The sequence below is a fragment of the Rhizobium sp. GR12 genome (assembly GCF_036596185.1).
GTDB lineage: Bacteria > Pseudomonadota > Alphaproteobacteria > Rhizobiales > Rhizobiaceae > Agrobacterium > Agrobacterium nepotum.
Window position 1 is genome coordinate 1 of record NZ_JASXTH010000012.1, and the last position, 56,783, is coordinate 56,783.

Below are 56,783 nucleotides of genomic sequence, written 5' to 3' on the forward strand. Positions count from 1 at the left end.
GGGGTGGAGCAGCCCGGTAGCTCGTCAGGCTCATAACCTGAAGGCCGCAGGTTCAAATCCTGCCCCCGCAACCAAATATAGAAATATCAAAGGGCTCCGCGGAAACTCGGAGCCCTTTTTGGTGTTCGGCGTCCAGGTCGATCTCGGTGGAGGGACCGGAAAACTCAAACCAAAAACGGTTCAAATCAGAGATCATCGGAAACAAGTCCACTGTTTCCAGTCTGCCACCACGATCAGAAATCGGAAACACAACTCGTAAGCTGCTACCGGTTACGCTCACCCTGTGCAGGCCGAGGCGTCACCCCTTTATCCCGCTCGCCGCGATACTGGAGATGAACAGCCGCTGCAGGCAGAGATAAAAGATCAGCACCGGCAGCGTGATGATGGTGAGATACGCCATGACTTCACCCCAAGGCGTGTTGAGCTGGAAGAAGTATTGCAGGCCTACCATCACAGGCCTGTATGTCTCGGATTGGGTAACAAGAAGCGGCCATAGATACTGCTGGCTGTACATGACGAGAAATTTCAAGATCGCGGCCGTTGCGATGACCGGGCCGCTGAGCGGCATCACCACCTGCGCGTAAATCCGCAGCCAGCTGGCCCCGTCGATGCGCGCCGCCTCCAGCAATTCCTTCGGCAGATCCTTGAAATATTGCGCGAAGAGGAAAATCGTCAGCCCGTCCGCGATCCATGGAATGATCTGCACATGCCAGGAATTCAACCATCCCCAGGTAAACCCGTCGCTGCCGATCCATGGCAGATTGTTGACTTCCAGCAGTAGCGGCACGGCAATGGTTTCAAAGGGAATGATGAGCGTGGCGAGGATGATCGAGAAGAGAACATCCTTTCCGCGCCAGTTCAAAAAGGTGAAGGCGAAGGCGGCAAGCGAACCCAGCAGCAATGCGAGAAACACGGTAACGCCCGTTACCAGAACCGAATTGAATATGAACGTTGCAATCGGCGCCCGGGCGAAAGCCGCGGCGTAGTTTTCGAGTGTGAGATTTCCCACCGGCAGGAATGCGCGTATCGACGCGGCATCGCTCAACAACTGGTCGGTCGGTTTCAGCGACGAGAACCCCATGAACAACAGGGGCAGAATGAAGATCGCCGCGAAGGCGACCATGAGGACATAGTTGCCGATGAGAAAAGTGAGGCTCTTGCGTTGTCCGGCCTGCATCATTGCTTCTCCCTTGTCAGGTATCGCTGTATCAGCGAAATGCACAGAACAAGCAGGAACAGCACGACAGAGATTGCGGAACCTGCGGCAATGTCCTGCTGGCGGTATCCGCGCTCAACCGCCTGATAGACGATGCTCTGGGTAGAATCGCGCGGCCCGCCTTTGGTCATCACATCGATCTGCGCAAAAAGCGCAAAAGCCTGCATGGTAATGACAATGATAATGAGCACCGCGGTGTTGCGCAGAAGCGGCCAGGTTATCATGCTGAATTTCTGCCAGCGGTTCGCTCCTTCGACATCAGCTGCCTCGTAAAGATCAGGGGAGATGGTTTGCAGGCCGGAAAGCCATATGACCATGTGGAAACCGACGCCCTGCCAAACCGACATCACCAGGATGGCCCATAGAGCGGTATCGGTTCTGCCCAACCAGTCGATGGGCTGGAACAACCCGAAGCTCATGTAACTCAAAAGGCTGTTGAGCAGCCCGTTATCCGCCGCATAGATAAACCGCCACAGAAGCGCCACCACCACCACCGATAGCACCACCGGCATGAAATAGATCGCGCGGAAAATCGTGACGCCGGGGACCTTCTGGTTCACCAGCAGGGCAAGAAACAGCGCCAGCGCAGCCTGAACCGGCGCAACGACCACCACGAAGGAAAGCGTGTTGACGAGCGCCGTTAAAAATACGACGTCGCTCGCGAGAATGACGACCTGTTTCTCGCCCCAGGTGAAGCTCTTATATTCCCGCATTCCCTCCAGGTGTGGATAGTCGGGATTGTTGCGCGTGAAACTTCGAATTCTCGGATAGGAGATGGTGCCATCCGCATCGCGCTTGATGCTCCCATCCGCCTCCTTCTCCGGCTCGAGCGTCAGCACTCCGACACCCAGCAGCCGGGTATAGTTTTCAATGCCGACAAACTCGGTCGGATTGGGAGATGTCAGCCGCTGGTTGGTGAAGGAAAAACCGAGCCCCAGCAAAAAGGGTGTGATCAGGAACAGCCCGATCAGCACCATCGCCGGCGCAGCCATGAACCAACCCGTGAGACTGTTCCGGGTCAGCTTTCCCTGCGAAGAAAAGAGCGTCATCGATCCGTACCCCTATTTGGGTTGGTAGCCGGAATTGCGCTCTATGTTGTTGTTTATCTCGTCCGTTGCGTTGTCCAGTGTATCGGCAACGTCCGCGCCGTTGGCAATATCGGAAACAGCCTTGGAAAAGACCGGCGACATGAAGGCGTAAGCGGGGGTCACCGGACGCAACGTTCCCTGGCGCTTGGACAGTTCGAAGAAAACTTCGAGTGGGCCGCCCTGCTTGTAGTTCTTCGTCATCTGGGCAGCCGAGGACGTGGCCGGGATAAGGCCGATCGCATCCGAGAATTGCGCGAGATATTTGTCCTGTATGGCGAATTCGATGAAGGCCGATGCGCCTTCCGGATGTTTGCTGGTGGCCGATACGCCAAACTGCCAGGATCCGGCGCCGATCTTCGGACCCTGCCCGAAATCAGGCGCAGGCAGGAACAGCAGATCGTCTCCGTATTTCTCCAGAGCCTTCACCGCAACCCAGTTGCCCATCCATTGCAGGGCATGGCGACCTTCCAGAAAGCCGGTTTCATGGTCGGCAGGTGATTGCGATGTTCCGGGGGCTAGCTTTTTCTCGAATAAAGATTGCCACCATTCGCCGAACTTGACGGCATTGTCTCCGTTGAGAAAGTCCTCGGCGGTTTGATAACCTTCCTTGTCAATCAAGCTGCCGCCGAAGCTTTCCAGAAACGGGCTGAAAGCATAGCTGTACCATTCGGTTTTATCGGCCATGCCAAGGTCGATTGCATATTCGAACTTACCGCTCGCAGCGAGCTTTTCGAGAGCTGTATTGAACTCCTCACCGGTCCACGGTTGGTCAAGCGTTGGAATACGAATGCCGTTTTCGTCGAGAACTGATTTGCGGGCGAATACTGCTACGGCTGCATCCCACAGGCCGACCGAATAGAGCTTGTCTCCCCACCTGCCCACCGCACCGGGCAGGAAATTCGCAAGCTTTGCCTCATCGATCTTCAGTGGTTGCAGATAACCGGACCATGCCCAGTTCGGCATGTTCGGCCCGTCGACATCGAGAATGTCGGGCAGCTTGTTGGAAAGCGCAGCGGCGGTGACGGATTCGTTATATGCATTTTGCGGGAATTCCTGAAGCGAGACCCGCCAGTCTGACTGAGACGAATTGAAGTCGTCGATGATGCCGGCCAGAATTTTGCGTTCTTCCACGTTGCCCGCACCGTGATACCACATCGTCAAGTCGGTCTGTGCCAGTGCGACAGTTGAAAAAAGCATTGACAGGGCAGCGGCTGCCCCCACGAGAGTGGCTTTGATGGTCATAGATGGTCCTCCTCCTGACGAAGGGTAACTTCAACATCTACGGATTGTTCCGAAGAAAATTTGCATTCTGGCACTGCATCTTTCTTCGGCTGCAGCCTGTGCCAGGGAAGACATGAAGGTCGAGGCGGCACAGTTAGCTTCAGGCTGAGGTGATTGTCACGTCAGACGCGAACCAGCATCTAGCACCTGTCTACCAAGCGGCTTCGTAGATACCGGCGGCATCCGATAGAGACACCGGGCGCGGATTGTTGACGAGCAGACGGGTCTGTTCCATCGCGCTTTGCGCCAGCAGAGGAAGCCCCTCCTTGGAAATTCCGACATCCCGTAAACGCACGGGCAGGTTCAGGCGCATAGGGAGCATCGCCAACCCTTCGATAAAACCGGAAAGCCGCTCGGCTTGACCGACAGGCTCAAGGTGAGGAAAGATGCAAGGCGCCAGCTCGGCATAAGCATCGCCACATTCGCTCGCATTGAAGCGCAGGACATGCGGTAGGACAAGACTGTTGGAAAGGCCGTGCGGGACGTGATAATGGCCACCGATCGGATAGGCGAGCGCATGGACGGCGGCGACCGGCGAATTGGCAAAGGCCTGGCCGGCGAGCATCGCGCCTAGCAACATCGCCTGCCTGGCGGCCAGATCGGTTCCGGTCTTGACGGCGATATCGATATTCGCCCCGAGAAGCCGAAGAGCCTCCTTGGCAAGGGTACGCGAAACCGGATTGTTGTTTGCACTTGCAGAGGTGAAAGCCTCGATGGCGTGCACCATGGCGTCAATTCCCGTTGCAGCCGTTACGGCTGGAGGAAGGCCGATTGTCAGGTTTGCGTCGAGAAGGGCCGCATCCGGTAGCAGGATCGGCGATACGACGCCCTTTTTCTGATGTGCGCCTGTGGTCACGATGGAAATCGGTGTGACTTCTGATCCGGTGCCTGCCGTAGTGGGCACAAGCACCAGCGGCAGACGCTGTCCGGTCACATTGCCAACCCCGTAGATATTGCCGAGCGCTTCGCCGCTTTTGGCCAGAAGCGCCACCAGCTTCGCGACATCGAGCGATGAGCCGCCCCCAATGCCAAGTACACCCGTGGCTCCAAAACCAACCGCCTGCTCCACAGCCGCATGAACGATTGCTTCCGGCGGGTCGGCGACGACGCCGGTGAAGATAGATATTTCGGCGCCGCCTCCCGAAAGGCTGGTGAGGGCGGGCTGCACCAGCCCCGCCTTGACGACCCCTTCGTCCGAAATCACCAGAACACGCGACCCGAGCCGGGTCTTCAGTTCCGAAAGCCTTGCGATGCAGCCCGGTCCTGCAATTATCTGCGGGGCGGTTGCAAATGTGAATGCGTACATCGTGCTAGTCTCTCATTGATGCCACTTGACCAGCGGCTGATAGTGATGCGGTTGGCGCATGACGACAAGGTCCTTTCTCCGAACAATATTTGTCGGATAGGGCGTATCGAGATTGGTGGTGTCGACGGTTGCCGCAGCAATCCCGTCTTCGTCCAGGATCGCCGATTCCTGGCGCGGAAAGGCAAAGGAATCCGGTCCGAACACCGCACTTTTGCCGAGGTATCCCCGCGCCGCATCCAGCACATTGGCGAAGGCGAAATAGACGTTGTTTTCGCCGCCGCGCACGCGCAACGCATGCCAGTGATAGGGGTCTGCGCCCTTGGGAATCGGATAGTTGTGCGGGATTTTCGTGCCGGCGTGACCGCCGGTGAACGTACCGGCGATCGCGGAGGGGCAGGCGACCAGATCGCATCCCATCAACGAGAGCGAACGGATGGCTTCCGGATAGAGCGCGTCGTGGCCAATAGCCAGGCCGACGCGGCCAATGGCAAGATCGTAGACTTTCCATTCGTCGCCAGCCGTCGCCCAGCTATCGGCAATTCCAAGATGTGTCTTGCGGTAGCTGCCCACAAGTCCCTCGGGGCCTGCAAGGATCGCGCTGTTATAGACCTTGTCTCCATCCGCCTCGGCAAATCCGGCGACAAGATGGAAGCCGAGCTTCATTGCCAGACGAACGAAGGCCGATACCGTCGGGCCAGAGAGCGGCTCCGCCCGGCTTTGCGGCGCGTCCAGTCCGGTCAGCGACAGTTCCGGAAAAACCAGAATGTCCGGCGCTGATGTCTCTTTCGCCTCGGTTGCCAGCTTGGTAATGCGGGCAATGTTGTCGGCGATCACAGAGGACGGGGCGAACTGGGCAACGGCGGCACGCGATGCGCGTCCGCCTGGGATGGGCTGATAGCCATAGAGGCGGAAGTAGTCGCCTGGATTCCAGGTGAAACTGTTGGTCATCATGTTCATGTAGAGCTCTGGTCGGCGGGACTTGAACACCGGCTCGCACAAGACCTCGCGGCGGCGGGCGCGTGCAAGATCGACCGTGCCATAGGCAATTCCGTCGCCTGTATCGATTGACGCGGCGACCGTTCCGTCGGGCTCGATCAGGCAGCTTCCCCCGGAAAACTGCACGGTTCTCTCCAATCCCCACCGATTGCTTTCGATGACATAGCACGCGTTTTCGAAGGCGCGGTTGATCCAGTAGGGTGCGGGCGTGCGTTCCTGTAGCCAGTTGGAGATGTGGCAGATGATGTCGGCACCGGCCAGAGCCTCCAGCCGTGCTGTCTCGAAGAAGTGCAGATCCATGCAGACCAGCATCGATATCCGGCCGATCTCCGTTTCGAACACTTCGTGGACGATATCGCCGTTGGCGGCCCATTTCGGTTCGGCGATATAGGGGTGCGACTTGCGGTGCCTGCCGACGACGCCCTCGGGGCCGATCAGAACGGCGGTATTATAATAGAGATCGCTCGCCGGATCGACTTCCGGCATGCCGACGACAATGTAGCAGTGGTGTCTGCTGGCAATGGCCTGGAAGACATCGGTGGTTGGTCCGGGGATAGTCTCGACGAAAGGTTTCACTTCCGCTCTGTCAAACCAGCAATAGCCGGTCGTGCCCATTTCAGGCGTGACGATCAGGCGCGCACCTGCCTCCGCCGCTTCCTCGCAAAGGGCTGCCAGCCGACCGATATTGCGTGCCTTTTCAAACATGGTCGGTTCGAACTGGATGGCGGCGGCGGTGTAGCTCTGTATCAATGTCATGGTTTTTCCATTGTCTCTATTGAAAGGGTATCCGGCTGTCTCAAAGAGCCATATGCCGATGAACAAGAGCGTCGGACAGCGTGTCGATCGCGCCAGCCGCAACGACGCTTCCCTTCTCCAGCATTGCGAACTGGTGAGACGCATGCCGCGCAAATGCGACGTTTTGCTCAACGAGGACGATCGTAATGCCGATCTCTCGATTGAGCCGGATGATGATCTTTTCAATCTCCTCGACGATGGAGGGCTGAATGCCTTCGTTGGGTTCATCGAGAAGCAGCACTTTTGGATCCGAGGCCAGGGCGCGGGCGATGGCAAGCTGCTGTTGCTGGCCGCCCGAAAGCACGCCGCCCGGTCGATCGAGATTGGCCATCAGGTAAGGAAAAAGTTCCGGCACCAGCGCTGGAATTTCGCGTTTGCGATCGGCACGCGCAAAGGCGCCCATCAGGATGTTCTCGCCGATGGTAAAGTCCGGAATGATCTCCCTGCCCTGGGGGACATAGGCGATCCCGGCCCGTGCCCGCATATGCGTCGGGGAGGAGGCGATGTCCGTTCCCTGCAGGCGCATTTCGCCCGTCATGCGGTCGGTCAGCGCCATCAGGGTTTTCAACAGCGTCGTTTTCCCGGTGCCGTTGCGGCCGAGAATGCTCGTCACCTTGCCGGCCGGAATATCGAGCGTGACGCCGTGCAGGATATGGCTGCGGCCATAATAGCTGTGCACGTCTTTCAATGACAGCATCAGGATATTCCTTTCGAACCGAGATAGGCTGCACGGACGTTAGGATTGCGCTCGATATCTTCGACGCTTCCCTCCGCCAGAACCTCCCCGAGATGGAGAACGGTGATGTGCTCGGCGATTTCGCGGACGAACCCCATGTCGTGTTCGACGACGAGGATCGTATGGCGACCTTTGAGGTTGTTGATGATCTCTGCGGTCTTGCGGGTCTCCGCCTGGGTCATGCCAGCCGTTGGCTCGTCGAGCAGAACCACCTTGGGATCCTGGACGATAAGCATGCCCAGCTCCAGCCACTGTGTCTGGCCGTGACTGAGATAGGCGGCCATCGCGTTCTGCTCGGCTTCGAGGCCCGTTAGTGCCAGAACGTCGTCCACACGCCTTGCCTCGGCCCGCGAAAACCCAAACCGGAGATTGGCAAGCACGGAAGGGTTACGGCAATTGGCGACCTCCAGGTTCTGCCGCACCGTCAGATCACGAAAGACGCTGGGGATCTGGAATTTCCGGCCAATTCCGGCGCGTGCAATCCTGTGTTCTGGCCAGTTGGTGATGTCGGTGTCGTAGACGAAGACCTTGCCCTGCGTACTGTGGGTCTTGCCGCTGACCAGATCCATCAAGGTCGTCTTGCCGGCGCCGTTTGCACCGAGCAGCACACGCAGCTCGCCGTCGAAGACGGTGATGCTGACATTGTTGACGGCTCTGAAACCGCCGAAATCGACGCTGAGACCGTCGATGGTCAATGCGATCGCACTCATGTCACAATGCCTCGCTTTGCTGCTGCAATGATGAAGATGCCGCACCTGGTTTGAGCCGGCGGATAAACTGCCGCAGCACATCATGTGCAAGGCCCCCAAGACCACGTGGCATGAACAGAACGACGAGGACGAAGATGAGGCCGATGATCGCTTTCCACGCCTCGACCAGTGCTTCGGTCTCGCTGACTTCAGCCTCGATCATGTTGATCAGGATCGCGCCGATGCAGGCGCCAAGCAGGGAGGAACGGCCGCCGACGGCAGCCCAGACGACCATCGTCACCGAGAAGGACAGATCCATGAACGTCGGAGAGGCGAACTCCGCGACGACCACGTAGAGCATGCCGGCAACGCCGGCGATCCCCGCCGAAATGGCGAAGAAGAACACCTGATAGAGCGAGACGTCGAAACCGAGATAGCGGGCGCGAACATGATCGTCGCGGATTGCCTGCAGGATGAGGCCTGCACGGGTTTCCACCACAACACGGGCACCGATGAGTGTCAGCGACAGGCACACGGCGCACAGATAATAGGTCGCCCGGCTGTAGGGGTCGAATTCGATGCCGCCGATCGTCAGCCATCCAAGATCCGTCAGGCCGTTAAAGCCGTTTGTCACCGGTTGCGCATCGACCATGATGAGACGCACGAGCAGAACAAGCGCCAGCGTGATGATCGAGACGAACACGCCGGAAATGCGCTTGCGGAAAACCAGCATACCGAGTGCGCCGGCAATCACCACTGGAAGCATGATGCCGAGTACGAGACCCACCGACTGGCTTTGAAAGGGAAGCCAGAGGAAGGAGCCCTTGTTGATGCAGCACAGTTCCGTCGGTGCGCCGGGCTCGGCATTCCAGAGCATGAAATCCGGAACAGGCTTGTCAGAGCCCTGTTGCAGACTGGTCAGACTCGACAGCTTCAGCGACATGGCGAGCATGTAAGCGCCCAGGCCGAAAAACAGTCCCTGGCCGAGATTTAGGATGCCTGCATAGCCCCATGTGAGCGCGATGGCCACGCCGAGCATGCCGTAGACAAGATATTTCGAAATGCGGTTCAGCCAGAACTCGTCACCGAAGACGGGTGCTGCAAAGATCAGCGCGATGAATATGACATAGGCGGCGATCTGGAATTTTCGTTCGATGCTCATGTCAGCGTCCCTTGAATGAGAACAGCCCGCTGGGCTTGACGAGAATGACGAGGATGACGACTCCGAAAACGACGGCGCGTGCCAGAATGTCGTTGGTCCCGATGGCGACCAGCGCATTGATTTCGCCCAGAAGCCCCGAAGACAGGATGGTCCCGAAAAGGCTGCCGACCCCGCCGGTGACGACCACCATGAATCCGTCGACGACCATGGTCGTGCCCATGTCGGGAAAGACGGTCTTGAAGCCGGACATCATGACGCCGGCGACACCGGCAAGACCGGAACCGAAAGCAAACGTCATGGCGTTGACGCGTTTCACGTCGATGCCGCAGGCCGCAGCCATTTTCGGATTGCGGATGATGGCGCGCACCTGCATGCCCGCCGTCGTCCGGTAGAGAATGAACCACGTCATAAGCGTCAGCGCTGCCGTAACCGCGATGGTGAAGGTGCGGTACGCGTTGATGTCCGCCCCCGCGAGCCTGAACGTGCCTTGCAGAAACGAAGGCACCGCGACATTCTGCAGTCCTGCTCCAAGGCCTTCGATATGAATGCCGAAAAAAGACAAACCGAATTCGAGCCTTACCGCCTGCTGCAAAAGGATGGCGATGCCCCATGTTGCGAGAAGCGTGTCCAGCAGGCGCCCGTAGAGCCACCTTACGACCACCCGTTCGATCGCGAGACCGAGCAACGCCGTCACGAAGAAAGCCAGCGGTATCGCGAGCAAAAGGCTTGTTTTTAGCCAAATGCCCGAGAGGACTGCGACGTAGGCGCCGATCATCACCATTTCGCCGTGGGCCATGTTGATGACGCCCATGGCGCCGTAGGTGATGGCGAGGCCAAGTGCCACCAGAAGAAGGATCGAGCCGAGACTGAGGCCGATAAAGAGAATGTCGAGCATAACGCCACCGTTGGTGAAAAGGCCGGGCCAAGCTTGTTCCTGCTCCTTGCCGATCCCCGAAGCGGATCGGCGCTGCGCACAGGAAAAGCGCAGACCCGTCTTGCCGAGACATGGTCCCGCCACACATGGATGGCGGGACGACGCGGGGAGGGGTCAGCCCTTGAGCTTTGCTGCGTCGAGACCCTTGCCGGTGCAGAACAGATTGCTTTCCGTTTCACCATAGGCCGAATAGGGCAGCGGCTTGATCGGCGCGGGGTAGGCGTTGACCACCTTGCTCTGGCCGTCCGGCTGCCATTGCCCGATCCGGGGCGTCAGCCAGCAATGCAGGTTGTCGGGGTCTGTGGTCACCTTGCCGCCAGGTGCGTCATAGGTCTGGCCGCGAATGCCGGCCCGGATCGCGTCGGCTGACAGGTCGCCGGATTTTTCGACCGCCTGCTTCCACAGAAATACCTGGAAATAGGCGGCTTCGAGCGAGTGATATGTCACGGCTTTCGGGTCGTTGACGAACGTCCTGAAGCGGTCGATGAAGCTCTTGTTGGCTGGCGTTTCGATCGACATGAAGTAGGGGAACGAGGTGTAGCTGCCGGCCGCATATTCGGCGCCCATGGCTGCGATCTCGATTTCGGACGTGACCGTGGCGCAGATCGGGATAACCTCCTGCGAGAGCCCCTGGTTCTTGAACTCGCGGTAAAAGGCGATGATCGAGTCGCCGACGACATTGGACAAGACCACGTCAGCGCCGGACTCCTTGATCTTGCTGACCATGACGGCCCATTCCGAGTGGCCAAGCTCCAGATATTCGTCCGCCACCCATTCTGCGCCGGCCGCCTCGATCAGTTTCTTGGAAACCTTGGCCATCTCGCGCGGGTAGACATAGTTCGAGCCAACGATGAAGAACTTCTTCTTGCCCAGCTTCTCGACGATCCAGGGAATGTAGTTGGAGAGTTGCTGGTTCGGAACGGCGCCGGAATAGACGACATTGCGCGAGCATTCGAAGCCTTCGTAGTGCGTCTGGTAAAACAGCATCGCGCCGCGCCGTTCGAAGATCGGCAGTACGGCCTTGCGGCTGGCGGAGGTGTGGCAGCCGAATACAGTCGAAATCTTGTCCTTGAGGATCAGCTTCGACGCCTTTTCGCTAAAGGTCTTCGGGTCGGAAGCTCCGTCTTCCACGACCACTTCGACCTGGCGGCCGAGAACGCCGCCCGCCGCGTTGATTTCGGCCACGGCCATCATGACCCCGTTGGCCAGAAGTTTCTCGGCAACAGAAAGCCCACCCGTCTGGGAGTAGAGCGCACCGACCTTGATGGCATCAGCTGCAAAGGCCCGGCTGCCCAGAGCTGGCAGGGTGAGTGCGGCGGAAGCGGTGGCTGCGGTTTTCAGAAATTCTCGTCTGTTGAACACCATCTTGGTTCCCCTTTTTTTGATTGGCGCACGCGGCGGCACTGCCTGACTCGATGGTGAGGCTTTCGTGCCGAAAATTTGGTTGGAGGGCTGACGTCACTGTCAGCAGACAACAAAAAACCCGCGAGGCTTTTCACAGCCTGCGGGCACCCTTGCCATCACCGCATCACGGCCAGGCCGCGTGCAACAGCGGCACATGGCTTCGCGAAGCGAAGGGATGTGCCGGAGGTGTTTATTTGAAACACATGAAAAACTAATCATGTTTTTGGGACGGGCGCAAGAGCTGTTCCGCGTTGATAATCGAATTGGCGATTTCATCGATCGGCACACGCCGGGCCATCGCCTGCTCACGCATTTCGCGATACGCCTCATTCTCGCTGGTGCCGCGATTGGCCATCAGAATGGCCTTGGCCCGGGCAAGCTTCTGGTCACCCAATACCTTGCGCTTATATTTGCGCGCTTCCTTGACGAGCTTCTGACGCTCCAGCCAGAGGCTGCGGGCGATGGCGAGATTGGTCAGCAAACCGAACGGTTTGATCGGCCTCTCGACAATGGCAAGCGCGCCGCTTTCCAGAACGATCTGCAATGTGGAGGGGTTTTCGTAACCGACAATGGCGAGCATGGTCGGAGCAGGATTGGGGAGACACTTCAGCAGGCGTTCGATTTCCGGTCGCGCCTCATCTTCCATTGCAAGGAAAACGACATCTGTGCCGTTTGGCAACTCGGAAGGCACCGGCCAGAGGCAACTGACCGTACAGCCAATACGGCGTAGATGATCGACCAGGAACTCTCCTTCGGATGTCCGGGGATGGATAACCAGAACCTTGAGGTCCCGCAAATCTCTGAGAAGGGCGAAAGACATCGTCGCTCCCTCTCAGACCTGAACACGATGTGGGAAGGTCTGCGTCAGGTCCGGGCGATATTCGCGCATGAACGGATCTGGCGCGACGCGCAACGACGGATCATAGACGATGTCATAACCGCCTTGCGCATTCACCCTTGCCACTCTTGGCCACAGATGCGTGTGGTTTGTCAGGCGGTCTATCTTCACAGCGCCCTGCGGGGCGTCGTACTCGACCTCATAGAGGGCCGGCAGAAGCTGCTCGAGCCCGTCGCCACCGGCACGCTGCAACGCCGCCGCATAGAGATAAACCTGGAAATAGGCAGCTTCGGCCGGAGCGGTCGGCAGCATCTGCAGGCCGTATCGCTGCTGGTAAGCCGAGACGAAGGCGCGGGCGCGGGGTGTATCCAGAGAGGCGAAAAAGGGGGCTGCGGTGATATGCCCCTCGGCCACTTCCGGCCGCATGCGGATCACGTCGGCCTCGCTTGTCGATTGACTCGCGATCGGCATCATCGATGCATCGAATCCCGCCTCCTTGAACGCCGTGTAGAACGGAATGATACCATCGCCAACGATCGTCGAATAGATGACGTCCGGCCGTGCCGCGCGGATGTGCCGGATGATCTTGGCGACATCCTCGGTCTTGAGATTCAGCGGAACATACATCTCGTCCAGAACCTGTCCGCCCACTTGAAGAAAGAGGTCGCTGATCGTCCGGTTCGATTCATAAGGATAGACGTAGTTCGAACCCACGAGAAAAACTCGTTTTCCATAATGCTTGATGAGGAAATCGACCAATTGGACGGAGTTTTGATTAGGGGCTGCGCCTGTGTAGATACAGTTCCGGGAATATTCGAAACCCTCGTACAGCGTCGGATAGAACAACAATGCATTACGGGCCTCGATGACGGGCAGAACAGCTTTGCGGGTGCTCGACATATGGCAACCGAAAACGACCCGGATCCGATCTTCGTCGCAAAGCTTGACCGCAAGCTCCTTATAGAGATTAGGAGTTGATTGCGGATCGTAGGCGACGGGTTCGATCGCCCGGCCAAGCACGCCGCCCGCCGCATTGATTTCGTTGATCGCCAGCAAGCTTGCGGCCCTCTGGGTTTTTTCCACGGCTCCGGTCACGCCCGTTTCGGAGAACAGCACACCGACCCGCCAGCTTTTTGAATTCATCATCGCCACCCAAAAAATAAAAAAGCTCCCGCCCGTTTCCGGTCGAGAGCTACCCTGCTCATGGAATATCAGCGACCCATTGGGGCCTGCCAGCGGATACTGGCAGTTTCTTTGTCCGGTGACAATAGCATGTCGAGGGCGCGCCATTCGCCGTCATTTTGCTTCGCCGTTTCACACCCGGAAAACGGGGTTGCCGCTGCCATCATCGCCCAGTCTTCAGTGTGTCGTCCAAAGCTTCCAGCAGCATATCGGCGTTCTCGCGTGAGAAAACGAGTGGAGGTCGGATTTTCAGGATGTTGGCATTGGGGCCGGAGGCGCTGATAAGAATGCGGCGATCACGAAGACCGTTTACGATACGGGTCGTCAAGGCAGCATCCGGACGTTTTGTGGCTGGTTCACCGACGATCTCTACGCCGATGAATAGACCAGAGCCGCGTACATCACCGATTGCCGGGTGAGAGAGACTTCTCAGACCCTCCATCAAGTAGCGTCCGACCTCGAGCGCATTTTGCTGCAGGCCTTCGATGCGGATCGTGTCAAGCACAGCCTTGCCGGCGGCTGCGGCCACCGGATTGCCGCCGAAGGTGTTGAAATACCGCGCGCGCGGACCGAATTCGGCGATGACCTCCGGGCGCAGCACGATGCCCGCCATCGGATAGCCGTTGCCCATGGGCTTGCCGATCGTCACCATGTCGGGTGAAACGCCGTGGCGTTCGAACCCCCACATTGTTTCACCGGTACGGCCGAAGCCGGGTTGCACTTCGTCGGCGATGAAGAGGGCACCGGCCTCGTGGATCGCATCCACCGCAGGTTTGAGAAACCCCTTCGGCCCGGCGAAAATGCCATCGCTTGAGAATATCGTGTCGACGATCAGCATGGCTGGCTTGATGCCGTGGCGCTTCAGGTCGGCGATGGCTGCACGCACGTCGCGACCGAACTTTTCCATCATCTCGTCAGGCGAATGACGATAGCTGTCCGGAGCTGGAATGGTCCGCACATGCGGCCCGAGCGTCACGGTTTCACCGAGCGAGGGAGAAAACTCCGCCACAGCGCTTGTCAGCCCATGATAGGCAAGCTCCGTGGCGATAATGCCGGTCCCGCCGGTGACAAAACGGGCGATCCGAAATGCCAGGTCGTTTGCTTCGCTGCCTGTGCAGGTAAACATGGCCTGACTGAGCGTTTCGGGGAATGTCGCCGTCAGCGTTTCGGCATATTCGACAATGCCTTCGTGCAGGTAACGTGTGTGGGTGTTGAGGATCGCGGTCTGCTTCGTGACCGCTTCCACAACGCGCGGGTGGCAATGTCCGAGCGACGCGACGTTGTTGTAGGCGTCGAGATATTTTTCGCCGGCACTGTCATAGAGGAAGACGCCTTCGCCGCGCACGAGGTGAAGCGGCTTTTCGTAGAAGAGACGGTAGGCAGGCCCCAGTACCTTTTCACGACGAGCGATCAGCGCGCGTTCGGTTTCATCCAGCCGTTCGAAGTCTTCGTGCGAGAAAGCATTTACCATCGACATGATTCAAGCCTCGGAAAGGTTCGGCACGAGCGTTTTCAGCTGTGCGGGTGTTAAATCGGAGATGTTGAGGATGCCCCGCCAGGCAGAGGCGTGGTTGCGCATGATATAGCTGGCGTTCTCGGGCACTCGTGCCGAGCGCCATTCGGCAATGATGATCGACATCGCAAGTCGGGCCCGGATCAGCGCCGGCAGAAGCTCCAGTTCGGCGGGTTCAAGCGTGCGTGCAGAGCGATAACCCTCCAGAAAGGCGCCAATTCGCGCAGCCCAATTGTCCGTCGCCAGATGATAGGAAAGCGCCACCGCAAGATCGTTGACGAGCGGCGCATGCACCATGTCGCCGAAGTCGATGATGCCCACGACCTCGGTCTGCCTGTCCGGGTTGAGCAGTATATTGTGCGGATTGAAGTCGTTATGGATGATCTGGCGACGCCCAAGCCCGTTGATCGCAGACGTCGCGCGCTCGAATTCGCGCAGTATCGCGTCCACCCGTGCGCGACGCTCCGGCGCGACATGGTCGATAACGTTGGCGAGATCGAGCGTGTGAGAAATGTCCCACATCAGCTTTCCGGCCGGAGGACGTCCATTGTAGTTTTCAAGGCCAACCCCGAGCGCGGCCAATGCCCGGCCGACATTCCGGCTCTGCGCTTCGCAGTTTTGCGTGCGGTACTGCAATTCGCCGCGAAGGAAGGTCAGCAGGCGCATGGTGCGTGGACCGTCAGACGTTTCCAGAGTGTGGCTCCGTTCGCCGCTATTCGTGAAGACAAGCCGTGGCACGGGAACGGAGGGTGCGGCTGATGCAAGATGCAAGAGTGCACCGTCCTGAAAATCGAGCGCGAGCGGATCTTCTGCGGGGTTGGCGATCTTCAGGACGAACTCGGTTCCGTCGTCGCGCGTAAACAGAAAGGTCTCGTCGCGCTCGCTGGAAAGCCTCTTTGCAGTGCCGGAAAAGCCATAGATATCCCGGACCGTGGCCTCTGCATCGGCCAGTCCCGTCACATTCCATGTCGCCAGCATGGAGTCCGTTTTCTCGATGGCAGTCGATGGCTTCGTCATGCGTCCTCCATTACGCGTGATTCTCTGCGTCTCACTCTATCGCCGCTGCTTTCATCGGCTTGTGCTACCTGTGGAAATTTGTTTTCCCGGTCGCACGCCCATGCCTTGTCCGTCACAAATATCACCGCGGTGAAAAACGAAGCTTGCAACCTGCGTAATAAGATGCATCAAGTATCTTATTACGCAATTTTTCGGACCAGTCCATGCCTGAATTTCCGATACTGGAATATGAGAACCTGAATAGTGCGATTTACGGCAAGCTGTGCGATGCCCTGATCCAGGGGCAATTCCGGCCAGGCGATCGGTTGAAGATCCGCGATCTCGCGGAGCAATTCGGCACGAGCGTAACGCCGATCCGCGATGCCATCCTGCGGCTGGCCAATGATGAGGCGATCATCTTCCGCTCGCCTCGAGATATCCGGATTCCAGGCATGAACGAGAGCCGTTACAAGGAAATCCGAGCGATCCGTTTACGGCTTGAAGGATTGGCTGCGGAAACCGCCGCGCAGCTGGCAACGAGTGCCGATATCGCCGCATTGGAGAGTATTTTGCGTGAAAATGAACAGGCAATCGCCAATGGCGACCGGTTGAAAGGTACGGAACTCAATCAGGTCTTCCACTTCATGCTGCCGAAAATTGCCGGACTTCCGCTTCTGAACGGCATCCTGCGGCGGCTCTGGCTGCAGATGGGCCCACATATTTCTGATGCCTATATTCAAGGTGGGCGGACGATGATCGACCATCATTATCCGGTCATCGACGCCCTCAAGCGCCACGATTCTGCGGCTGCTTCCATGGCAATCGTCGATGATATCCTGCTCGGCGGGAAGCCTATACTGGAACGCCTGGAGCGGGAAAACGAGCGTCAGTTACGACAGGGATAGGCTTTGGAGAGAGAAGGCTTGCATTTCGCGGATTCCGAATTACGATGCATCAAACATCAACAGAGAATGCTCGAATGACCGAAGAACGGCGTTACATGTTGTTGACAGGGGCAAGCCGCGGCATAGGCCACGCCACGGTGAAGCTGTTTCAATCGAAGGGCTGGCGCATACTAACAGTGTCGCGCCAACCTTTCTCCGAGGAATGTGCCTGGCCGTCGGCTCGCGAAAGCCATATTCAGGCGGATCTTTCCGACCTGACGCAGATTGACCGCCTTGCTGCAACCGTGCGGGAACGGCTGCCCAATGGCCGGTTGCACGCGCTGGTCAACAATGCCGGCATTTCGCCGAAGGGGCCGGACAGGAGCCGCCTCGGCGTCACGGGCACGGACGCGGACATCTGGACGCAGGTGCTTAATGTCAATGTCGTATCGACGGCGCTGATCGCCCGCGCCCTGATACCGGAGCTTGAAGCGGCCAAGGGGTCGATCGTCAACGTCACCTCCATTGCGGGAACGCGGGTCCATCCATTTGCCGGTGTTGCCTATGCGGCGTCCAAGGCGGCCCTTGGCTCGCTGACGCGGGAAATGGCGCATGAATTCGGCCGCCGTGGGGTCAGGGCAAACGCCATCGCTCCCGGTGAAATCGAGACATCGATCCTGTCGCCCGGGACCGACGCCCTCGTGGCGGCGGAAGTGCCCATGCAGAGGTTGGGTGACCCGCGCGAAGTCGCAGAAACCATCTATTTTCTCTGCACGGAGCCATCGTCCTACATCAACGGCGCCGAAATCCACATCAACGGAGGGCAGCACGTCTGAAAACGATCCATTCGCCGTCGACCGGCAATGATCGTAAATGGTTCTATCGACTGAAGGCACCCAAAGGGAGATGGGTGAGCATCAGCCGGAAAGACTGCACGACATCGATATGCCAAAGGCGACGATGGGCGACGATTTGCATGAAGAAATCATTATCGGAACAGGACCTATCGGTTCCTGCAATAACCAAAAAAGGGGAATGCCATGAAAGCTTTCGTGAAACCCGGAGTTCTGGCGGCCGTGGCCGTCATTGTGTCCGCAAGCCTTGTCTCGCCGGCCTTTGCGCGGGACCTGACCGTCGTCTCCTGGGGCGGCAATTACCAGGATGCGCAGCGCAACATCTACTTCAAACCCTTTGCAGAAAAGACGGGGAAACCGGTTTTGGACGAGGCTTGGGATGGCGGCATCGGTGTCATCCAGTCGAAGGTCAAGGCCGGCGCGCCGAACTGGGATGCGGTTCAGGTGGAAGCCGAAGAGCTGGCGCTTGGCTGTGCAGATGGTCTCTATGAGAAGATCAACTGGGACAAGATGGGCGGCAAGGACAAGTTTCTCGACTCCGCCGTCAATGATTGTGGCGTGGGCGCCATCGTCTGGTCGACCGCAATTGCCTATGATGGCGACAAGCTGAAGGTGGGCCCTGCAACCTGGGCCGATTTCTGGGATGTCAAGAAATTCCCCGGCAAGCGCTCGCTGCGCAAGGGACCGAAATACACGCTCGAATTCGCACTGCTCGCCGATGGCGTATCAAAGGACAAACTCTATGATGTCCTGGCCACGGAAGAGGGCGTGGCGCGCGCGTTCAAGAAGCTCGACGAGCTGAAGTCCAGCATCGTCTGGTGGGAATCGGGTGCACAGCCGCTTCAGTTCCTGGCATCAGGTGAAGTGGCGATGACATCGGCCTACAACGGCCGTATCACCGGCATAAACCGATCCGAAGGCAAGAATTTCAAGGTCGTTTTTCCCGGCAGCATCTACGCTGTCGACAGCTGGGTCGTGTTGAAAGACGCCGAGAACAAGGATGCCGCGCAGGACTTCATCGCGTTTGCAAGCCAGCCCGAAAACCAGGCCAAGCTACCGGAATTCGTCGCCTACGGCCTGCCGAACAAGGATGCCGCAGCCAAGGTCCCGGAGAAATTTGCCAAGGATCTGCCCACTGATCCGGCAAATATGACCGACTCGATTCCGCTGAATGTCGATTTCTGGATCGACAATGCAGAGACGCTGACGCAGCGTTTCAACGCCTGGCTTGCCCAGTAAGGCCGTCCTCGCAGAAGGGCGCTCTAAAAGAGTGCCCTTCCTTTCTGGTCAGATGCATTTTCCGTGGTTTCCCGGTGAGACGTCGTCTGCCTCAAGTGATGGAGTCTTCCGTGGCGGAATTCATTCGATTTGACAACATTACGAAATTCTATGGCCCGCTCTGCGTCGTCGAAAACCTCGATCTCGGCATAGACAAGGGCGAATTCGTCAGCCTGCTTGGCCCGTCAGGCTCCGGCAAGACGACGCTGCTGATGATGCTCGCCGGTTTCGAGCAGGCTACCTCGGGCACTATTTTGCTGGACGGCAATGCCATCAATAATGTGCCGACCTACAAGCGCGACATGGGTGTCGTGTTCCAGAGTTACGCATTGTTTCCCCATATGTCGGTTGGGGAAAATGTCGCTTTTCCACTCCAGATGCGCGGCATGGGCAAAGCGGAGATCGGCAAACGCGTTGCAAGGGCGCTGGACATGGTGCAGCTGTCAGCCTTTGCCGACCGTCGCCCGTCCCAGCTTTCCGGTGGTCAGCAGCAGCGCGTGGCGCTGTCCCGCGCCCTGGTTTTCGAACCACGCGTCGTTTTGATGGACGAGCCGCTCGGGGCGCTCGACAAGCAATTGCGCGAACAGATGCAACTCGACATCCGCGACCTGCATAGACGTCTTGGTCTGACCATCGTCTTCGTCACCCATGACCAGTCGGAGGCGCTGACCATGTCGGACCGCGTGGCCGTCTTCAACAAGGGCAAGATCGAGCAGATCGGAACACCGCGGCAGGTCTATGATGAACCCGCGACGCGCTTCGTCGCTGAATTTATCGGCGAAACCAATCTGGTTGAAGGTGTGGTCGAGGCGGTTCAGGCAGGCCAGGCTGTTGTCCGCCTCCCGTCCGGCGCTGAAGTCTTATCGGCCGTTTCCGCCACGGTTTCCCCCGGCCAGACAGTGTATGTGTCCATCCGCCCCGAACGGGTCGATCTCAGCGAGACGCGAGGCGAGGCGCACAACTGTCTGGAAGCGGAGATCACCGACTCGGTTTATCAGGGGGATCATCTGCGTGTTCAGTTGCAGAATGCGTCGCATCAACTGATCGCGAAGCTTGGCCGGCGATCGCGCGAGTTTCAGCCGGGCACCAAGGTCTACGCCGCCTTTTCGGCCGATGATTGTCGGGTCATTTCGCCATGAAAGCGCTGACATCCCGAACCAGCCGGTCGCTGCTTCTGCTGGCGCCACTGCTCATCTTCCTTCTCGGCTTTTTTGTCTGGCCGCTGTTCAGCATGATGTCGCAGTCGGTGTCCGATACCGCCGTGCTGCGCCTGCTGCCGCGCAGCGCCGAAGTGCTTCCGGGATGGGACCGGATCTCGCCGCCGAGCAGCGCCATGCAAACCGCGCTGATGGACGATTTGAAGGCGGTCGCTGACGATCAGGCGCTTGGCGACATGGTGCGACGCCTCAACAGCGCCCGCTCCGGTTTCCGCACGTTGATGTCGAAGACCACCAGCGCGCTCGCAGATACGGCAAATCCGCCCGTCGATCTCGTTACCATCGATAAGCGCTGGGAGAAGCCGGAATTCTGGTTGGCAATTGCCGATGCGCTATCGCCGCTGACGGACCGGAACCTGCTGGCCGCCGTCGATCTCGGTCGCAACGCGACCGGGCAGATCGAACACCTGCCCGCCGATCAGTCGGCCAACCGCACCATTCTCATTCGCACATTCTGGATCGCGGGCCTCGTCACCTTCGCCTGTGCATGTATCGGTTTTCCCTATGCGATCATCGCGGCTTCGCTCACCGGCTGGAAGCGTGACCTGATGTTGGGCGCCGTCCTCCTGCCCCTCTGGACCTCGCTTCTTGTGCGCACCGCGGCTTGGTTCATCCTTTTGCAGGAAAAAGGGCTTATCAACGATGCCTTGCAAATGCTTGGCCTGATCGATAGCCCGCTGCCGCTGATCTTCAACCGCACGGGCGTGATCATCGCCATGACCCATGTGCTGCTACCGTTTATGGTGCTGCCGATCTATTCGGTGTTGATCACCATTCCGAAGAACCTGATGCCGGCGGCAGCATCGCTGGGCGCCCATCCGCTACGCGCCTTCCTGCGCGTGCTTCTGCCGCTCAGCCTGCGCGGCGTCGCCTCCGGTAGCCTGCTCGTGTTTATCTCGGCGATCGGCTATTACATCACGCCCGCGCTGATCGGCGGGCCGGGCGATCAGATGATCTCATCGATCATCGCGTTTTACGCCATCGGGTCGGCGAACTGGGGCATGGCCGGCGCACTGGGCGTCGTCCTGCTGGTCGCGACATTGATTCTCTATAGCGTCTATGCGCGGCTCTCCGCCGAAGAATCGGAAAGGTATTAGGCCATGCCGATGAAGCTCACCAAATTCGCTTTCGCGTCGATAACGATGCTCTTCCTTGTGGCGCCACTCATAGCCATCCTGCCGCTTGCCTTCACCTCCAGCGTCATCCTCACCTATCCAATCCCATCCTGGTCGCTGCGCTGGTTCGAGGAACTGTTCACGGCGGATGCCTGGCGGCGGGCGATCGTCAACAGCATCATCATCGGCACGGGAACGACCTCGCTTGCGACCGTGCTCGGTACGGCAGCGTCACTCGGTTTGCGCAACCGGCTCATCTTCTTTCGCGGAACGATGCGCACGCTCTTTCTTCTGCCGATGGTAGTACCGGCAGTCGTTCTGGGTGTCGGAATGCAGGTACTGCTTGCGCGCTTCGGTCTCACAAACAGCTATGCCGGTGTGATTATCGCGCACACCGTCGTTGCCGTCCCCTTCGTCGTGGTGAGCGTGACAGGCGCGTTAGCCGGAATCGACAGGCGCGTGGAACTCGCTGCAGAAAGCCTGGGTGCTTCGCCCATAACAGTCTTTCGACGCGTCACTCTGCCGCTTGCCATGCCAGGCGTCCTGTCCGGAGCCGTCCTGGCATTCGCAACTTCGCTCGATGAAGTCGTCTTGACACTCTTCGTCGCCGGCCCGAACCAGCGCACATTGGCACGGCAGATGTTCTCCAGCATCAGGGAAAATATCAGCCCCGCAATTGCTGCCGCCGCATTCCTGTTCATTGCCGTCACAGTGGTTGTCGGCCTTATCGTCATGCTGTCGCGTTTGACTTTGGCAAAGCGACGGTAGCGACTTCACATGAGTAGAGCCCTCTATGTCTGGCACAATACATACCCGGTTCCCAGACAGGAAGATCGCCCCCAAGAATTCACGGGGCGAAACTTCATATCTTCAAGGTGTGCAGAGCCTCAATATTTTTTCTTTCGAACGCTCTTGTTGCCGCGTGGTCCGCTGATGACGGGTGTTCTGTCGCGGTTTTCTGAAACAAGGCGTCTCCAGCGGTCGACGCGGTCTGCGGCCAAAACGCCGCTTTTGACTGCTGCCTGAACGGCGCAGCCCGGCTCATGCGCATGGGTGCAATCACGAAATCGGCAAAGCGGCGCCAGTTCCACTATGTCGGAAAAAAGCGTGTCGATCCCGTCCGTGACGTCGCTGACAAGAAGTGTTCTTATTCCCGGCGTATCTATAACCCAGCCGCCGCCTGCAATAGCATGCAGCGATCGTGCGGTCGTGGTGTGACGGCCTTGCGCGTCATATTCGCGAATGGTCCCGGTTTTTTGCATTGAGTCAGATTCAGGTCCAATCAGCGTGTTCACCAGCGTTGACTTTCCGACACCGGAAGATCCTACCAGGGCGATCGTTTGGCCAATGCCACACCAGGGACTCAAAAGAGCAATTGCATCGGCAGAGCGCCCGTTCAGGGCAACAACAGGTAGGTCACGCTGCAAAGCTTCGGCCTGGGCTTGAAATAGGCTAACGTCGGCCGAGGTGTCAGCTTTCGTCAAAACGATCACCGGCTTGGTTCCTGCTTGGTTAGCCGTGATCAGATAACGTTCTAAACGGTCAATATTGAAATCGGCGTTGCACGATGTCACGATCAACAGTGTATCGATGTTGGCGGCAACAAGTTGCTGGCCGCGTCCGACCTCTGGTCGTCGCTGAAACAGGGTCTTTCGGTCGAGGCGGCTGACGAGCATGCCGGACAGGGGGTCGGCAAGTATCCAATCGCCCACCGCGAGGTCAGCCGTGTTAACATCGGCTGGAATCTCCACCTTGACTGGCCCTGTGACGCCGATCGCCTCGATGCGTGTCCGGTGAACCGACGCTACGCGCCTGGGCAACAGCTCTGTTTCGGTCGGGCCGATCTGGTCGGCGAAAAAGTCAGACCAGCCAAGCGACGCCAAGGCTGAGGGAAGATGGGAGTTTGTCAAATTCTGCTTCGCAATCGTTGATCGGGTTTGCCTATGATTTTCGCAGGCTTCCTGCCTGATTGCTCTGATGATCTCGCTTTGGCAAAGATTTTGCGTAAGCGGCAGCTTCGCCGGAGTAGGGGAAACTTTCTCCTAGCTGACGTTCGCCATCGTGAACTTCGAAGGCAGGACCATCGATTTCGACGATCTTGTACCCATTCACATATTCAAACTTCGGTGTTTTCCAGCCCATAAATGTCCTCCGGTTTCGTCGAATATTTTCGACCCTTGAAGATGATGTCCGATCGTTACAATCAGCAGTCCACTACTCTATCAGGTGTTTGCACAGAAGACGAACCAGCCAGCGTCGGTTCTATGACTTTAACGTTCGCCAATCCCGCCTGACCCTCGGTGATCTGCGCAATCGGCGTCAGGAGGCTAACGGGAATGGACTCCTGGCCCACCAGAAGGATTGTCAGGAGCGGCAGGCAGATGACGGCACTTTCAGACGCAGGTCCAAGCTTAATTCAGCTGGAAAGGGGTTGAACGCTTCAGCAATTGCTTTTTGCAGTTCGTCCCCATCAACCGGCTTGCTGAGGAGGCGATAGCCGCTTTCCGATATCGATTTCAATACGGACGGAGAGGTGTCACCCGACAGCAGGAATGCCGGTATTGATCGGCCGATATATTGCTGGAGTTCGCCAATAACATCCAGACCCGTTGCTCCGTTCTCCAGCCTGTAATCCGCTATTATGAGATCTACAGGCGATCGACTGTGGCCTGACATTGTCGTGTGAAGCTGGGTTACTTCCCTAGCCGACCTCCCGGCATAGACACGGTATCCGACCACCGTGAGGAGCTGACGGATGGCATCGAGCACATCGGGCTCGTCATCGACGACCATAATGCACCGGGAGTGCCTTATGGGATCTGCAATAGGAGAGGGAGCGGCGATGGATTCTATCTTCAAGGGATGCCCAAGCAGATCTGCGGTGCGCCGAACGATCGACAAACCGAGCCGCAGGCTTCGAGCCTTTTGCGAACCTGGCTTACGTGCATCTGCAAACCGAGGGCATCGGCGAAGACGGTTCAGCTGGGCCGAAGTCACAAAGCGGAAATGACGATAATCTTTTCACGACGCTGGGCGTGCGTGTTCAGGGCGATATTCCCACAGGCGACAATTCGAGGCTGACGGCGCGCGGTATGCTGGGATGGCGGCATGCTTTCGGGGATGTCTCGCCTGAAACCGAACTGACATTCACCAGAGGATCGGCCTTTTCGGTGGAGGGTTCTCCGCTGGCAAGGGATGCTTTCATCGTTGAGGCAGGTATCGATTATTCCCTGACGAAGGCCGTAACACTGGGCGTTTCCTATTCCGGGCAAATATCGTCCGCCGTACAGGCGCACGGAGTGCGCGGCGATCTCGTCTGGAGGTTCTGAGTACCTGACACCTCGGCTCAGGCTAAAGCGACAACCGTCAATCCAGATTCAATCGGCGATCGTCGCAAGAGCAGTCATGGCGCTATCCGGGAGATCGAGGGATGCGGCCGCAAGGTTCTGGCGCAGATGCACTCGCGAAGACGTGCCGGGAATAAGCAGGATATTGGCTGACCGTTTCAGAAGCCAGGCGAGCGCTACCTGTAGCGGCGAGGCGTCCAGGCGCGTGGCGACATCTGAGAGCACCGTCGATTGCAGCGGAGAAAAGCCTCCGAGCGGAAAGAATGGAACATAGGCGATGCCCCGCGTTGCGAGCACGTCTATCAGGGCATCGTCCTGTCGATGCGCCAGATTATATTGGTTCTGCACGCAAACGATCTCCACCATCTTTCCAGCGTCCGTAATCTGCCGGGCTGTGACGTTCGACAGACCGATATGCCGGATCAGTCCCTGCCGTTGCAGATCTGCCAGTACCGCAAGGGGCGCTTCGAGCGATCCTTCGGCGGGACCGTGCACGTCGAACATCGCCCGCAGGTTGACGACATCCAGCGCCTCCACACCAAGATTGCGAAGATTATCGTGCACTGCCTGGGTTAGTTCCTTTTTCGAGAAGGCCGGGTTCCAGGAGGCGTCGGCACCGCGGGTCGCGCCGATCTTTGTGACGATCAGGAGATCATCAGGATAGGGATGCAGCGCCTCGCGAATGATCTGATTGGTAATGTGCGGCCCATAGAAATCGCTCGTGTCGATATGATTGATGCCGTTGTCCACTGCCTCTCGCAGTACTGCGACCGCTTCATCGCGATCTTTTGGCGGGCCGAAGACCCCTTTACCGGCTAACTGCATGGCCCCGTAGCCCATCCGCCTGATGTTGCGGCCAGCAAGTGGGAAGGTCCCAGCGTGGTTGAGTGCTGTCATTTGATTTCTCCCGTTGTCTGCCTCCAATATAGAGTTGATGGAATTGAAGTCACAATTGGCTATAGTCAGGACAGCCTGTCCGGAAATATGGACAATCCAATGTCGGCGGGAGGTGCCATATGCCAGACTTCAACGATATCAGTGCGTTCCTGTTGGTTGCTCGTGCTCGTGGCTTTCGTCAGGCAGCGCGTGCCAGTGGCATTAGTTCGTCGGCGCTCAGCGATGCGATCAAGCGCCTGGAAAATGAGCTTGGGATACGCCTTCTCAATCGCACCACCCGCAGCGTTCTGCCAACCGAAGCCGGCAGTGAACTGCTTCGACGACTGGATCCCGCCTTTGCGGAAATCCACTCGGCCCTCGATCAGGTCAATAGCGATCGCGATCGGGTGGCAGGCTCGCTGAAGCTCAACGTCCCGGTCAGTGCCGCCCGGCTGGTCCTGCCGGGCATCGTTCCACCGTTTCTCGCTGCCTATCCGGATATTCGCTTGGAAATCGTCACCGACGAGAATTTTGTCGACATCATTTCCGCCGGTTGCGATGCGGGTATCCGGTATGACGAGCGGCTTGAACAGGACATGATCGCGGTGCCAATCGGACCTCGCACACAGCGCTTTGCCCTTGCCGCAGCACCGCAATATCTTGCTGTGCAGGGGCGTCCCAACCATCCGCGAGACCTGCTTGGGCATGCCTGCATTCGAGGTCGTTTCGCCGGTCGGGCCGTCACGTCCTGGGAATTCGAACGCGGCGGCGAGACGGTGGTCATCGATCCGCCGGGCCAACTCCTCGTACAATCGGGCGGCGGCACGGATCTTGGTGTCAGCGCTGCCATTGCCGGTATGGGTATCGTCTATCTCTTCGAGGATTGGCTGGAGCCGCATCTGGCAAGCGGCGCACTCGAGCCCCTGCTGGAGCCGTGGTGGCTGAGCTTCTCAGGCCCCTATCTCTATTATCCCGGCCGCCGGCTGGTGCCGGCACCTCTCCGTGCCTTCATCGACTTCATCAAGGGTGGCAAGAAGGTGGAATCATAAAGTGTTTGCGATCGCCCTCAGTTGCAGATGTGCCGTCTGTTCGGTTCACGCTCATTTGCGAGAGAGTGCCCGACCGATTTGAGTCGACCTTCAATTACTTCGGAACTTTGGGCAGTGGACTTGGTTCGATGACTTCACCGTGACGGTCCGGCCGAAGCCAACACTCGGCCTGTCGCGTCGCCTTGGTGGCCCGAAGGAGTCTTTTATCGGGAGCAAACTGGAATGGAGGTTCAAATGCACAAGTTTCTCATTATCGGATGCGTAGGGTTGGGTCTGACAGCTTGCACATCGACGGAAAAGGGTGCCGGGATCGGTGCCGCCACGGGCGCCGTCGTCGGCGGTGTGGCGACGGGCAACGTTCGCGGCGCCGCGGTCGGTGCGGCCGTGGGGGGTGTATCCGGCGCCTTGATCGGAAATGTAGCAGGACAACCCGGCCGCTGCTATTATCGCGACCGCGACGGAAATCGTTATGTCGATCGATGCTGAGCGTTTTCCGGCCTTCGGCGGCAAGGGCTGAAACCGTGCCTTCGACCGGCTGATTGCGTCGGCTGAGCGCTGCTGTCTCATCGTGTATGGCGGGCGGAGAGCTGGAGTTTCCGTGACATGTTTCCGACACCGAGTTGCGGAGCCACTACAGTCAGGCGATTCTTTCCCAAGCACCGTCGCGGCATGCCGGAAACCTATCCGTTCGGTGGATAGCACGAGGCTTCGTTGCGTCAAGGGAACAATGATCGGAGGCAGCCGTTACGGTGCGAAATTGGAACGGAGGACGGTGTGATCCACCATGTTTCGGTAGGGACAAATGATGTCGGGCGTTCAAAGCGCTTCTACGATGCCGTTTTGCCGATCGTCGGCATAGTGCCGATGGCCGAGGACGAGGGAGGACTGGGCTACGGAAGCGGCACGTTTCACTTCAGCGTTCAGGTGCCGATCGATGGAAAACCAGCGACTGTCGGCAATGGCAGTCATATCGCTTTTGCCGCCGAGGATCGTTCGATGGTCGATCGATTTTACGCGGCGGCATTAAAATACGGTGGCAGCGACGATGGCCCTCCGGGGCTGCGGCCAAACTATGATGCCAACTATTACGGCGCCTTCGTTCGCGATCCGGACGGTCACAAGATCGAGGCCGTGACTTATTCTGCGAAATAGCCGCTGATGGAGGCGCGCATGCAGACCCTTCCCTATGCAATTCTCGAAGCTCCCTCCACGCTAGGCCTGGCGACCGATGGTGTGGAGCACTTGCCCGACCGGCTCTTGAGCCTCGGGCTCGCGGAGCGCATCCATGCGCGCCGCGCCGGGCGGCTGGCGGTGCCTCCAAAGGATCCGGCTCCCGATCCCGAGACCGGCGTCCTGAATGCAGGAGCAATCGCGGCGTGGTCACCCAAGCTTGCCGACGCGGTGGAAGCGGTGCTCGATACGGGTGAATTTCCGATAGTACTCGGTGGAGATTGCACGATCGTGCTGGGCTCGATGCTCGCGTTTCGACGGCGTGGCCGCTACGGTCTGCTTTTCATCGATGGCAACGCTGATTTCTTTCAGCCGGAGGCGGAGCCCAACGGCGAGGGCGCCTCGATGGACCTTGCCCTGGTCACCGGCTATGGCCCGTCGCTCCTAACCAACATCGAAGATCGTGGTCCTCTGGTCCGATCCCAGGACGCGGTCGCCTTCGCGTACCGCGATCATAAGGATCAGGAGGAATACGAAAGCCAACCGCTTCCCAGTGAACTCAAGGCGATCGACCTTCCCGCCTTGCGTGCGAAAGGCATCGAGGCCGCCGTACGTGAAGCGGTCGACCACCTGACGCGAGAGGAACTGGACGGCTTTTTCATCCATCTCGACGCCGATTGCCTCGACGACGCCATCATGCCGGCTGTCGATTTCCGCGTGCCGGGCGGGTTGTCGTGGGAGGAACTCGGGACCGCGCTGCAGGTCGCCCTGGCGAGCGGCAAGGCAGTCGGCATCGAAATCACCATCTATAATCCGCGCCTTGATGAGGACGGCAGCGCCGGGCGCGGCTTTGCCGACATACTGACCACAGCACTCGGAAGGCGCCTGTAGAAGGCGGGGTCCGGCCGCATATCGATGCCACCTTCGGTGGGAAAAGGAATGTGTCCCGCGAAAAGATCGTGCGGCAGGCGTCATCACGGCTGTGACGCGAAAGACGCCGATCAAATGGGAACAAAGGTTCAGCGGAATGGTTCGGCGGCCGTGCCGCGTTGGAGGCGGTCAGTTAAGACGGGCCTGAATGGCATTCATCTGCTCGATTTCCTCACGCTGGCCGCGCGAAATTTGCGAGCATAATGCGACGAGTTCCTGGTCCTGGAGATCCGCGTCTTCGCACATGAGGATTGCACCGGAATGATGCGGGATCATCGAGGCGATGAACTGTCTATCGTCTATGAAAGCCTGCGTGCGCGTTCCGGCGAAGGCGGCCACAAACAGGATTGCCAGACCGGCATATATGAGTGCGTTTAACCTGTTGTTCCTGTACATGCCGCCCATGGTGGCAAGCATGATGATGCCCATCGGCGCAACCATCGTCAGCGCCATGTAGAGCATGTTGAGGTTGTTCCGGAAATCGCCCCATCCGTCGATCATGGAGAACATGACGAAGTACATGACAACAAGACTGAGGAGCATGTTGACGGCGAACATCGCGTATGGGCGTCTGCCCATGTTCTCCTGTCCACTATGGTCGTGATCTTGCATGATCGGTTCCCTTCGGCTTTCAGTCACTGGATGAGAACGAATTTTCCGATGGCGCCGCTGCCGCTGGAAAACGAATTTCTCTTAACCTCAAAGGCGCGGTTTGGTTCCCGTTCGCGGAACCGGCTTCAGGTCGTAGCCGTTGACTGGCAATTCTCAAGGCCTCCACATTCCCTGAAAGGAGACGACACCATGCCCAAGTTCATCACAATCGGATATGGAGATCCGGCGGACTACGAGCGCACGCCCGGCCCCGTCAGGGACGCCGCCCATAACCAGGATGCGAAATTGCGATTCGAAGGCGCGGTGATCGGGATTGCCGGTCCGCCGGTGCAGGTCCGCAATCCAGAGGCCCGTGGCATGGAAACCCGCGATGGGCCGTTCATGTCGTCCGCCTTGCCGATCGCCGGTTTTGCCATCATAGAAGCCGCAGACTTAGCCGAAGCTATTGAAAAGGTTTCGCACGTTCCCTGCGCGGTGGCGCACGGCGTCGTTGAAGTCTGGCCACTGAAAGAGATAGGCTGATCTGAGCGGCAGTCGACTGGGTGCGGGTATTCCTGCATGCGGAGCTAGTCTTCTGGTGCTGTATTCTCCAAACCTTCCACCAATGTGCTCAAGGCCGAATCCAAAGGGGAAAATCCAACTTTCTCAGGCACCAGAAGCCCATCGATCGCAAGCATGGTCATGCCGTGGATGAGCCCCCACAAGGTCGCCGCCTGGCCTTCTATCGGCCGTTTGCGAATGCGCCCCGCGGCCTGGCCTCGTCGAAGGATTTCGAGCGCCTGATCGAAGACCGCAAGCGCTCGCTCATTGAGATGCATTCCCGCGATTTTTTCCTCTCCAGCGCTGAACATCAGGCGGTAGAGGGCAGGGTTGTCCATCCCGAACGCGACATAGGCGTGAGCCACAGGCGTGATTTCGTCGCGGAGGGACTGGGGCGCTTCAGGCTTGGCGGCCGATAGAGACTCCCGCAGCCGGTCGAAACCAATCATTGCAATCTCTGCAAGGAGCGCGGCCTTGTCCGGAAAGTGCTTGTAGGGTGCAGCGTGGCTTACGCCAGCCCGGCGGGCGACTTCCCGCAGCGTGAACTGCCAGTTCTTCTCCTCCTGAAGCATATCCAATGCCGTCTCGATAACTGCGCGACGCAGATCACCATGATGATAGGGGCGGTTTGGGGTGTCCTGCATGGTGCCTCGAAGTTTCTTTCGACTACATTGTTGACAGTGACTACTTATGCGCCTATCTCAAGCGCATAAGTTTCTTTTGTCTACATTGGAGTGGACCATGAACGCAATCGACAAATTGACCGCCCCTGATCGGTTAGGCAGTCTTCTCGCCGACCAGCGTGCTGCCTTCCTGCGTGACGGAGCGCCGTCGCTGGCGCAACGACGCGCTGATCTGTCGAAGTTCAGGTCCACGATAATCGGGCACCGCAAAGCGATCGAAGACGCCATCAATGCCGACTTTGGACATCGCTCTAGGTATGAGACGGCGATCATGGAGGTTGGTGGGGTCGCGGAGGGAACGAAATATCTGATCCGCAACCTTCGCAAATTCATGGCGCCTTCCCGCCGTCACGTTGCTCTGCACATGCGGATGGGCAATGCCCGCATTGAGTATCAGCCGCTTGGCGTCGTCGGCGTGATGTCGCCGTGGAACTATCCGGTGAACCTGGCGCTGATGCCGGTCGCAACCGCCATCGCCGCCGGCAACCGGGTGATGTTGAAGCCTTCCGAGTTCACGCCCGTGACGAATGCGCTGCTCGCAAAAACGTTCGGTGAGATTTTTTCCGAAGAGCAGTTCGCGATCGCGAACGGTGATGCGGCGGTAGGGGCGGCATTCGCGGCCCTGCCGTTTGACTATCTCGTCTTCACCGGCAGCACTGCGGTGGGGCGGGCTGTGATGAAGGCTGCGAGCGACAACCTCGTACCGGTCACACTTGAACTGGGCGGCAAATCGCCGGTCATTGTCGCCAAAGGCCATTCCCTCGACCAAGCGGCGGCGTCGATTGCTTTCGGCAAGCTGCTGAACGCCGGGCAGACGTGCATCGCCCCTGACTATGCACTCGTCCACGAAAACGACGTCGAGCCGTTCATCGAGACGTATGGCCGGAAAGTCGCGTCTTTCTATGCGGACGGGCCGACGAGCGAACACTATACTTCCGTCATCAATGAGCGGCACCACGCCCGGCTCCAGAGCCTGATCGAGGACGCCAGAGCCAAGGGTGCGCAGATCATCGAGGTTGGTAATCGGCCCGGCGATGCATCCACTCGCCGCAACACGCTGGCGCCAACCGTCGTATTCGGCGTGACAGATATCATGCGCATCGCTCACGAAGAGATTTTCGGCCCGGTTCTGCCGGTATTTCCCTACCGCGACATCGCCGATGCGGTTGCCTATGTAAACGCCCGGCCTCGGCCGCTCGCGCTTTATTATTTCGGTGCCGATGATGAAGATCGACGCATGGTGCTGAGCCGAACAACCTCAGGCAACGTCACCATCAACGGCACGATCATGCACATCGCTCAGGATGACTTGCCCTTCGGCGGCGTCGGGGCCAGTGGCATGGGTGCTTACCATGGCATTGAGGGCTTCCGTACCCTCAGCCACGCCAAGGGGATTTATGAGCAGGGTCGCTGGAATCTTTCCAGCCTGCTCCATGCCCCGTTCAGACAGCCGATCGATATCATCCTCAAGATGATGCTTCGATAACCGGCGTGCCGTCATCAAGCCAAGCTCAGGAGCATCCGAACATGACCACCTACACATCGCTGCCGCTGCGCGGTTCCTGCGAATGCACTGCCTGCTCTTTCGAGGTGCATGCCGAACCGAAAGCAAGGTTCCGATGCCACTGCCTGATTTGCCAGGCGTTCAACGGCAAACCATTCGCGGATGTGGTCGCCGTTCGCGCCAAGGATGTGACGTTGAAGAACGCCGACAATGTCTCATTCAAGAAATACCGTTCGCCGCCGAACTTCGACCGCGGGCTCTGCCGGACCTGCGGCAAGCCCGTTGTGGAGGTTGCGGGCGTCGGGCCGTTCAAGGTGGTGTTCATTCCAGCGTATAATTTTGGGGCTGAGGCCCAGCTCCCGCCGGCTCGGATGGATATATTCTATCACCGTCGCCTGCTGGATATGTCGGATAGCTTGCCCAGATACAGCGGCTATTTCGCGAGCGAGCTGGCGGTCGGGAAAATGATCATGAGCGGACTGTGACATAGTGAGCCAACCTAACTGACGGCGACGACCCAAGCCCAGACCGCGACTGACAACCACGCACAACCCTAGCGCTGAATCAAAATTGACTTTTTTAATCATGTTATTTACTCGGCTTTGATCGAAGCGTGAGGTCTCGAATCAACCGAAGCCTGCGATCGGCAATTTTATCGAGGATTTGCTATGAATACCCGCATGGGATGCGCGATCGCGTTGGCGATTTTGGTCAGTGAGACGGCCTCCGCCGAAGACACGATCCAACTTAAACCAATTATCATTGCAGGTGATAAGGACGAAACGTCCACGATCGGGACATTGCCGGACGAGTATGCGGGCGGCCAGGTCGCAAAAGGTATGCGACTTGGCATACTCGGGGACCGGGATTTTATGGATATTCCATTCAATGCCACGGCCTACACGTCGCAGAAGATTGAGGATCAGGGCGCCCGGACCGTCGGCGAGGTAATGGATAATGATCCATCTGTCCGAAATACTCACTCATCCGGCGGAATGCTGGACTCCTTTTACATTAGGGGGTTCCCGATCGGTGAAGGCAACTTCGGGGAGATCGCGTTTGACGGTGTTTACGGGGTTGCACCGACCTACCGCGTTTTCACTGATTATGCCGAACGTATCGAGGTGCTGAAGGGCCCGACGGCGTTCCTCTATGGCATTTCACCCAACAGTGCTGTCGGCGGCACCATCAATATCGTTCCGAAGCGCGCTGGCGATCAGGACCTGACACGGGTGACCACTGACTACGCTTCGGAGGTGCAGGGTGGGGTTCATCTCGACCTGTCCCGTCGTTTCGGCGATGAGCGCCAGTTCGGTGTCCGGTTCAATGGCAGCGTTCACGGTGGCGACACGCCGATCGACGATCAGGACCGAAACTTCTTTCTGGGTTCGCTGGCCCTGGACTACGAAGGAGAGAACCTTAGAGCCACGCTCGATGTTATCGGGCAATATGAAAAATATGATGCGTTATCGCGTCCGTTCTACCCAGGAAGCCGCCTTGCGGCGATCCCGAGTGCGCCTGACGGTTCGTTGAACGTACAGCAGTCGTGGGAGTGGTCGAAAAGCACGGACCGGTCGGTTCTTGGACGATTCGAGTATGATCTGACCGATGATGTCACCTGGTTCAGCGCGGTGGGCGGCGGCACCTCCCATGTCCATCGCCTGTTCGGCCTGCCCACCATCCTCAACTCCGCCGGCGACATCAGCACCATGCCGCAAAATGGCGTCTTCGATGTCGATAGGCTAACGGCGGAAACTGGTCTGAGGGGGAAGTTCGATACCGGTCCGATTGCGCATGTCATGACCCTGCAGGCGAGTTATCTAAAACAGGGCCTCGACCGTGCCATCGTGTCTGGAACGACCGATCTCAGCAACATGTATGATCCGGTAAGCCGGGTTGAGCAGTTCGTGGCCAATCCGAGCTCCGTGCCAAGAGTATCGGAAAGCACGCTCTCGGGCATTGCGTTATCCGACACCCTGTCGATGCTGGATGAACGATTGCAACTGACCGTCGGCGGCCGCCTTCAGCAGATCGATTCGAAGAACTTCAATACGGCCACGGGTACGGTTTCCTCCTCGTCGGATGAGGATGCAGTCACGCCGTTGGTGGGTATTGTCGTCCGGCCCTGGGATGCCGTTTCCTTCTATGCAAACTACGCCGAGGGGCTCAGCATTGGCGACACGGCGCCAATTACTGCGGTCAATTCCGGTGAAACGCTCGCTCCGTACCGCACCACCCAATACGAGATCGGCACGAAGTTCGACTTTGGTCAGGTTGGGATGACGATCAGTGCGTTCCAGATCGAAAAGCCCTTTGGTCAACTGGAGCCGACGAGCGGAGGCCTCCTGTTCTCGGCGGGAGGCGAGCAGCGCAATCGGGGACTTGAGTTTAATGCCTTCGGGGAGGTCACGGACGATGTTCACCTGCTCGGCGGGCTGATGCTGATCGACGGTGCGCTGACGAAAACATCAAATTCGCAAACCCTCGGAAACAAGCCCGTTGGGGTTCCCTCCGTCCAGGCGAACATTGGCATGGAATGGGATACGCCGTTTCTTGAGGGGTTCACTGTTTCGGCCAATGTGATCCATACCGGAGAACAGTATATCAACGCGGCCAACAGCCTGAAAATCCCGTCCTGGACGCGACTGGATCTGGGCGCACGCTACAAGACGGAAATCGAGAATAGGCCGGTAACAGTCCGCGCCTCCGTCGAAAACGTCTTCGACAAGGATTACTGGTCGGGCGTGGCAAGTTACAGCACGATCGCGCAGGGCGCGCCGCGCACGTTCAAGATCTCCATGACTACCGATTTTTGAGAACGTAAAGCTGGGATCGGTTACACCTTGTTGTTGCTCGCAGGTGAAACCGGTCCTGACACCGTCGCAAACGCGAAGACCGGAGCTACTGCCTGATGACCAATAACCGCATCACGCGAAGCGCCGTTATTTCGTGGAGGCGTCGAAGCTGACGGCATAGCCAGGTTTGTACTCGATCGGCAGAAACTTCCTGTGGTACTCAGCGAATGTCTGATCGGGATCAAGGTCGGCAAACAGGTCCGGATGAAGCCATTTGGCAATCCACTGGATGGCGATGAATTCGTAGGGACTGTTATAAAACTGGTGCCAGATGCCATGAAAGCTATTCGTCATCTGCGCAGTTGTGCCTGTGTAGGCATCGCGCGTCGGATACCATTCCAGTTTTTTACGTGCCTGGTTGATATCTGCACCCGGCCCTAAGGGAATCCAGCGCCCTCCCGGCACGTAAGCCTGCCAGTCGGCGCTTGTAACGATCACCTGATCGGGATTGGACACGACCACCTGTTCAGGATTGAGTTGCCCAAAGGTCGACGGCAGGAATTCGCTTCCGATGTTTTTGCCACCGGCCAGCTCAACGTATTTTCCGAAGTTTTCGGCGCCAAAGGTCAGGCAGCAATCGTCGGAATATCCGCCGATGCGCTCGATAAACACTTTGGGGCGGTCTGGCTTGGCCTGCTCCAGAACGCTCTCCACCCGCTTCATTGCCTGCTTTCTGAATGCAATGACTTCCTCCGCCCTCTCTTCGCGCCCCATGATCTTGCCGAGAATCCGGATTGTCGGATCGGTGTTTTTCAAGGGAGAATGGCGGAAATCGACATAGAGCACTGGAATATCCAGTGATGCTAACTTCTCGACGTATTGTGCCTCCTCATTTGCCTGTTTGGCCTCGAGATTGAGAAGGACGACGTCCGGTTTCTGGACGACGGCGGATTCGATATCGATAAGGCTGCCTTCATGACCTTTGAAGGTGGGCAGTTTCGCGAGCGCCGGGAATTTGTCGAGATATTGTTTGTAGGTCGCGGGATCGGCATCGATCAGATCGTTGCGCCAGGCGACGATACGCTGAAACGGGTTCTCTTTATCGAGGGAGGCGATCAGATAGAGCTGGCGGCCTTCTCCAAGCAGCATGTGCTGAACAGGGACGTTGACCTCTACACGCCGTCCGGCAATGTCGGTAATCGTCATCGGGTGTGGCTGTGCGACATTGTCTTCGGCGCAAACGAACGCAGGAAAGGTCAGCGAAAGAGAGAGCAGTGTCATAAAGCCGAGGTGCCGTTTCACGGAGTATCTCCAATGGGTCTTTACATCTTTGCGGAAAACCGGGCCCGCACGCGTAAGACAGGGATATTACGTAAAGGCGCGAGACAAAAGGGTAATTTGCCTCCAGGCCCAAAGCTGGTTCGAGGCGGGCAGGATTGCCACGGTTCCCCTGCCGCTATCGATTATTAGCGCGGTTTTTCTATTCTGATGGTGACCTTGCCGGGTCGATCAAAGATCGAGGCATCACTGGGGATATGACCCAAGATCACGATGCCAGGCTGCGGCACGCGTCCATCACGGTAGTAGATGACGAAATCGCCCGAACTCCAGAGGCCGAGCGTACCAATGGAGAACTCGCGCTGGCGCGGAGCGGACGGTAAGGCGGAGGGCAGGTCGCCGGTCTTTTCCTGACGCAGATGATCGTCCATCTCAATCGTCAACGGCAACAATGCGACAAGGGCACGAGCGGCCGCGTTGTCAGCCAGTTCGGCAGTAACGTTACCCCAGTCGGAGGAAATCAGAACGCGGTCCTGCGCCAATGCGGATACTCCAGTCTGAAGTGATATTAAAGCCGCCACGAATGTTGTCTCTACGAAACCTTTCATGCGTCACCCATTTTTGCCAAGACCATGATTTTACCGGTCGATCCAAGGCAGGACGTGGCGTAGTGAGCCGCCTGCGGCACGAGACATATGGCTGGCGATACCGGCGCCATTAGAAGCGCCGGCAAGCTCACGGGTGTTTTGTTACGCGAGGTGCTGATCGAAAAAGTTTTTCAGCTTGTCGAACGGGATAAGATCCACCCGGTCGTAGAGATCGACATGGCCCGCTCCCTTGACCCAGACCAGTTCCTTGGGTTCCGAAGCCCGATTGTAGGCGTCTTCGCTGAACTCCTTTGAGTGGGCCTGGTCGCCGGAGATGAACAGCATCGGGCGCGGGGAGATCGTCTCGATGTCATTGAAGGGGTAAAAGTTCGCGAACTTGACGACGCTGCTCATGGTCGGCTTTGTCGTTGTCCGTGGTGTCGCGCCAGTCGGTGTAAACTCGCCGCGGGGCGTGCGGTAGAAATCGAAGAATTCGCGCTGTACCGGATCAGTGTCGGCGGTCAATTCGAGCGTCGTACCGCCGACATACTGAATTTCCGCCCCGTCCGTCTCAGCCCAGCGCTGCTCGGCAGCCGAGGCTATGAACTGCTTGCGTTGCGCGACGCTCTGGGACTTGTTGAGGGCGTTGCGAAATGCCGAACCCATGTCATACATGCTAACCGTTGCAACCGCTTTGATACGCGGATCGATCTTGGCGGCGCTGATGACGAAGCTACCACTGCCGCATACGCCGATCGCGCCGATATTCTGTCGATCCACGAAAGAATGTGAACCGAGGAAATCGACGCCCGCGCTGAATGCTTCGGCATAGATTTCCGGCGACACCAGATTGCGGGACTGCCCCTCGCTTTCTCCCCAGAAGGGCAGGTCGATCGACATCGCGACAAAACCCTGCTCCGCCATCTTGGTGGCATAGAGGTTTGCGCTCTGTTCCTTCACCGCTCCCATCGGGTGTCCGACGATGATTGCCCGGTTCTTTGCCGTCTGATCTATGTTCTTTGGGAGGAAGATGTTGCCGGCGACATTCGTCTGGTACTGGGTTTTGAAGATGACCTTCTCTAGGGTTACCCTGTCACTGGTGTAAAAATTGGCCGCGCCGTTGGACATGTCCTGAGCCTTTGCATTCGAGGTGTCGAAAATGGACATCGCTCCGAGTGCGGCTACACCGGCGCCGGTCATCTTGAGTAGGCGGCGGCGGTCGATGCCGATGTTATAGGGATTTGCGTTGTCTATGTCTGGTTTGTTGGTCATCTACATGTCTCCTTGAGTGGTGCTTCGATTGAAATGATCCGGAGGGAACGCTGAGTTTTCAGAGGCGTGCCGAACGCCATGCGGCAATGGCGAGAAGGGACGAGCCTGTCAGGAGGACTGCGGCGAACAGGAAGGCAGTCCACCAGCCCATGCTGTCGAACAGGATGCCACCGAGCGACGCGCCCAGCGTGATGGCGAGCTGGATTGTTGCTACCTGAAGCCCGCCACCCGCTTCCGCGTCGTCGGGCATCGTTCTGGCCAGCCAGGTGCCCCAGCCAACGGGAGCGGCCGTACCGAAAAGCCCCCACATGAACAGCAACATAGACGTGGCGGCGATGGACGAACCGAACACGATCAGGCCAACGGAGATCAGGGCCATGATCAGGGGAATTACGCCCAGAATGCTGAACAGGCGTTTCTGAAGCAGACGGCTGACGAGATACGTTCCGGCGATCCCCGCCAGGCCCATCGATAGAAGCAGGAGCGAGAGTGTCGGAATCGAGACCGCAGTGACAGTCTCCAGAAATGGCCGAAGATAGGTGAAGAGCGCGAACTGACCCATGAATAGCAGCGTGATGGAAGCCATGCCGATGGCGACCTGCGGGCGAGCGAGTAGCTTGAAAACGTTCGTAGAGTCTTCGCTGCGTTTCGGAGGGAGCGAGGGAAGGCTGATCCACTGCCAGATAAGAGCTAGAAGTGCGAGCGGAACGACCGCAAAAAAGGCGCCGCGCCAGCCGATATAGCTTCCAAGAAAGCTGCCGAGCGGTGCGGAGATTGTCACTGCAATGGCGTTACCCGCGTTCAGCATCGCTAGCGCCTTGGGAACAGAATTCTCGGGGACAAGCCGCATCACCACTGCCGTGGACATCGACCAGAATCCGCCGATTGCGATGCCCAGCACGGCCCGACCGATCATCAATACGGGATAATTCGGCGCGAAAGTGACGACCGTTCCCGATACGATCAGGAACAGTGAAAAAGATGTCACGACGACCCGACGGTCGATCCGACGCGTGAACCCAGCAACGAAGAGGCTGGTCAACACGGCAAATATCCCCGAGATCGAAATCGCCTGGCCGGCATGTCCCTCTGTGACGCCAAGATCCGTGGCGATCGGAGAGAGCAGGGCGACCGGCATGAATTCTGAGGCAATGAGGACCGCGACGCACAGCGCCAGGGAGAAAACCGCTCCCCAGGCCACCACCGGCTCCCCGGCCTGAGTTGACGTTTCATGAACAACGTCAGCATGAACAAGGGCAATGTCTTCGGATCGTGTTTGAGCTTGGTATGTCATGACCGCAACATACGCTGATCGGCGTTTCGCGATTAGCTATTGCAATCCTCTTGTACTTATCGATCTATGATATTAATCGACAGTCTCAGGAGACGTCATGAAAAGGGAAGACCTGAACGATATGCTGTGGTTTCTGGCCGTCGCAGAGGAGCGCAGCTTCACCAAGGCGGCGGCAAAGCTCGGCACCTCACAATCAACGATCAGCCACACCATTAAAAAGCTTGAGACGCGGTTGGGATTGAGGCTTCTCACGCGCACCACGCGTAGCGTTTCGCCAACGGAAGCTGGAGAGAGATTGATCCGTTCGCTTGCACCCCGGATCGAGGAGCTTGAAGCCGAGATTGATGAACTCATGGAGATCAGGGACAAGCCATCGGGCACCGTCAGGATAACTCTGTCGGATTACGCCCAGGAAAGTGTTGTGTGGCCGAAACTACGCCCTGTCCTGCGCCAGTATCCTGATATCAAAGTCGAATTGAACACCGACAATGGGTTTCGAAACATCGTGGAAGAGAAGTTCGATGCAGGCGTGCGTCTGGGTGAGAGTGTCGACAAGGACATGATCGCGGTCCGGATCGGTCCCGACTGGCGTTTGGTCGCGGTCGCCTCTCCTGAATATCTCGCGAGGCGAATAGCTCCAGAGACGCCCCAGGAGCTGATCGGTCATGACTGCATCAACCATCGGCAAGCGCGGGCTGGCGGCCTTTATGCATGGGAGTTCGAAAAAGATGGCAGGGAGGTCCGCGTCCGCGTCGACGGGCAGCTAATTTTCAACACCTCCTACGCCATGATCGATGCGGCGGTTGGCGGATACGGCATAGCCTATGTGCCGGAAAGCCTTGTCGTGGATGAAACCGCTTCGGGCCGGCTCATCCAGCTTCTGGATGATTGGTGCCCGATGTTTCCGGGCTACTATCTGTATTACCCGAGCCGTCGGCAGAACTCTCCGGCGTTCAAGATCGTTGTCGACGCACTGAAATCCGATGTGTTCAAGCATGGAATATCGCCCCCCGGATAGAGTGATATTTGCTCAATTTCGGTTCTGTGGATTTACCGTTTTTGCGGCTATTTCATTCGGCCGGTTTCGAAGCCGCACTTTCGATATAGGCGATGAGATTGTCCAGCTCTTCAGGTTTGCTGACGCCAGTCGAGGCCATTTTGTTTCCAGGTATCTTCTTCTTGGGCGCACTCAGGAAATCCCGCAATTCTGCGGCCGTCCACACCTGTCCGTCCTCGCCGGCCTTTTTCATCGCGGTTGAATAGTTGTAGTCGGCAGCGCCGCCCGCCGCACGGCCGATGATCCCGTTGAGCTGCGGGCCGACCTTGTTTTTCGCACCCTCGCCGATGGCGTGACAGGCGGAACAGCGCTTGAAGACCGCTTCCCCCTTGACCAGATCACCCTCCGCCAGTGCGGGAATGGCGCTGGTTGCCAGCATTGCCGCCATAATGATTATTCTCTTGCGCATTTTGTCATCCTTTGTCTTGCCGCATGAACGCAACCCGCCCGCAGAAGCGGGCGGGTCGGCTCGATCTGAATTCAGGTCGTGCCCCAGGCAGGCGTACCCTTCTTATAAGGAACGCAGGTTTCGAAGCCGCCGGGGATCTCGTCGTAAACGAGAACTTCGGTCGCACCGATCTTCGAGGTAAAGAAGCCGAGCAATGTCAATTGCTTGACGAGCGTGAAAGCCTGCGGGGCGGTCGGCGTCTGTTCCGCCCGGGCTTTTTTATCCAGTGCGGAAATCAGCGTCTGCCGTTCCTGCGGCGTCAGCTCCAGAAAGGCCTTCTTGTGCTCCGCCTGGCTGCGGTTTTCGATCTCCGCCATTGCGGACAGGAAGAGTTTCCGCTGCTCGTCGGTATAACAATCGGCGACATATAAGGCCATGAATGCGCCGACGGCGGCATCCTTCGCACCCGGCGTGGATGTGCGGGGAATGATCGTTTCCGCTACCTCGTCCAGAAGCCGGATATCTTCGGGGCTGAAGGCGTGGGCCTCGCCGGCGGGCTTGGCGGCATTTTCCGCAGCCGTGACCACGTCCGCGCCGATCAGGGGAAGGCCGGTTGCAATGGCTATCAGTTTCAGCAGATCGCGTCTGTTCATCACAGGTTCCCCTTCTTGAGTTCGGAAACGGCGAATTCGGCGGCACGCGCCGTCAGCGCCATATACGTGAGCGACGGGTTGACGCAGGCAGCCGAGGTCATGCAGGCGCCGTCGGTCACGAAGACATTGGGCGCATCCCAGACCTGATTGTTGCCGTTGAGCACGGAGGTTTTCGGATCGCGCCCCATGCGGGCCGTGCCCATTTCGTGAATGCCCATGCCGGGTGCGTAGCTGCCCTTGTTGGGCTTGACGTTCTTGATGCCGACCGCTTCGAACATCTCGACGGCGTCATTGACCATGTCTTCGCGCATATCGAGTTCGTTCTGCTTCATCTCGACATTCATCGACAGGACCGGCAGGCCCCATTTGTCCTTCTTGTCGTGGTCCAGTTTCACGCGGTTCTCGTGATAGGGCAGCATTTCACCGAAGGCGGTCATGCCGATGGTCCAGCCGCCCGGCTCGGTCAGTGCATCCTTGTAGTCGGCTCCGATGTTGAGTTCGGCGATTTCCCGCTCCCAGCGTGTGCGGCTGGCAGATCCCTGGTAACCGAAACCGCGCAGATATTTCCGCTTGTCGTCGCCGGTGTTGCGGAAGCGCGGAATATAGAAGCCCGCCGGGCGCCGGCCCTTGAAATAGAACTCCTCAAAACCTTCCACCTCGCCGGTGGCGCCCATGCGGAAATGGTGGTCCATCACATTATGGCCGAGTTCGCCAGAGCTGCTTCCAAGCCCGCCTTCCCAGACATCGGTGGCCGAATTCATCAACACCCATGTCGAGTTCAGTGTCGAGGCGTTGAGGAAGATCACATCGGCGGTGTATTCATAGGTGAGGTTGGTCTCAGCATCGATGATCTCGACGCCGCGCGCCTTCTTCTTGTCCTTGTCGTAAAGGACTTCCTTCACGATGGAGAAAGGCCGGAGCGTGAGATTGCCGGTGGCGACCGCCGCAGGCAGGGTCGATGCCTGCGTGCTGAAATAGCCGCCGAATGGACAGCCCAACCGACACTTGTTGCGGAACTGGCAGCGTGTACGGTCCTGATCGGGAAGTTCCTGCGTGATGTTGGCGCAACGCGAATTGATGAGGTGGCGCGTGCCCTTGAAGGCGGATTTCAGCCGGCGGGCCACATCCTCTTCCACGCAATTGAGAGGAATGGGCGGAAGAAATTCACCATCAGGGAGGATATCCAGCCCCTCGCGGCTGCCGGAAATGCCGGCGAAGCGCTCGACATAGTCATACCACGGAGAGATATCCTGATAGCGGATAGGCCAGTCGACGGCGATGCCTTCTTTGGCATTGGCCTCGAAATCGGTCTGCGACCAACGATAGGTCTGGCGTCCCCACAAAAGCGAACGGCCGCCGACGTGATAACCACGGAACCAGTCGAAACGCTTTTCCTCGATATAGGGCGTTTCCTGTTCGTCGGCCCACATGCCAAGCGTGGCCTCTTCCAACAGATAGTCGCGGCTGAGAACCGGATATTTCGCCTTCATCTCCTGCGTGGCGCGGTTGCGGTGGGGATAATCCCAGGCTTCCTTATCCGCGTTCTGATAGTCGGTGATATGCTCGATGTTTCTGCCGCGCTCCAGCAGCAGCACCTTCAGGCCTTTTTCCGTGAGTTCCTTTGCGGCCCAGCCTCCACTTATGCCTGAGCCGACGACAATCGCATCGTAGTGATTGTTTGCCATGATAACTCCTCCGATTGGTACTTGGGTAAAAAGTCGACAAGACGAAACACTTCCCGTCGCGACGCGGCGGAAACTGGGTCTATATCTTTCGAACCTTGTGCTCCCCGGCGGACCGACCGTCGGGGAGCGGTTTCGGTTTTACTGAATTGTCGGGAGGCGTTCTTTGAGGAACGCGTTGCCTTTGGTCACAACCGCTTCGGCATCGAGCGGAAGGTCGTGTTCAAGGATGAACCACTGTGCGCCGGCATGTTTGGCCGCCGGCAGAATTGCCTTCCAGTCGAGAACACCGGTGCCGAGCGTTGCAAAACCGCGCTCGTTTTCCGCCGTGCCCGTCGGCGCATTATCCTTGGCGTGGATTGCGAAAACCCGGCCTTTCAACGTGCCGAGGAACTGGGCCGCATCATTGCCGCTGCGCGCCACCCAGGCGACATCGAGTTCGGCTTGCAGTTTCGGGCCAGCAGCGTCGAGCAGCAACTCAAGCGCCGTCTTGCCGTCGAACTTGACCATTTCAAAATCATGGTTGTGGTAAGCCATGGCGATACCTGCCGTCGAAAGCTTGTCGGCATATCCACCAAGCTCTTTACCGAAGGCGGTCCAGCCTGCGGCGTCAGTCGGGCGCTGTTCCGGCTTGAGGAAAGGTACGGTCACGACCGGATTGCCCACAGCCTTCTGCTCGGTGATAACGTCATCGAGATTTCCGCGCAGCTTGTCGATCGGCACATGCGAGGAAATGACCTTGATCTTGTGCTTTTCGAGAAGCGCGTTCAGCTCGCTGGCGCTGACCTTCTGCATATCCACCGTTTCCACGGCCGAGACGCCCGCGCGGTTGAGAATGGCAAGTTGCTCCTCAAGCGTTCCGGCGTTGCGAAGTGTGTACATCTGAGCGGCAATCGGCAGCGTCTTGCTGTCATCGGCAAAAACCGGGTTTGCGATACCGGCCGCCAGTCCGGCGACGAATGCCATCTTCGCGAATTTTGACTTGAACGTTTTCAAACGCGTAACTCCCTTTCCGTTTGATCAATGTGACGACACGCTTGCCCTTGCCTTTGCCGACTGCTTAGCCGGGCATTGCTGGGCACAACCTCCGATGCCCCTGCGTCGTCAGTCTCCGATATCCAGCGATCTAGATATCGATCCCTACCCAGGACGAGGTCAGGCTGGACCGAACGGCCGCATCGATGAATGCGAGACCCGCAAGGCCGTCCTCTATGCCGGGATAAATCACATCCCCGGCGGCTGTTTTTTCCTCCCTTTTGGCGATGATTGCATCTGCGGCTTCGCGGTAGATCGTCGCAAAACCTTCGAGATATCCTTCCGGGTGCCCGGATGGCACGCGGCTGACGCGGTTGGCCGCAGCCCCGGCACCCGCGCCATTGCGCGTAATCAGCCGCTTCGGCTCCCCATAAGGTGTGAACCACAGTTCGTCCGGCACCCGGTGGTGCCATTCAAGTCCGCCCTTGTCGCCGTAAACGCGCAGCGAAAGGGCGTTTTCATTGCCGACCGCGATCTGGCTTGCCCAGAGCATGCCTTTCGCGCCGCTTTCGTAACGCAGCAGGATATTGGCGCTGTCATCCAGTTGCCGTCCCGGAACGAACGACGTCAGATCGGCGTAAAGGCTATTGGGGATTTCACCGGTGACGAAAGCGGCGGCATTGAAGGCATGCGTGCCGATGTCGCCGATCGCCCCGCCCGCGCCGGATCGGCTCGGATCGGTGCGCCATTCCGCGCCCTTCGCGCCGGTCTTTTCGACCGCTTCGGTCAACCAGTCCTGCGCATATTCCGCCTGGACATGGCGCAGCTTGCCGATGGCTCCATCAGCAACCATCTCCCGCATCTGCCGCAACATGGCGTAGCCGGTGTAATTATGCGTCAGGATGAACAGCCGGTCGGACGCCCTGACGATCTTGGCCAGATCTTTGGCCTCTTCGATCGTCGCGGTGACGGGCTTGTCGCAGATGACATGAATGCCGGCTTCGAGAAACGCCTTGGACGGGGCGAAATGCAGGTGGTTGGGGGTGACGATGGCCACCGCCTCGATACCGTCTTCACGTCCGGCTTCGGCCGCCGCCATTTCCTGAAACGAAGCATAGGAGCGCTCAGGCGCAATGCCGAGCAGGGTTGCCGAGGCGCTGGCGCGTGCCGGGTCGGAAGAAAGCGCGCCCGCCACCAGTTCGTAACGGTCGTCCAGCCGCGCCGCAATGCGATGCACCGCGCCGATAAAGGCACCCTGACCGCCGCCCACCATGCCGAGACGAATGCGGCGGCAATTAAATTTTGCTGTTGCGGAAGACATGGCTATCCCTTTCACAGACCGAGAAGGCGACGATTGGCGGCATCATCGACGCCGCTTTTGGCGAAATCGTCGAAAGCCCGCTCGGTCACGCGGATGATGTGATTTTCAATGAAGCCGACGCCTTCGCGCGCCCCGTCTTCCGGGTGTTTCAGCGCGCATTCCCATTCCAGCACGGCCCAGCCATCGAAGTCGTATTGCGTGAGTTTGGAAAACACCGCGCCGAAATCGACATGCCCGTCGCCGAGCGACCGGAAACGTCCCGGCCGGTCGACCCAGCCTTGATAACCGCCATAGACGCCGGAACGGCCTGTCGGATTGAACTCGGCATCCTTGACGTGAAACGCACGGATGCGCTCGTGATAGATGTCGATGAAGTCAAGATAATCCATCGCCTGAAGCACGAAGTGGGACGGATCGTACAGAATATTGGCGCGCGGGTGATTGCCGGTGACCTCGAGAAAGCGCTCGAAGGTGACGCCGTCATGCAGATCTTCGCCCGGATGCAGCTCGTAACAGAGATCGACGCCATTCTCCTCGAAGGTATCGAGAATGGGTGTCCAGCGCTTGCCCAGTTCCGCAAAGGCCAGTTCGACAAGGCCGGCCGGACGTTGCGGCCAAGGATAGACAAACGGCCAGGCAAGCGCGCCGGAAAAACTCGCATGGCTTTTCAGACCCAGATGCTGGGAGGCTTTCGCCGCGCACTTCAGCTGATTGACGGCCCATTCCTGCCGCGCCTGCGGTTTGCTACGCAGTTCGGCCGGCGCGAAACCATCGAACATCTCGTCATAGGCGGGGTGAACGGCGACGAGTTGGCCCTGAATATGGGTCGAAAGCTCGGTGATTTCGATGCCCATCTCGGCCAGACGGCCCTTGATGTCGTCGCAATAGGTCTTGGAAGCGGCGGCTTTTTCAAGATCGAAGAGCTTGGGGTCGGTCGGTAACTGAATGCCCTTGTAACCGAGGGAAGCCGCCCATTGGCCGAGATTGTCGAGCGTGTCGAAGGGTGCTTTGTCCCCGACAAATTGCGCGAGGAAAATCGCGGGTCCTTTGATCGTCTTCATATCCGTACGCTCCTTACATTCCCAATTCGGGCATTCACAGTTCATTTTACCGGTGCGGCGAGCGGCAGGGCGCGACGGAGCCGCGCACCACCAGTTCCGTGTCCAGCACGATGGTTTCGGCCGTGCGTTTGCCGTTCAACCGGTCGACCATCAGCGCCATGGCTTTCCGGCCCATCTCCTGCCGGGGCTGGCGCACTGTCGTCAGCGGCGGTTCGAAGGCATTGGCGAAAATGATATCGTCGAAGCCGATGACGGAGACGTCGGCCGGAACCGAAATCCCGCGTCCACGCAACTCGCTGATGGCGCCAATTGCCATCTGGTCGCTCGATGCGAAGATCGCGGTAAAGGAAATGCCGTTTTCGAGAAGGCTGCCAATCGCCCGGCGGCCGGCTTCGATGCTGTAATCGCCAGTCACAACGAGTTCGTCGGAATAGCCGATGCCGGCTTCGGCAAGCGCATCGCGATAACCTTCGAAACGTTCCTGCGCGAGACTTTCCGGGAAGGGACCTGCAAGGTGCACGATCCTCTCATGTCGCGCCTCGATAAGGTGGCGTACGGCGTTTTGGGAGGCTGCGCGGTTGTCCACCTTGACGGTGGGCAATGCGAGGCCAGGCACTGTTTCCGAGGCGATGACAATCGGCGGCAACGCGTCGCCCTGATCGAGAAGCTCAGCCGGGAACTGGCCGGTCATCAGGATGAGGCCGTCGGCATGTTTCTGCCGGACCATGTCGATATGGGTCGCCACGCGGTTCTCGTCATTGCGGGCGTCGCCCATCAAGACCTTGAAGCCCGCTTCACCCGCCGCTTCCTCCACGCCCTTATAGATTTCGAGATAAAAGGGGTTGCCGATATCGCGAACGAGAAGAATGACGGTGTTGTTGGATTGACGCCGGAAGCTTGCGGCCTGGGCGTTGGGAACAAAGTTCGCCTGCCGGACGGCATCGAAAACCTTTTTCCTTGTTTCCGGGCGGACTTTGTCGGGTTGTTGCAGCGCCCGTGACACGGTCGCGATCGAAACGCCCGCGAGAGCTGCAACTTCCCTGATATTCGAACCTTGGTCTTTGCTCATCTATCACACACGCAACTGCTTTTGGCGGCCATAAAGCAGCATCAGCGCAAGTAACGTGACACCGAATATGATCTGCCGGGCCCATACATCGAGGTTGAGCGTTATCAGTACGCTTTGCAGAATGGTGAGCGCAACTGCCCCGGCCATGGTTCCGATATATCCGCCGGCACCGCCGGCAAGCGAAGTGCCGCCGATGACGACCGCGATGATCGACGGAAGAACATATTGGTCGCCGACGGAAATGAACGACGTGCCGGTATAACCGATCACGCAAACCCCGGTCAGCCCGGCAAACAGGCCGGACAGGCCGTAAAGCAGCGTGCGGATCAAAGACACGGGCAATCCGACAAGAGTTGCCGCCCGCTCATTGGAGCCGATGGCGTAAATGGAGAAGCCGAACGCCGTTCTGCGCAGCACGAACAGCATGATCGCGGCAATGCCGAGCCAGACGAAGAGAACGCCGGGAATGCCGAAAACGAGCGGACGGTTGATGAAGCCCGCCAAAAGCGGTGCGGCCGCACCTGATGGAACGCCCTGCGAATAGACCACCAGCCCGCCCTGGATGACCGCCGTCATGCCGAGTGTCATGACCAGCGGCGGAATGCGCACGAAGGTGATGCCGAGACCGTTGATGAGGCCGATCAGGAAGGGGATGCCGCCTGCGACCAATATGGCGAGCGGAATGCCCGTGTTCTGGCCGTTCATCATGTTGCCGGCAAGGACGGCACCAAGCGATATCATCGCGCCGACGGATAGATCGATGCCCTCCCGTCCGCCGAGAATCACGAGGTTCTGACCCGCTGCGACGATGCCGAGAATGGCCGCAATCGTCAGCAGCCGCACGATCTGCGATCCTTGAGCAAAGCCCGGTGACAATAATTCGCCGACCAGCAGCAGGAAGAACGATGCGCCGATCGCAATGGTCAGGGGATCGGTGATGAGGGATTTGATTTGCAAACCGGGATTTGTCATGTCAACGCCTCGTCACCAGAACGCCGCCGGCAAGCGCCGTCAGCACGATCAAACCCTGCACCAATGTCTGGTACTCGAAGGGCAAGCCCGCAAAGAAAATCACATTGCCGATCATGCCGAGAACCAGCGCCCCGGCGATCGATCCTGTCGAGCTGCCGAAGCCGCCGGAAAGTGCCGTACCACCCAGAACCACAGCCGAGATCGATGACAGCGCCAGGCTTGCGCCGAGCAATGGATCGCCGGAGGCAGTTTCGCCCGTCAGACACAGCGCCGCGAGCGCCGAAAACAGACCGGAAATCATGTAAGCGCCGATGCGGATGCCGGAGAGGCGCAAGCCCGTCTGAAAGGCTCCAGTGCGATTGCCGCCCACGGCCAGCAGATGGGTCTGAAAGGGAACGCGCGATAAGATCAGGGTAAAGGCAATGCCGGCGAGCAGCACCCAAAATACGAAGGGCAAGCCGATGAAGCTGCCGGAATAGGTCTGCCAATAGGCTTCCGGCACGGGGAGACCAGCCTGCGGCAGGACCCAGATCGCAAGTCCGGCGAAGATGATGCCTGTTGCGAATGTCGTGACGATGGGCTGGAAGCGCAGGCCGGATATGAAGAGACCATTGACCAGCCCGCAGATCACCCCGACCGCGGCTCCCGCCGCCATGCCGACGACGACAGCGCCCGCCGTTCCGCCAAGCGCCGCTATGACGCTGACGGTGACGACATTCGCTAGCGCCACGATGCTGCCGACCGACAGATCGATATCTCCCGCCAGAATGACGTAGGTCTGGCCGATGGCGACGAGGATCAAAGGAAGAAACGTCGTCAGGTTCGATTGCAGAACCGCCGGCTGAATGAAGGATGGCTGCAACCCCGTGTTCACGGCAATAAGAATTGCGAGAACGACAAGGGTTATGATCCAGGGTTGCTTACGCAGAAAACCGAGGGAATTCATGCGGCGTCTCCATAGGCGGCGCGGGTCATGTTTACGGATGTCATGTCGGCTCCGGTCAGCTCCGCAGAAATGCGTCCGCCGTTGAACACGAGAATGCGGTCGGCATATTCGAGGATTTCCGCATCTTCCGAGGAATAGAAAAGAATGGTCGCGCCGGCATCGGCCTGCTGCCGCATCAGCGCGAAGAGATCGGCCTTCGCGCCAAGATCGATGCCCTTGGTCGGGTCGTCGAGCAGCAGCAGTTTCGGCGAGGTGGCAAGCCAGCGGGAGATGAAGATTTTCTGCTGGTTGCCGCCCGAAAGCGTGCCTATTGGCATGTCCATGCCCGCGAACTTCGTCTTCATATCGTCCGCGACTTTCTGCACACGCGGCTTCAGCGTCGCGGGCCGGACCAGCCGCATCTTTTCGCGCACCATGAGAGCTGCAACAAGATTTTCGAAGATCGACCGGCCCTGAAGCGAGGCATCGCGACCGCGATCACCCGACACATAGGCAAAACCGTTGTGAACCGCCTGTGAAGGCTTGCCGATGACGGCGTCGCGGCCCTCGAACTGAACATGGCCTGACGCAAACGGGTTCGCGCCGAAAATGCCCTTCAGCAAAGCCGATTGTCCCTGACCCTGCAGGCCAGCCAAACCGACGATTTCACCCGGATAGGCCTCCAGACTGATACCGCGAACACCATCGCTTGCAACATCCGTCACTTTCAGGCTGGGTGCTGCGCCTGCTCGTCCCTGCTGGCGGGCGGGAGCGGCGCGGACATCACCGACCATGTCGTGCACGACGGTTTCGCGGGTGGTGGCGGCTGTGTCGAGTTCGGAGATGGTCGCGCCGTTACGCATGACGGTGATGCGGTCGCAGACCGCGAAAACCTCATCGAGCCGGTGGGAAATCATGATGGTGGAGACGCCGTCAGCCTTCTTAGCTCTGAGGATCTCGAAAAACCGCTGGGACTGGCGGCCATCGAGCGCCGCCGTTGCCTCATCCATGATCATGAGGCTGGCATTCTGAGCGAAGACCTTGAGGATTTCGACGAGCTGGCGCTGATCGGGCGGCAGATTGCCAACGATCGCATCCGGCTCCAGCCCATCCCCGGCAACCCCGTCAAACAGTGCGATCAGCTTGCGCGCCTCGGCTTTCAAGACCTTGCTGTCGACAAAAATGCTGCGCTTTGGTTCGCGACCAAGGAAGATATTATCGGCGACGGAAAGCTGCGGAATGAGGCTCAGCTCCTGGTAAAACAGGGCAATGCCGGCATTTTCGGCGTCACGCGGACTTTTGAAGCGCACGTCTTCGCCGTTGAACCTGATCGTGCCGCTGGTCGGCGCAACCGCGCCCGCAACGATCTTGCAGAGCGTGCTCTTGCCGCAACCATTCGCGCCGAGCAGCGCGTGAATTTCGCCACGGCCGACGGTCAGCCTGCCGGCGGAAAGCGCACGCACGGCGCCAAAATTCTTCGTTATGCCGGCCGCCTCCAGAGCGTTCGCCATCGCATGTCCCCGAATTGTGCTTGTCATTGTGTTTCGTCACTGACGGAGACGGAAAAGAACGCGTCGTCCGCACTCGAAATTGCGAAATTCGGGCTGGCAAACGACCGCCAGCCCGAAGCCGGTCTTATTTGAAGAACTCGCCAGCCTGCTCCGGTGTCACGGTTGCCGTGACGGACCAGTAGCCCGGTTTGCCATCGGCGGCCTTGATGTTGTCCGCGAGGTTGTCGGTGCTGACGAAGGGGATCGGAATGTAGACAGCGTTGCCATAGGTGCCGCCGAAGATGCCGTCCTTGAATTCCTTGCCCTGCAGCTTCAGAACCGCAACGTTGAGCGCGCTGGCCATGACACCAGGAGGATTGACCGAAGCGCCGGAGTTGAATTTTTCGGCTTCCCAGCGCGTCATGAAGTCCTTGCGGATTTCGCCTGTTGCGGCAATGTCCTTGGTCTTGCCGGCGGCTTCGATTGCGCGCCATGCGCCATCGGCCATGCCGTCCTGCACCCAGACGCCGCTGATATCGGGATAGGTGGCGAGAAGGTTCTGCATGGCCTGCTGGCCCTGAGCCTGATCCCAGCTCGCATTGGCTTCGTTCAGCACCTTGATGTCAGGATATTTCTTGAACACTTCGCGGTAACCGGCGACGCGCGCTTCATTGGCGGGATTGCCTGCGATGCCGTTAATGGCGACGACGCTTCCCTTGCCCTTCAGCGTATCCGCAAGCCATTGCGCGGACTGCGCCGCCCAGGCCTTCTGGTCGATGCCGACATAGATCGCATCCTTCGAAGACACTTCGGCGTCGGTGGCGATAACGAGAATGTTGCGTGCTTTCGCCTGAGCGAAGATCGGGTCGAAAGCCGTCGGGCTGCCGGGATTGATAAGGATCGCATCAACGCCCTGGTTCATGAAGTTACGGATGTGGCCGATCTGCCCCTGCACATCGACATTGCCGCTCTGAACGACTACTTCGACCTTGACGCCCTTTTCGCCCCACGCTTTTGCGGCAGCCTGGGCTTCCTCGATCATCTGCGTGCGCCACTCGCTGCCGACGAACGAATTGGAAAGACCGATCTTGAAGCTCTGCTCCTGCGCGTGCACAGACGTGCCGGCCGCCAGCACCATCGCGGCGGCAGCCATCAAATGTCTAAACATGAAAATTTGCTCCTCCAAGCAACGGATATCGACTATGAAACCGTTTACATCGATAAATGTAACCGGTTTCACAAACGAGTCAATCCTGTCGATAATATTTGTTACGACCCTTGAAGAGGAATCGAAAGAGCGCCGCCAGCGTTAAAAATGCCCTCAAAAGAGCAGCATGGCCCTCGTAGCGACTACGGTTGCGGGCTTCGGAGAAGACTTTCGAGCCTCACAGGCTGATCTGATTTTTCACTCCCCAGTGGACAAGAGGGGTATTCCCATTTCAAATTGCCACACGATCCAAATCAGGAGCTTGACCATGGAAATATTGCGTGCGGGAACACGGGCATCGGCCAAAGGCCCCGAATCATGGTTCACGGGTACGGTCCGTATCGACCCGCTTTTCAACCCGTTCGATGCCGAGCGGGTGCAGGGCGCTCAGGTCACTTTCGAACCCGGCGCTCGGACCGCCTGGCACACCCATCCCCTTGGGCAGACCCTGATCGTGGTTTCCGGGGTCGGCCGGGCACAGCGCGAGGGAAGCCCGGTGGAAGAAATCCGTCCCGGCGATATCGTATGGTTCGCACCGGGTGAGCGACATTGGCACGGGGCTGCACCCAATGTTGCCATGGCCCATATCGCGCTTCAGGAAGTCAAGGACGGCAAGGTGGTGGACTGGATGGAGCAGGTCACGGACGAACAGTACGGGGGCTGATGCGACAGGAACGCATTTTGGTTGCCGCGCCGGCCTTCGTTCCAACCTTGCCTGGGGGCGGGCGGATGCGGTGGCGGTTGATGGCGGTCGGCAATTTAGCTGTAGCCATGACGGCTGCCGCGACAGTGATGCAGGCGTCGCGCAGATCGAAGAGCTTGGACTCTATTCATATCGCCGGTGCGGCCGTTCTAGAGCCGAGCTTACCAGGACCAGTGCGCTACACGGTCTGTTCCGGGTGGTCGAAGGTGCAGGCCCCGTCGAATCGACGAGGCCAAATTCACTCGGTTAGATGACGCTGACGTTTTCAGCCTTTGACTTTCCAGTCTTGCGATCTTGCCCGATATCGTAGTTGACCTTTTGGCCATCCTGAAGGGCGCCACCGAAACCTACGGCGGAGATGTGGACGAATACGTCCGGACCGCCATTGTCGGGGGTAATGAAACCGAAACCTTTATCCTGAGCGAAAAATTTAACTGTACCAGTTGCCATGATATCCTCCTTGCGTGCTTATCACACCAATGCATTATCGCGCACGAAGACGAACGGCAAGACTTTAGGTCCAGTGAATTGCATGGGCTCGTCGTCTTCGAGTGCTGGACCCCGGGCCACGTTCGGATCGGGCGCCGTATCGACGCCCCAAGAGACTTTCACCCGGTCGCGCAGGTTTTCGCCAAGCAGCTACGAAAAGCGGCGGCAGCGCCCAGTCCGACAGCGGTTGGATGATTTGAGGACCATGGGCGTATCATTTACGTTTTGAAACATGGACTTCAGTGGAAAGATGCGCTGGAGGAGCACGGGCCTTACAAGATGCCCGTAACCACTTCATCCGTCGAAGCGGCGATCTAACCGACGCTCGTATCTATCCATAAGCGTGTCTGCTCGAGAATCTCGTCGGACAATTCCGGATCGTCGATCGCCCGGGCGAGGGTAACAGCCCCCACCATCGCGGCCCAGCTTCCGATTGCTGCGCTTCGCCTGTCCGTTTGATCCAACTCCGGTAGTGACTTTTCTATCCGGTCGATCTGCGAGCGGAGACCCTCCGTCATGGTCGAGCGCGCCGCCGGGGTCTGGTGGCGGATGGCCGCAGCAAGGCCCGCCGTTGGGCAACCACCGGCGGCATTGTCACGATGACGCGGCGAAAGATAGGAACCGACATAAGCGTGAAAATCACCTTCTACGCCCGCATCCGCAGCAAGGACATGGGCGAGCGTCTGTGCGACCAGATCGTCCTTCGAGTTGAAATGCCCATAGAAGCCGCCATGAGTGAGACCGGCGGCTTTCATTACCTCCGCCACGCTGACCGCGTCGAACCCCTTGTCGCGAAACAGTCGGCTGGCAACCTCCAGAATTCGGCGGCGGTTCTCCGCCATCTGTTCTCGACTGACTTTCATTTTTAAAATTCTCCACCGGCATCATTGACATTTACATGATGGTCATCATATTTAGATTTAATCATGATGATCGTCATGAATATAGGCCCCATCAGCGAAAAGAGCAATGCCATGACCGCAATTCCATCAGTCCTCATCACCGGTGCCTCCACCGGTATCGGAGCTTCTTATGCCGAGCGGTTCGCGCGGCGTGGACACGACCTCGTGCTGGTTGCCCGAGACGCAGTAAGAATGGAGGCGTTAGCAGGCCGTCTTCGTCAGAAGCATGGCGTGGCAGTCGACATCATCCAGGCAGATCTTACGCAACCTGCTGATCTTGCGACGGTAGAGACACGGCTGCGCGATGACGCCCGTATTGGGATACTGGTCAACAATGCCGGAACGGCCATCGGCGGAACATTCATCGAGCAGAGCACCGATGTCGTCGCCCGGCTGGTTGCGCTCAACACGACCGCACTTTTGCGGCTTGCCAGCGCCATCGCCCCGCGGCTTGCGAAGTCCGGCGAGGGGGCGATCGTCAACATCGGCTCCGTAGTCGGTCTGGCGCCGGAATTCGGCATGACGGTCTACGGTGCGACCAAAGCTTTTGTGCTGTTTCTGTCGCAGGGGTTGAGCCTCGAACTGGGACCGAAGGGCGTTTACGTCCAGGCTGTCCTTCCCGCCACGACACGCACCGAGATCTGGGAGCATGTCGGCGCCGACGTCAATGCGCTCTCCAACGTCATGGAGGTGGATGATCTGGTCGATGCGGCGCTGGTCGGCTTCGACCGCCGCGAGCCGGTGACCATACCGCCGCTTCCCGACGCGGGCCAGTGGGATGCGCTTGAAGCCGCACGTCAGGCCATGCTTGTCAATTTCGGCAACGCACAGCCAGCCGAGCGGTACCGTACGGTCGCCTGAGCATCAGGCGGTCTAGCAGATATAGACCGCTACGGCGGCAACACCACAGGTGAATTATGACCATCAAATCGCTGTTCGAGCCCTATACTCTTGGCTCATTGACCCTCTCCAATCGTATCGTGATGGCGCCTTTGACGCGCAATCGCGCTGGCCCGGGTTTCGTACCGGGAGATATCACCGCAGAATATTACGGCCAGCGCGCCTCGGCCGGGTTGATCATCTCCGAGGCTACGCAGATATCGCAGCAGGGACAGGGCTACCAGGACACGCCCGGCATCTATACCCAGGCCCAGATCGAGGGCTGGCGCAAGGTTACCGCCGCCGTGCATGCGAAAGGCGGCCGGATTTTCCTGCAACTCTGGCACGTCGGCCGCATCAGCCATGTTGACCTTCAGGAGAACGGCGCAGCACCGGTTGCGCCTTCAGCAATACGGGCTGAGACAAAGACATTCGTCAACAATGCCTTCGTTGACGTTTCGCAACCCCGCGCCCTCGAGCTCGACGAGCTTCCGGGGATCGTCGAGGACTTCCGGCAGGCAGCTGCGAACGCCATTGCGGCCGGTTTCGATGGCGTCGAGATTCACGGGGCGAACGGCTATCTGCTCGACCAGTTCGCCAAGGACGGCGCCAACGTCCGCACGGACGCCTATGGCGGCTCCGTTGAAAACCGCGCTCGCCTGATGCTGGAAGTCACGGCAGCGGTTGTCAGGGAAATCGGTGCCGCGCGCACCGGCATTCGGATTTCGCCGGTCTCGCCTGCTAACGGCGTATCGAGCAGCGACGCCCAGACGCAATTTGACTACATCGTCGATCAGCTCGACGCTCTTGGCATCGTCTACATTCATGTTGTCGAGGGCGCCACCGGTGGGCCGCGCGATGTCACCCCGTTCGACTTCGGATCGCTTCGCCGTCGCTTCCGCAACACCTATATCGCCAACAACGGATATGATCTCAAACTTGCGACGTCGCATCTCGCCGATGGCACGGCGGATTTGTTCGCCTTCGGTCGGCCGTTTATCGCCAATCCGGATCTGGTGGATCGTCTGAAGATGCTCGCGCCCCTCGCGGCGTTGAACCCGGCAACGCTCTATGGCGGTGGTGCCGCAGGCTATACGGATTATCCCCCATTCGCCGCGCCATCCGGCCAATAATCGCGTTGGGGCCGCACCTCGGTGCGGCCTCGATCATTTTGCTTTCTGAAACAGGGGCTTTGCGGGCGTTGGTAGAACCCGCAGAGCACCAGCGCGCAGTAGCGGTGTTTTGTTCTGAGAACCTTTACCGCTTCGCAGCAGCGGCGATAAATCGGCGGGCTATGCTCCCGGTGCGGCACCGTCATCGAAGCACTCGATCAGCATCTCGGTCAGGACCCGGATCTTCCGCGCAGGATGTTGTGCCGGCGGGCGGACAACATAGATGCCGGCCGAAGGGACCGGATGTCGTGTCATGACGGGAACGAGCGCACCGGAAGCAATATGCTTATGGATGAGGCCGTCGGGCAGGTACGCGATCCCGAGCCCTGCGAGGGCGGCGGCGACAAGAGCGCTCCCGTTGTCGGCCTTGAAGCGCCCCTGGGGGCGGACTGTCACTGGTTTATCGCCATCCATAAG

Annotated in this window: 57 protein-coding genes (1 of these 57 running past the window's edge); 19 read left to right on the forward strand and 38 right to left on the reverse strand. The window is 58.6% G+C overall.

The annotated features are described in order from the left end of the window. Positions 1-298 precede the first annotated feature (298 nt). The 14 genes from QSK43_RS20100 to QSK43_RS20165 form a co-directional block, all read right to left on the reverse strand. Positions 299-1,177 (reverse strand): carbohydrate ABC transporter permease, encoded by an 879-nt coding sequence (locus tag QSK43_RS20100; protein ID WP_332304953.1) that lies wholly within the window; start codon positions 1,175-1,177, stop codon positions 299-301. Further along, on the reverse strand, positions 1,177-2,265 hold the full coding sequence (locus tag QSK43_RS20105; RefSeq protein WP_332304954.1) for a carbohydrate ABC transporter permease: 1,089 nt from the start codon (positions 2,263-2,265) through the stop codon (positions 1,177-1,179). Before QSK43_RS20105 ends, QSK43_RS20100 begins: the two co-directional genes overlap by 1 nt. A 12-nt stretch (positions 2,266-2,277) precedes the next feature. Next, on the reverse strand, positions 2,278-3,546 hold the full coding sequence (locus QSK43_RS20110) for a sugar ABC transporter substrate-binding protein (protein ID WP_332304955.1): 1,269 nt from the start codon (positions 3,544-3,546) through the stop codon (positions 2,278-2,280). Between the two features lie 190 nt (positions 3,547-3,736). Then, on the reverse strand, positions 3,737-4,891 hold the full coding sequence (locus QSK43_RS20115) for an iron-containing alcohol dehydrogenase (protein ID WP_332304956.1): 1,155 nt from the start codon (positions 4,889-4,891) through the stop codon (positions 3,737-3,739). A 12-nt stretch (positions 4,892-4,903) separates the two neighbouring features. Then, positions 4,904-6,643: a nitrilase-related carbon-nitrogen hydrolase gene (locus tag QSK43_RS20120; protein WP_332304957.1), complete on the reverse strand. Its 1,740-nt coding sequence runs from the start codon at positions 6,641-6,643 to the stop codon at positions 4,904-4,906. A gap of 40 nt (positions 6,644-6,683) precedes the next feature. Further along, a complete protein-coding gene (gene urtE / locus QSK43_RS20125; RefSeq protein ID WP_332304958.1) occupies positions 6,684-7,379 on the reverse strand; it encodes an urea ABC transporter ATP-binding subunit UrtE in 696 nt (231 codons plus the stop codon). Next, complete coding sequence (gene urtD, locus QSK43_RS20130; RefSeq protein WP_332304959.1) at positions 7,379-8,128, reverse strand: urea ABC transporter ATP-binding protein UrtD; 750 nt, start codon at positions 8,126-8,128, stop codon at positions 7,379-7,381. The genes urtE and urtD overlap by 1 nt, the downstream gene beginning before the upstream one ends. A gap of 1 nt (position 8,129) precedes the next feature. Then, positions 8,130-9,269 carry an urea ABC transporter permease subunit UrtC gene (gene urtC, locus QSK43_RS20135; RefSeq protein ID WP_332304960.1) on the reverse strand — a complete coding sequence of 380 codons (1,140 nt, stop codon included), beginning with the start codon at positions 9,267-9,269 and terminating at the stop codon, positions 8,130-8,132. Between the two features lies 1 nt (position 9,270). Next, positions 9,271-10,164 (reverse strand): urea ABC transporter permease subunit UrtB, encoded by an 894-nt coding sequence (gene urtB, locus QSK43_RS20140; protein WP_332304961.1) that lies wholly within the window; start codon positions 10,162-10,164, stop codon positions 9,271-9,273. Positions 10,165-10,317: 153 nt separating this feature from the next. Then, complete coding sequence (locus tag QSK43_RS20145; RefSeq protein WP_332304962.1) at positions 10,318-11,568, reverse strand: transporter substrate-binding domain-containing protein; 1,251 nt, start codon at positions 11,566-11,568, stop codon at positions 10,318-10,320. A gap of 250 nt (positions 11,569-11,818) precedes the next feature. Further along, positions 11,819-12,427, reverse strand: a complete 609-nt coding sequence (locus QSK43_RS20150; RefSeq protein WP_332304963.1) for an ANTAR domain-containing response regulator — start codon at positions 12,425-12,427, stop codon at positions 11,819-11,821. A 12-nt stretch (positions 12,428-12,439) separates the two neighbouring features. Further along, entirely contained in the window at positions 12,440-13,591 is a 1,152-nt protein-coding gene (locus tag QSK43_RS20155; protein ID WP_332305090.1) for a transporter substrate-binding domain-containing protein, read from the reverse strand. Positions 13,592-13,790: 199 nt separating this feature from the next. Then, a complete protein-coding gene (locus QSK43_RS20160) occupies positions 13,791-15,104 on the reverse strand; it encodes an aspartate aminotransferase family protein (protein ID WP_332304964.1) in 1,314 nt (437 codons plus the stop codon). 3 nt (positions 15,105-15,107) lie between these two features. After that, on the reverse strand, positions 15,108-16,157 hold the full coding sequence (locus tag QSK43_RS20165) for a phosphotransferase enzyme family protein (RefSeq protein WP_332304965.1): 1,050 nt from the start codon (positions 16,155-16,157) through the stop codon (positions 15,108-15,110). 203 nt (positions 16,158-16,360) lie between these two features. Between QSK43_RS20165 and QSK43_RS20170 the strand changes: the two genes are divergently transcribed. The 6 genes from QSK43_RS20170 to QSK43_RS20195 all read left to right on the forward strand — a co-directional run bounded on the left by QSK43_RS20170 (position 16,361) and on the right by QSK43_RS20195 (position 22,252). After that, positions 16,361-17,041, forward strand: a complete 681-nt coding sequence (locus tag QSK43_RS20170; protein WP_332304966.1) for a GntR family transcriptional regulator — start codon at positions 16,361-16,363, stop codon at positions 17,039-17,041. Positions 17,042-17,115: 74 nt separating this feature from the next. Next, positions 17,116-17,856, forward strand: coding sequence for an SDR family NAD(P)-dependent oxidoreductase (locus QSK43_RS20175; RefSeq protein ID WP_045020107.1), 741 nt, complete (start codon positions 17,116-17,118; stop codon positions 17,854-17,856). Positions 17,857-18,060: 204 nt separating this feature from the next. Continuing rightward, positions 18,061-19,113, forward strand: a complete 1,053-nt coding sequence (locus tag QSK43_RS20180) for an ABC transporter substrate-binding protein (protein WP_442967865.1) — start codon at positions 18,061-18,063, stop codon at positions 19,111-19,113. A gap of 98 nt (positions 19,114-19,211) precedes the next feature. Next, entirely contained in the window at positions 19,212-20,291 is a 1,080-nt protein-coding gene (locus tag QSK43_RS20185; RefSeq protein WP_045020101.1) for an ABC transporter ATP-binding protein, read from the forward strand. Next, positions 20,288-21,466: an ABC transporter permease gene (locus QSK43_RS20190; protein ID WP_332304967.1), complete on the forward strand. Its 1,179-nt coding sequence runs from the start codon at positions 20,288-20,290 to the stop codon at positions 21,464-21,466. The genes QSK43_RS20185 and QSK43_RS20190 overlap by 4 nt, the downstream gene beginning before the upstream one ends. 3 nt (positions 21,467-21,469) lie before the next feature. After that, positions 21,470-22,252: an ABC transporter permease gene (locus QSK43_RS20195; protein WP_332304968.1), complete on the forward strand. Its 783-nt coding sequence runs from the start codon at positions 21,470-21,472 to the stop codon at positions 22,250-22,252. A 119-nt stretch (positions 22,253-22,371) separates the two neighbouring features. Here the strand turns inward: QSK43_RS20195 and rsgA are convergent, their stop codons facing one another. The 3 genes from rsgA to QSK43_RS20210 all read right to left on the reverse strand — a co-directional run bounded on the left by rsgA (position 22,372) and on the right by QSK43_RS20210 (position 24,277). Continuing rightward, a complete protein-coding gene (gene rsgA, locus QSK43_RS20200; protein WP_332304969.1) occupies positions 22,372-23,394 on the reverse strand; it encodes a ribosome small subunit-dependent GTPase A in 1,023 nt (340 codons plus the stop codon). A gap of 31 nt (positions 23,395-23,425) precedes the next feature. Further along, the gene (locus QSK43_RS20205; protein ID WP_045020097.1) at positions 23,426-23,626 is read right to left on the reverse strand and encodes a hypothetical protein; all 201 of its coding nucleotides are present in this window, start codon (positions 23,624-23,626) and stop codon (positions 23,426-23,428) included. A 222-nt stretch (positions 23,627-23,848) separates the two neighbouring features. Continuing rightward, complete coding sequence (locus tag QSK43_RS20210; protein WP_332304970.1) at positions 23,849-24,277, reverse strand: response regulator; 429 nt, start codon at positions 24,275-24,277, stop codon at positions 23,849-23,851. 83 nt (positions 24,278-24,360) lie between these two features. On the opposite strand from QSK43_RS20210, the gene QSK43_RS20215 reads away from it, so the two are divergent. Continuing rightward, positions 24,361-24,813: an autotransporter outer membrane beta-barrel domain-containing protein gene (locus QSK43_RS20215; RefSeq protein WP_332305092.1), complete on the forward strand. Its 453-nt coding sequence runs from the start codon at positions 24,361-24,363 to the stop codon at positions 24,811-24,813. Positions 24,814-24,861: 48 nt separating this feature from the next. Here QSK43_RS20215 and QSK43_RS20220 read toward each other — a convergent pair whose 3' ends face one another. After that, positions 24,862-25,728: an aldo/keto reductase family oxidoreductase gene (locus QSK43_RS20220; protein WP_332304971.1), complete on the reverse strand. Its 867-nt coding sequence runs from the start codon at positions 25,726-25,728 to the stop codon at positions 24,862-24,864. Between the two features lie 119 nt (positions 25,729-25,847). On the opposite strand from QSK43_RS20220, the gene QSK43_RS20225 reads away from it, so the two are divergent. The 4 genes from QSK43_RS20225 to QSK43_RS20240 all read left to right on the forward strand — a co-directional run bounded on the left by QSK43_RS20225 (position 25,848) and on the right by QSK43_RS20240 (position 28,817). Beyond that, entirely contained in the window at positions 25,848-26,756 is a 909-nt protein-coding gene (locus QSK43_RS20225; RefSeq protein ID WP_045020093.1) for a LysR family transcriptional regulator, read from the forward strand. Between the two features lie 234 nt (positions 26,757-26,990). Then, a complete protein-coding gene (locus tag QSK43_RS20230; protein WP_045020219.1) occupies positions 26,991-27,242 on the forward strand; it encodes a glycine zipper family protein in 252 nt (83 codons plus the stop codon). Positions 27,243-27,530: 288 nt separating this feature from the next. Beyond that, positions 27,531-27,908 carry a VOC family protein gene (locus QSK43_RS20235; RefSeq protein WP_045020091.1) on the forward strand — a complete coding sequence of 126 codons (378 nt, stop codon included), beginning with the start codon at positions 27,531-27,533 and terminating at the stop codon, positions 27,906-27,908. A gap of 18 nt (positions 27,909-27,926) precedes the next feature. Then, the gene (locus tag QSK43_RS20240; RefSeq protein WP_332304972.1) at positions 27,927-28,817 is read left to right on the forward strand and encodes an arginase family protein; all 891 of its coding nucleotides are present in this window, start codon (positions 27,927-27,929) and stop codon (positions 28,815-28,817) included. 168 nt (positions 28,818-28,985) lie between these two features. On the opposite strand, the gene QSK43_RS20245 is transcribed toward QSK43_RS20240, so the two are convergent. Then, a complete protein-coding gene (locus QSK43_RS20245) occupies positions 28,986-29,435 on the reverse strand; it encodes a DUF305 domain-containing protein (protein WP_200893626.1) in 450 nt (149 codons plus the stop codon). A 222-nt stretch (positions 29,436-29,657) separates the two neighbouring features. On the opposite strand from QSK43_RS20245, the gene QSK43_RS20250 reads away from it, so the two are divergent. After that, the gene (locus tag QSK43_RS20250) at positions 29,658-29,990 is read left to right on the forward strand and encodes a YciI family protein (RefSeq protein WP_332304973.1); all 333 of its coding nucleotides are present in this window, start codon (positions 29,658-29,660) and stop codon (positions 29,988-29,990) included. 44 nt (positions 29,991-30,034) lie between these two features. Here QSK43_RS20250 and QSK43_RS20255 read toward each other — a convergent pair whose 3' ends face one another. Then, a complete protein-coding gene (locus tag QSK43_RS20255; RefSeq protein ID WP_332304974.1) occupies positions 30,035-30,652 on the reverse strand; it encodes a TetR/AcrR family transcriptional regulator in 618 nt (205 codons plus the stop codon). A gap of 97 nt (positions 30,653-30,749) precedes the next feature. Here QSK43_RS20255 and QSK43_RS20260 point away from each other — a divergent pair, with 97 nt between their 5' ends. The 3 genes from QSK43_RS20260 (at position 30,750) to QSK43_RS20270 (ending at position 35,011) form a co-directional block, all read left to right on the forward strand. After that, positions 30,750-32,177, forward strand: a complete 1,428-nt coding sequence (locus QSK43_RS20260; protein ID WP_332304975.1) for a coniferyl aldehyde dehydrogenase — start codon at positions 30,750-30,752, stop codon at positions 32,175-32,177. Between the two features lie 41 nt (positions 32,178-32,218). Next, complete coding sequence (locus tag QSK43_RS20265; protein ID WP_332304976.1) at positions 32,219-32,680, forward strand: GFA family protein; 462 nt, start codon at positions 32,219-32,221, stop codon at positions 32,678-32,680. A gap of 183 nt (positions 32,681-32,863) precedes the next feature. Continuing rightward, complete coding sequence (locus tag QSK43_RS20270; protein ID WP_332304977.1) at positions 32,864-35,011, forward strand: TonB-dependent receptor; 2,148 nt, start codon at positions 32,864-32,866, stop codon at positions 35,009-35,011. Between the two features lie 126 nt (positions 35,012-35,137). On the opposite strand, the gene QSK43_RS20275 is transcribed toward QSK43_RS20270, so the two are convergent. The 4 genes from QSK43_RS20275 to QSK43_RS20290 form a co-directional block, all read right to left on the reverse strand. Continuing rightward, a complete protein-coding gene (locus tag QSK43_RS20275) occupies positions 35,138-36,271 on the reverse strand; it encodes an ABC transporter substrate-binding protein (RefSeq protein WP_442967867.1) in 1,134 nt (377 codons plus the stop codon). A gap of 185 nt (positions 36,272-36,456) precedes the next feature. Further along, positions 36,457-36,810 (reverse strand): cyclophilin-like fold protein, encoded by a 354-nt coding sequence (locus QSK43_RS20280; protein WP_332304979.1) that lies wholly within the window; start codon positions 36,808-36,810, stop codon positions 36,457-36,459. 207 nt (positions 36,811-37,017) lie between these two features. Next, the gene (locus tag QSK43_RS20285) at positions 37,018-38,127 is read right to left on the reverse strand and encodes an alpha/beta hydrolase (RefSeq protein WP_332304980.1); all 1,110 of its coding nucleotides are present in this window, start codon (positions 38,125-38,127) and stop codon (positions 37,018-37,020) included. Between the two features lie 58 nt (positions 38,128-38,185). After that, positions 38,186-39,328, reverse strand: coding sequence for an MFS transporter (locus QSK43_RS20290; protein ID WP_332304981.1), 1,143 nt, complete (start codon positions 39,326-39,328; stop codon positions 38,186-38,188). Between the two features lie 190 nt (positions 39,329-39,518). Here QSK43_RS20290 and QSK43_RS20295 point away from each other — a divergent pair, with 190 nt between their 5' ends. Then, on the forward strand, positions 39,519-40,439 hold the full coding sequence (locus tag QSK43_RS20295) for a LysR family transcriptional regulator (RefSeq protein WP_332304982.1): 921 nt from the start codon (positions 39,519-39,521) through the stop codon (positions 40,437-40,439). A 52-nt stretch (positions 40,440-40,491) separates the two neighbouring features. On the opposite strand, the gene QSK43_RS20300 is transcribed toward QSK43_RS20295, so the two are convergent. From QSK43_RS20300 to QSK43_RS20350, 11 genes are all read right to left on the reverse strand, one after another. Beyond that, the gene (locus QSK43_RS20300; RefSeq protein WP_332304983.1) at positions 40,492-40,887 is read right to left on the reverse strand and encodes a c-type cytochrome; all 396 of its coding nucleotides are present in this window, start codon (positions 40,885-40,887) and stop codon (positions 40,492-40,494) included. Positions 40,888-40,958: 71 nt separating this feature from the next. After that, complete coding sequence (locus QSK43_RS20305; RefSeq protein ID WP_332304984.1) at positions 40,959-41,519, reverse strand: gluconate 2-dehydrogenase subunit 3 family protein; 561 nt, start codon at positions 41,517-41,519, stop codon at positions 40,959-40,961. After that, a complete protein-coding gene (locus QSK43_RS20310; protein ID WP_332304985.1) occupies positions 41,519-43,204 on the reverse strand; it encodes a GMC family oxidoreductase in 1,686 nt (561 codons plus the stop codon). Before QSK43_RS20310 ends, QSK43_RS20305 begins: the two co-directional genes overlap by 1 nt. Positions 43,205-43,342: 138 nt before the next feature. Next, positions 43,343-44,197, reverse strand: coding sequence for a sugar phosphate isomerase/epimerase family protein (locus tag QSK43_RS20315; RefSeq protein WP_332304986.1), 855 nt, complete (start codon positions 44,195-44,197; stop codon positions 43,343-43,345). A 130-nt stretch (positions 44,198-44,327) separates the two neighbouring features. Then, positions 44,328-45,497, reverse strand: coding sequence for a Gfo/Idh/MocA family protein (locus tag QSK43_RS20320; RefSeq protein WP_332304987.1), 1,170 nt, complete (start codon positions 45,495-45,497; stop codon positions 44,328-44,330). Positions 45,498-45,508: 11 nt separating this feature from the next. Beyond that, entirely contained in the window at positions 45,509-46,558 is a 1,050-nt protein-coding gene (locus tag QSK43_RS20325) for a sugar phosphate isomerase/epimerase family protein (protein WP_332304988.1), read from the reverse strand. 46 nt (positions 46,559-46,604) lie between these two features. Next, positions 46,605-47,627, reverse strand: a complete 1,023-nt coding sequence (locus QSK43_RS20330; protein WP_332304989.1) for a LacI family DNA-binding transcriptional regulator — start codon at positions 47,625-47,627, stop codon at positions 46,605-46,607. A 3-nt stretch (positions 47,628-47,630) separates the two neighbouring features. Then, positions 47,631-48,599, reverse strand: a complete 969-nt coding sequence (locus QSK43_RS20335; protein WP_332304990.1) for an ABC transporter permease — start codon at positions 48,597-48,599, stop codon at positions 47,631-47,633. 1 nt (position 48,600) lies between these two features. After that, a complete protein-coding gene (locus QSK43_RS20340; RefSeq protein WP_332304991.1) occupies positions 48,601-49,545 on the reverse strand; it encodes an ABC transporter permease in 945 nt (314 codons plus the stop codon). Beyond that, a complete protein-coding gene (locus QSK43_RS20345; RefSeq protein WP_332304992.1) occupies positions 49,542-51,035 on the reverse strand; it encodes a sugar ABC transporter ATP-binding protein in 1,494 nt (497 codons plus the stop codon). Before QSK43_RS20345 ends, QSK43_RS20340 begins: the two co-directional genes overlap by 4 nt. 124 nt (positions 51,036-51,159) lie before the next feature. Then, the gene (locus QSK43_RS20350) at positions 51,160-52,182 is read right to left on the reverse strand and encodes a substrate-binding domain-containing protein (RefSeq protein ID WP_332304993.1); all 1,023 of its coding nucleotides are present in this window, start codon (positions 52,180-52,182) and stop codon (positions 51,160-51,162) included. Between the two features lie 307 nt (positions 52,183-52,489). Here QSK43_RS20350 and QSK43_RS20355 point away from each other — a divergent pair, with 307 nt between their 5' ends. After that, positions 52,490-52,885 carry a (R)-mandelonitrile lyase gene (locus tag QSK43_RS20355; RefSeq protein ID WP_332304994.1) on the forward strand — a complete coding sequence of 132 codons (396 nt, stop codon included), beginning with the start codon at positions 52,490-52,492 and terminating at the stop codon, positions 52,883-52,885. 285 nt (positions 52,886-53,170) lie between these two features. Here QSK43_RS20355 and QSK43_RS20360 read toward each other — a convergent pair whose 3' ends face one another. Beyond that, on the reverse strand, positions 53,171-53,374 hold the full coding sequence (locus QSK43_RS20360) for a cold-shock protein (protein WP_045020049.1): 204 nt from the start codon (positions 53,372-53,374) through the stop codon (positions 53,171-53,173). Positions 53,375-53,727: 353 nt separating this feature from the next. Continuing rightward, positions 53,728-54,276 carry a TetR/AcrR family transcriptional regulator gene (locus QSK43_RS20365; protein ID WP_332304995.1) on the reverse strand — a complete coding sequence of 183 codons (549 nt, stop codon included), beginning with the start codon at positions 54,274-54,276 and terminating at the stop codon, positions 53,728-53,730. Positions 54,277-54,387: 111 nt separating this feature from the next. On the opposite strand from QSK43_RS20365, the gene QSK43_RS20370 reads away from it, so the two are divergent. Further along, complete coding sequence (locus tag QSK43_RS20370; RefSeq protein ID WP_045020212.1) at positions 54,388-55,176, forward strand: SDR family NAD(P)-dependent oxidoreductase; 789 nt, start codon at positions 54,388-54,390, stop codon at positions 55,174-55,176. A 56-nt stretch (positions 55,177-55,232) separates the two neighbouring features. Then, complete coding sequence (locus QSK43_RS20375; RefSeq protein WP_332304996.1) at positions 55,233-56,327, forward strand: alkene reductase; 1,095 nt, start codon at positions 55,233-55,235, stop codon at positions 56,325-56,327. Positions 56,328-56,486: 159 nt separating this feature from the next. Here the strand turns inward: QSK43_RS20375 and QSK43_RS20380 are convergent, their stop codons facing one another. After that, a protein-coding gene (locus QSK43_RS20380) for a LysR family transcriptional regulator (protein ID WP_332305093.1) crosses the window boundary here: on the reverse strand, positions 56,487-56,783 show its 3' portion. Its footprint extends 588 nt past the window's final position; 297 of the gene's 885 nt are visible here — the last part of the coding sequence; its start codon lies beyond the right edge, outside the window; it ends in the stop codon at positions 56,487-56,489.

Bases quoted from the DNA above. Each gene is read 5' to 3' on its own strand.
- QSK43_RS20100 (WP_332304953.1), bottom strand. From the start codon at position 1,177: ATGCAGGCCGGACAACGCAAGAGCCTCACTTTTCTCATCGGCAACTAT.
- QSK43_RS20105 (WP_332304954.1), bottom strand. From the start codon at position 2,265: ATGACGCTCTTTTCTTCGCAGGGAAAGCTGACCCGGAACAGTCTCACG.
- QSK43_RS20110 (WP_332304955.1), bottom strand. From the start codon at position 3,546: ATGACCATCAAAGCCACTCTCGTGGGGGCAGCCGCTGCCCTGTCAATG.
- QSK43_RS20115 (WP_332304956.1), bottom strand. From the start codon at position 4,891: ATGTACGCATTCACATTTGCAACCGCCCCGCAGATAATTGCAGGACCG.
- QSK43_RS20120 (WP_332304957.1), bottom strand. From the start codon at position 6,643: ATGACATTGATACAGAGCTACACCGCCGCCGCCATCCAGTTCGAACCG.
- urtE (WP_332304958.1), bottom strand. From the start codon at position 7,379: ATGCTGTCATTGAAAGACGTGCACAGCTATTATGGCCGCAGCCATATC.
- urtD (WP_332304959.1), bottom strand. From the start codon at position 8,128: ATGAGTGCGATCGCATTGACCATCGACGGTCTCAGCGTCGATTTCGGC.
- urtC (WP_332304960.1), bottom strand. From the start codon at position 9,269: ATGAGCATCGAACGAAAATTCCAGATCGCCGCCTATGTCATATTCATC.
- urtB (WP_332304961.1), bottom strand. From the start codon at position 10,164: ATGCTCGACATTCTCTTTATCGGCCTCAGTCTCGGCTCGATCCTTCTT.
- QSK43_RS20145 (WP_332304962.1), bottom strand. From the start codon at position 11,568: ATGGTGTTCAACAGACGAGAATTTCTGAAAACCGCAGCCACCGCTTCC.
- QSK43_RS20150 (WP_332304963.1), bottom strand. From the start codon at position 12,427: ATGTCTTTCGCCCTTCTCAGAGATTTGCGGGACCTCAAGGTTCTGGTT.
- QSK43_RS20155 (WP_332305090.1), bottom strand. From the start codon at position 13,591: ATGATGAATTCAAAAAGCTGGCGGGTCGGTGTGCTGTTCTCCGAAACG.
- QSK43_RS20160 (WP_332304964.1), bottom strand. From the start codon at position 15,104: ATGTCGATGGTAAATGCTTTCTCGCACGAAGACTTCGAACGGCTGGAT.
- QSK43_RS20165 (WP_332304965.1), bottom strand. From the start codon at position 16,157: ATGACGAAGCCATCGACTGCCATCGAGAAAACGGACTCCATGCTGGCG.
- QSK43_RS20170 (WP_332304966.1), top strand. From the start codon at position 16,361: ATGCCTGAATTTCCGATACTGGAATATGAGAACCTGAATAGTGCGATT.
- QSK43_RS20175 (WP_045020107.1), top strand. From the start codon at position 17,116: ATGACCGAAGAACGGCGTTACATGTTGTTGACAGGGGCAAGCCGCGGC.
- QSK43_RS20180 (WP_442967865.1), top strand. From the start codon at position 18,061: ATGAAAGCTTTCGTGAAACCCGGAGTTCTGGCGGCCGTGGCCGTCATT.
- QSK43_RS20185 (WP_045020101.1), top strand. From the start codon at position 19,212: ATGGAGTCTTCCGTGGCGGAATTCATTCGATTTGACAACATTACGAAA.
- QSK43_RS20190 (WP_332304967.1), top strand. From the start codon at position 20,288: ATGAAAGCGCTGACATCCCGAACCAGCCGGTCGCTGCTTCTGCTGGCG.
- QSK43_RS20195 (WP_332304968.1), top strand. From the start codon at position 21,470: ATGCCGATGAAGCTCACCAAATTCGCTTTCGCGTCGATAACGATGCTC.
- QSK43_RS20205 (WP_045020097.1), bottom strand. From the start codon at position 23,626: ATGGGCTGGAAAACACCGAAGTTTGAATATGTGAATGGGTACAAGATC.
- QSK43_RS20210 (WP_332304970.1), bottom strand. From the start codon at position 24,277: ATGGTCGTCGATGACGAGCCCGATGTGCTCGATGCCATCCGTCAGCTC.
- QSK43_RS20220 (WP_332304971.1), bottom strand. From the start codon at position 25,728: ATGACAGCACTCAACCACGCTGGGACCTTCCCACTTGCTGGCCGCAAC.
- QSK43_RS20225 (WP_045020093.1), top strand. From the start codon at position 25,848: ATGCCAGACTTCAACGATATCAGTGCGTTCCTGTTGGTTGCTCGTGCT.
- QSK43_RS20230 (WP_045020219.1), top strand. From the start codon at position 26,991: ATGCACAAGTTTCTCATTATCGGATGCGTAGGGTTGGGTCTGACAGCT.
- QSK43_RS20240 (WP_332304972.1), top strand. From the start codon at position 27,927: ATGCAGACCCTTCCCTATGCAATTCTCGAAGCTCCCTCCACGCTAGGC.
- QSK43_RS20245 (WP_200893626.1), bottom strand. From the start codon at position 29,435: ATGGGCAGACGCCCATACGCGATGTTCGCCGTCAACATGCTCCTCAGT.
- QSK43_RS20250 (WP_332304973.1), top strand. From the start codon at position 29,658: ATGCCCAAGTTCATCACAATCGGATATGGAGATCCGGCGGACTACGAG.
- QSK43_RS20255 (WP_332304974.1), bottom strand. From the start codon at position 30,652: ATGCAGGACACCCCAAACCGCCCCTATCATCATGGTGATCTGCGTCGC.
- QSK43_RS20260 (WP_332304975.1), top strand. From the start codon at position 30,750: ATGAACGCAATCGACAAATTGACCGCCCCTGATCGGTTAGGCAGTCTT.
- QSK43_RS20265 (WP_332304976.1), top strand. From the start codon at position 32,219: ATGACCACCTACACATCGCTGCCGCTGCGCGGTTCCTGCGAATGCACT.
- QSK43_RS20270 (WP_332304977.1), top strand. From the start codon at position 32,864: ATGAATACCCGCATGGGATGCGCGATCGCGTTGGCGATTTTGGTCAGT.
- QSK43_RS20275 (WP_442967867.1), bottom strand. From the start codon at position 36,271: ATGACACTGCTCTCTCTTTCGCTGACCTTTCCTGCGTTCGTTTGCGCC.
- QSK43_RS20285 (WP_332304980.1), bottom strand. From the start codon at position 38,127: ATGACCAACAAACCAGACATAGACAACGCAAATCCCTATAACATCGGC.
- QSK43_RS20295 (WP_332304982.1), top strand. From the start codon at position 39,519: ATGAAAAGGGAAGACCTGAACGATATGCTGTGGTTTCTGGCCGTCGCA.
- QSK43_RS20300 (WP_332304983.1), bottom strand. From the start codon at position 40,887: ATGCGCAAGAGAATAATCATTATGGCGGCAATGCTGGCAACCAGCGCC.
- QSK43_RS20305 (WP_332304984.1), bottom strand. From the start codon at position 41,519: ATGAACAGACGCGATCTGCTGAAACTGATAGCCATTGCAACCGGCCTT.
- QSK43_RS20310 (WP_332304985.1), bottom strand. From the start codon at position 43,204: ATGGCAAACAATCACTACGATGCGATTGTCGTCGGCTCAGGCATAAGT.
- QSK43_RS20320 (WP_332304987.1), bottom strand. From the start codon at position 45,497: ATGTCTTCCGCAACAGCAAAATTTAATTGCCGCCGCATTCGTCTCGGC.
- QSK43_RS20325 (WP_332304988.1), bottom strand. From the start codon at position 46,558: ATGAAGACGATCAAAGGACCCGCGATTTTCCTCGCGCAATTTGTCGGG.
- QSK43_RS20330 (WP_332304989.1), bottom strand. From the start codon at position 47,627: ATGAGCAAAGACCAAGGTTCGAATATCAGGGAAGTTGCAGCTCTCGCG.
- QSK43_RS20335 (WP_332304990.1), bottom strand. From the start codon at position 48,599: ATGACAAATCCCGGTTTGCAAATCAAATCCCTCATCACCGATCCCCTG.
- QSK43_RS20340 (WP_332304991.1), bottom strand. From the start codon at position 49,545: ATGAATTCCCTCGGTTTTCTGCGTAAGCAACCCTGGATCATAACCCTT.
- QSK43_RS20345 (WP_332304992.1), bottom strand. From the start codon at position 51,035: ATGGCGAACGCTCTGGAGGCGGCCGGCATAACGAAGAATTTTGGCGCC.
- QSK43_RS20350 (WP_332304993.1), bottom strand. From the start codon at position 52,182: ATGTTTAGACATTTGATGGCTGCCGCCGCGATGGTGCTGGCGGCCGGC.
- QSK43_RS20355 (WP_332304994.1), top strand. From the start codon at position 52,490: ATGGAAATATTGCGTGCGGGAACACGGGCATCGGCCAAAGGCCCCGAA.
- QSK43_RS20360 (WP_045020049.1), bottom strand. From the start codon at position 53,374: ATGGCAACTGGTACAGTTAAATTTTTCGCTCAGGATAAAGGTTTCGGT.
- QSK43_RS20365 (WP_332304995.1), bottom strand. From the start codon at position 54,276: ATGAAAGTCAGTCGAGAACAGATGGCGGAGAACCGCCGCCGAATTCTG.
- QSK43_RS20370 (WP_045020212.1), top strand. From the start codon at position 54,388: ATGACCGCAATTCCATCAGTCCTCATCACCGGTGCCTCCACCGGTATC.
- QSK43_RS20375 (WP_332304996.1), top strand. From the start codon at position 55,233: ATGACCATCAAATCGCTGTTCGAGCCCTATACTCTTGGCTCATTGACC.